Source organism: Streptomyces sp. NPDC048106 (genome assembly GCF_040706415.1).
GTDB lineage: Bacteria > Actinomycetota > Actinomycetes > Streptomycetales > Streptomycetaceae > Streptomyces.
Window position 1 is genome coordinate 57,378 of sequence record NZ_JBEZND010000025.1, and the last position, 54,974, is coordinate 112,351.

55 protein-coding genes and 4 pseudogenes (2 of these 59 cut by a window edge) are annotated in these 54,974 nt (G+C 70.5%); 24 read left to right on the forward strand and 35 right to left on the reverse strand.

Translation table 11 applies throughout. The features are described 5' to 3' along the window. Both AB0927_RS24375 and AB0927_RS24380 read right to left on the reverse strand, forming a co-directional pair. On the reverse strand, positions 1-205 hold the start of the coding sequence (locus tag AB0927_RS24375; protein ID WP_366669823.1) for a VOC family protein. 230 nt of this gene lie to the left of the window's left edge; only the first 205 of its 435 coding nucleotides appear in the window; the start codon lies at positions 203-205; its stop codon lies off the left edge, out of view. Positions 206-373: 168 nt separating this feature from the next. After that, positions 374-931: a TetR/AcrR family transcriptional regulator gene (locus AB0927_RS24380; protein WP_366669824.1), complete on the reverse strand. Its 558-nt coding sequence runs from the start codon at positions 929-931 to the stop codon at positions 374-376. Positions 932-1,107: 176 nt separating this feature from the next. Here AB0927_RS24380 and AB0927_RS24385 point away from each other — a divergent pair, with 176 nt between their 5' ends. Further along, positions 1,108-2,121 (forward strand): zinc-binding dehydrogenase, encoded by a 1,014-nt coding sequence (locus AB0927_RS24385; protein ID WP_366669825.1) that lies wholly within the window; start codon positions 1,108-1,110, stop codon positions 2,119-2,121. 707 nt (positions 2,122-2,828) lie between these two features. On the opposite strand, the gene AB0927_RS24390 is transcribed toward AB0927_RS24385, so the two are convergent. Continuing rightward, the gene (locus AB0927_RS24390; RefSeq protein WP_366669826.1) at positions 2,829-3,830 is read right to left on the reverse strand and encodes a helix-turn-helix domain-containing protein; all 1,002 of its coding nucleotides are present in this window, start codon (positions 3,828-3,830) and stop codon (positions 2,829-2,831) included. A gap of 549 nt (positions 3,831-4,379) precedes the next feature. Between AB0927_RS24390 and AB0927_RS24395 the strand changes: the two genes are divergently transcribed. After that, positions 4,380-5,351, forward strand: a complete 972-nt coding sequence (locus AB0927_RS24395) for an aminoglycoside phosphotransferase family protein (RefSeq protein ID WP_366669827.1) — start codon at positions 4,380-4,382, stop codon at positions 5,349-5,351. A gap of 308 nt (positions 5,352-5,659) precedes the next feature. Here AB0927_RS24395 and AB0927_RS24400 read toward each other — a convergent pair whose 3' ends face one another. Together AB0927_RS24400 and AB0927_RS24405 are read right to left on the reverse strand one after the other, a co-directional pair. Then, positions 5,660-6,049 (reverse strand): DUF2255 family protein, encoded by a 390-nt coding sequence (locus AB0927_RS24400; protein ID WP_366669828.1) that lies wholly within the window; start codon positions 6,047-6,049, stop codon positions 5,660-5,662. Then, on the reverse strand, positions 6,046-6,924 hold the full coding sequence (locus AB0927_RS24405) for a helix-turn-helix domain-containing protein (protein ID WP_366669829.1): 879 nt from the start codon (positions 6,922-6,924) through the stop codon (positions 6,046-6,048). The genes AB0927_RS24400 and AB0927_RS24405 overlap by 4 nt, the downstream gene beginning before the upstream one ends. A 195-nt stretch (positions 6,925-7,119) precedes the next feature. Here AB0927_RS24405 and AB0927_RS24410 point away from each other — a divergent pair, with 195 nt between their 5' ends. After that, positions 7,120-8,043 (forward strand): alpha/beta hydrolase, encoded by a 924-nt coding sequence (locus AB0927_RS24410; protein ID WP_366669830.1) that lies wholly within the window; start codon positions 7,120-7,122, stop codon positions 8,041-8,043. A gap of 247 nt (positions 8,044-8,290) precedes the next feature. Here the strand turns inward: AB0927_RS24410 and AB0927_RS24415 are convergent. After that, positions 8,291-9,090, reverse strand: a protein-coding gene (locus tag AB0927_RS24415; protein WP_366669884.1) for an IS5 family transposase whose coding sequence is annotated in 2 segments (ribosomal slippage) — positions 8,291-8,752 and positions 8,755-9,090 — 798 coding nt in all. Because the reading frame shifts where the segments join, the coding sequence is not laid out codon by codon here. A 36-nt stretch (positions 9,091-9,126) separates the two neighbouring features. Between AB0927_RS24415 and AB0927_RS24420 the strand changes: the two genes are divergently transcribed. Next, the gene (locus tag AB0927_RS24420; protein WP_366669831.1) at positions 9,127-9,642 is read left to right on the forward strand and encodes an SMI1/KNR4 family protein; all 516 of its coding nucleotides are present in this window, start codon (positions 9,127-9,129) and stop codon (positions 9,640-9,642) included. A 120-nt stretch (positions 9,643-9,762) separates the two neighbouring features. Here AB0927_RS24420 and AB0927_RS24425 read toward each other — a convergent pair whose 3' ends face one another. Then, positions 9,763-10,077, reverse strand: a complete 315-nt coding sequence (locus tag AB0927_RS24425) for an NIPSNAP family protein (protein ID WP_366669832.1) — start codon at positions 10,075-10,077, stop codon at positions 9,763-9,765. A gap of 252 nt (positions 10,078-10,329) precedes the next feature. On the opposite strand from AB0927_RS24425, the gene AB0927_RS24430 reads away from it, so the two are divergent. Further along, complete coding sequence (locus tag AB0927_RS24430) at positions 10,330-11,643, forward strand: hypothetical protein (protein WP_366669833.1); 1,314 nt, start codon at positions 10,330-10,332, stop codon at positions 11,641-11,643. 27 nt (positions 11,644-11,670) lie between these two features. Here the strand turns inward: AB0927_RS24430 and AB0927_RS24435 are convergent, their stop codons facing one another. Next, the gene (locus AB0927_RS24435; protein WP_366669834.1) at positions 11,671-11,976 is read right to left on the reverse strand and encodes a hypothetical protein; all 306 of its coding nucleotides are present in this window, start codon (positions 11,974-11,976) and stop codon (positions 11,671-11,673) included. A gap of 166 nt (positions 11,977-12,142) precedes the next feature. Between AB0927_RS24435 and AB0927_RS24440 the strand changes: the two genes are divergently transcribed. Beyond that, on the forward strand, positions 12,143-14,398 hold the full coding sequence (locus AB0927_RS24440; RefSeq protein ID WP_366669835.1) for a helix-turn-helix domain-containing protein: 2,256 nt from the start codon (positions 12,143-12,145) through the stop codon (positions 14,396-14,398). Between the two features lie 103 nt (positions 14,399-14,501). On the opposite strand, the gene AB0927_RS24445 is transcribed toward AB0927_RS24440, so the two are convergent. Next, the gene (locus AB0927_RS24445) at positions 14,502-14,858 is read right to left on the reverse strand and encodes a hypothetical protein (RefSeq protein ID WP_366669836.1); all 357 of its coding nucleotides are present in this window, start codon (positions 14,856-14,858) and stop codon (positions 14,502-14,504) included. A gap of 85 nt (positions 14,859-14,943) precedes the next feature. Between AB0927_RS24445 and AB0927_RS24450 the strand changes: the two genes are divergently transcribed. Next, the gene (locus AB0927_RS24450) at positions 14,944-15,423 is read left to right on the forward strand and encodes a diadenosine tetraphosphate hydrolase (RefSeq protein ID WP_366669837.1); all 480 of its coding nucleotides are present in this window, start codon (positions 14,944-14,946) and stop codon (positions 15,421-15,423) included. Between the two features lie 83 nt (positions 15,424-15,506). Here AB0927_RS24450 and AB0927_RS24455 read toward each other — a convergent pair whose 3' ends face one another. Then, positions 15,507-16,535, reverse strand: coding sequence for a protein kinase family protein (locus AB0927_RS24455; protein ID WP_366669885.1), 1,029 nt, complete (start codon positions 16,533-16,535; stop codon positions 15,507-15,509). A gap of 222 nt (positions 16,536-16,757) precedes the next feature. On the opposite strand from AB0927_RS24455, the gene AB0927_RS24460 reads away from it, so the two are divergent. Continuing rightward, entirely contained in the window at positions 16,758-17,021 is a 264-nt protein-coding gene (locus AB0927_RS24460) for a hypothetical protein (protein ID WP_366669838.1), read from the forward strand. Between the two features lie 294 nt (positions 17,022-17,315). Then, on the forward strand, positions 17,316-18,050 hold the full coding sequence (locus AB0927_RS24465; protein ID WP_366669839.1) for a dienelactone hydrolase family protein: 735 nt from the start codon (positions 17,316-17,318) through the stop codon (positions 18,048-18,050). 59 nt (positions 18,051-18,109) lie between these two features. Here AB0927_RS24465 and AB0927_RS24470 read toward each other — a convergent pair. Next, positions 18,110-19,138, reverse strand: a pseudogene (locus AB0927_RS24470) (oxidoreductase); the annotation flags it as partial. Positions 19,139-19,172: 34 nt separating this feature from the next. On the opposite strand from AB0927_RS24470, the gene AB0927_RS24475 reads away from it, so the two are divergent. Further along, positions 19,173-19,790: a TetR/AcrR family transcriptional regulator gene (locus AB0927_RS24475; protein WP_366669840.1), complete on the forward strand. Its 618-nt coding sequence runs from the start codon at positions 19,173-19,175 to the stop codon at positions 19,788-19,790. 228 nt (positions 19,791-20,018) lie between these two features. Here AB0927_RS24475 and AB0927_RS24480 read toward each other — a convergent pair whose 3' ends face one another. After that, complete coding sequence (locus AB0927_RS24480) at positions 20,019-20,912, reverse strand: LysR family transcriptional regulator (RefSeq protein WP_366669841.1); 894 nt, start codon at positions 20,910-20,912, stop codon at positions 20,019-20,021. A gap of 92 nt (positions 20,913-21,004) precedes the next feature. Here AB0927_RS24480 and AB0927_RS24485 point away from each other — a divergent pair, with 92 nt between their 5' ends. Further along, positions 21,005-22,093, forward strand: a complete 1,089-nt coding sequence (locus AB0927_RS24485; protein WP_366669842.1) for an alcohol dehydrogenase catalytic domain-containing protein — start codon at positions 21,005-21,007, stop codon at positions 22,091-22,093. A gap of 75 nt (positions 22,094-22,168) precedes the next feature. Here the strand turns inward: AB0927_RS24485 and AB0927_RS24490 are convergent, their stop codons facing one another. From AB0927_RS24490 to AB0927_RS24510, 5 genes are all read right to left on the reverse strand, one after another. Beyond that, positions 22,169-23,113 (reverse strand): 3-carboxyethylcatechol 2,3-dioxygenase, encoded by a 945-nt coding sequence (locus AB0927_RS24490; RefSeq protein WP_366669843.1) that lies wholly within the window; start codon positions 23,111-23,113, stop codon positions 22,169-22,171. Continuing rightward, a complete protein-coding gene (locus tag AB0927_RS24495) occupies positions 23,110-24,816 on the reverse strand; it encodes a bifunctional 3-(3-hydroxy-phenyl)propionate/3-hydroxycinnamic acid hydroxylase (RefSeq protein ID WP_366669844.1) in 1,707 nt (568 codons plus the stop codon). Before AB0927_RS24495 ends, AB0927_RS24490 begins: the two co-directional genes overlap by 4 nt. A 14-nt stretch (positions 24,817-24,830) precedes the next feature. After that, positions 24,831-25,691 (reverse strand): alpha/beta hydrolase, encoded by an 861-nt coding sequence (locus AB0927_RS24500; RefSeq protein WP_366669845.1) that lies wholly within the window; start codon positions 25,689-25,691, stop codon positions 24,831-24,833. 150 nt (positions 25,692-25,841) lie between these two features. Beyond that, on the reverse strand, positions 25,842-26,522 hold the full coding sequence (locus AB0927_RS24505) for a helix-turn-helix domain-containing protein (protein ID WP_366669846.1): 681 nt from the start codon (positions 26,520-26,522) through the stop codon (positions 25,842-25,844). A gap of 27 nt (positions 26,523-26,549) precedes the next feature. Next, a complete protein-coding gene (locus tag AB0927_RS24510) occupies positions 26,550-26,864 on the reverse strand; it encodes a maleylpyruvate isomerase N-terminal domain-containing protein (protein WP_366669886.1) in 315 nt (104 codons plus the stop codon). Positions 26,865-27,005: 141 nt separating this feature from the next. On the opposite strand from AB0927_RS24510, the gene AB0927_RS24515 reads away from it, so the two are divergent. Next, positions 27,006-27,602, forward strand: a complete 597-nt coding sequence (locus AB0927_RS24515; protein WP_366669847.1) for an isochorismatase family protein — start codon at positions 27,006-27,008, stop codon at positions 27,600-27,602. A gap of 145 nt (positions 27,603-27,747) precedes the next feature. Continuing rightward, positions 27,748-28,317, forward strand: coding sequence for a GNAT family N-acetyltransferase (locus AB0927_RS24520; RefSeq protein ID WP_366669848.1), 570 nt, complete (start codon positions 27,748-27,750; stop codon positions 28,315-28,317). Positions 28,318-28,407: 90 nt separating this feature from the next. Here AB0927_RS24520 and AB0927_RS24525 read toward each other — a convergent pair whose 3' ends face one another. From AB0927_RS24525 to AB0927_RS24550, 6 genes are all read right to left on the reverse strand, one after another. Further along, the gene (locus AB0927_RS24525; RefSeq protein ID WP_366669849.1) at positions 28,408-29,742 is read right to left on the reverse strand and encodes an FAD-dependent oxidoreductase; all 1,335 of its coding nucleotides are present in this window, start codon (positions 29,740-29,742) and stop codon (positions 28,408-28,410) included. Positions 29,743-29,893: 151 nt separating this feature from the next. After that, positions 29,894-32,869, reverse strand: coding sequence for an aminotransferase (locus tag AB0927_RS24530; protein ID WP_366669850.1), 2,976 nt, complete (start codon positions 32,867-32,869; stop codon positions 29,894-29,896). Positions 32,870-32,920: 51 nt separating this feature from the next. Next, positions 32,921-33,361 carry an Lrp/AsnC family transcriptional regulator gene (locus AB0927_RS24535; protein WP_366669851.1) on the reverse strand — a complete coding sequence of 147 codons (441 nt, stop codon included), beginning with the start codon at positions 33,359-33,361 and terminating at the stop codon, positions 32,921-32,923. A 186-nt stretch (positions 33,362-33,547) separates the two neighbouring features. Next, a complete protein-coding gene (locus AB0927_RS24540; RefSeq protein ID WP_366669852.1) occupies positions 33,548-34,045 on the reverse strand; it encodes a hypothetical protein in 498 nt (165 codons plus the stop codon). Between the two features lie 42 nt (positions 34,046-34,087). Next, positions 34,088-34,375, reverse strand: coding sequence for a hypothetical protein (locus AB0927_RS24545; RefSeq protein WP_366669853.1), 288 nt, complete (start codon positions 34,373-34,375; stop codon positions 34,088-34,090). Between the two features lie 162 nt (positions 34,376-34,537). Continuing rightward, a complete protein-coding gene (locus AB0927_RS24550) occupies positions 34,538-35,026 on the reverse strand; it encodes a DUF4265 domain-containing protein (RefSeq protein ID WP_366669854.1) in 489 nt (162 codons plus the stop codon). Positions 35,027-35,114: 88 nt separating this feature from the next. On the opposite strand from AB0927_RS24550, the pseudogene AB0927_RS24555 reads away from it, so the two are divergent. After that, positions 35,115-35,282, forward strand: a pseudogene (locus AB0927_RS24555) (transposase); the annotation flags it as partial. Positions 35,283-35,420: 138 nt separating this feature from the next. Then, positions 35,421-36,527, forward strand: a complete 1,107-nt coding sequence (locus AB0927_RS24560; protein WP_366669855.1) for a serine hydrolase domain-containing protein — start codon at positions 35,421-35,423, stop codon at positions 36,525-36,527. A gap of 163 nt (positions 36,528-36,690) precedes the next feature. On the opposite strand, the gene AB0927_RS24565 is transcribed toward AB0927_RS24560, so the two are convergent. Then, positions 36,691-37,152 (reverse strand): GNAT family N-acetyltransferase, encoded by a 462-nt coding sequence (locus tag AB0927_RS24565; RefSeq protein ID WP_366669856.1) that lies wholly within the window; start codon positions 37,150-37,152, stop codon positions 36,691-36,693. Between the two features lie 88 nt (positions 37,153-37,240). Further along, positions 37,241-37,411 (reverse strand): hypothetical protein, encoded by a 171-nt coding sequence (locus tag AB0927_RS24570; protein WP_366669888.1) that lies wholly within the window; start codon positions 37,409-37,411, stop codon positions 37,241-37,243. On the opposite strand from AB0927_RS24570, the pseudogene AB0927_RS24575 reads away from it, so the two are divergent. Then, positions 37,391-37,974 (forward strand): annotated as a pseudogene (locus AB0927_RS24575) (cryptochrome/photolyase family protein); the annotation flags it as partial. The gene AB0927_RS24570 and the pseudogene AB0927_RS24575 overlap by 21 nt on opposite strands. A gap of 160 nt (positions 37,975-38,134) precedes the next feature. On the opposite strand, the gene AB0927_RS24580 reads toward AB0927_RS24575, so the two are convergent. Next, complete coding sequence (locus AB0927_RS24580) at positions 38,135-39,478, reverse strand: hypothetical protein (protein ID WP_366669857.1); 1,344 nt, start codon at positions 39,476-39,478, stop codon at positions 38,135-38,137. A 104-nt stretch (positions 39,479-39,582) separates the two neighbouring features. Between AB0927_RS24580 and AB0927_RS24585 the strand changes: the two genes are divergently transcribed. After that, positions 39,583-39,858: a hypothetical protein gene (locus tag AB0927_RS24585; RefSeq protein ID WP_366669858.1), complete on the forward strand. Its 276-nt coding sequence runs from the start codon at positions 39,583-39,585 to the stop codon at positions 39,856-39,858. Positions 39,859-40,330: 472 nt separating this feature from the next. Here the strand turns inward: AB0927_RS24585 and AB0927_RS24590 are convergent, their stop codons facing one another. From AB0927_RS24590 to AB0927_RS24600, 3 genes are all read right to left on the reverse strand, one after another. Beyond that, a complete protein-coding gene (locus AB0927_RS24590) occupies positions 40,331-40,744 on the reverse strand; it encodes a hypothetical protein (RefSeq protein ID WP_366669859.1) in 414 nt (137 codons plus the stop codon). After that, complete coding sequence (locus AB0927_RS24595; protein ID WP_366669860.1) at positions 40,741-41,301, reverse strand: DUF4328 domain-containing protein; 561 nt, start codon at positions 41,299-41,301, stop codon at positions 40,741-40,743. The genes AB0927_RS24590 and AB0927_RS24595 overlap by 4 nt, the downstream gene beginning before the upstream one ends. A 171-nt stretch (positions 41,302-41,472) precedes the next feature. Further along, a complete protein-coding gene (locus AB0927_RS24600) occupies positions 41,473-41,826 on the reverse strand; it encodes an antibiotic biosynthesis monooxygenase (RefSeq protein WP_366669861.1) in 354 nt (117 codons plus the stop codon). Between the two features lie 301 nt (positions 41,827-42,127). Here AB0927_RS24600 and AB0927_RS24605 point away from each other — a divergent pair, with 301 nt between their 5' ends. Beyond that, complete coding sequence (locus AB0927_RS24605; RefSeq protein WP_366669862.1) at positions 42,128-42,856, forward strand: restriction endonuclease; 729 nt, start codon at positions 42,128-42,130, stop codon at positions 42,854-42,856. An 8-nt stretch (positions 42,857-42,864) separates the two neighbouring features. On the opposite strand, the gene gap is transcribed toward AB0927_RS24605, so the two are convergent. Then, positions 42,865-43,863, reverse strand: a complete 999-nt coding sequence (gene gap, locus AB0927_RS24610) for a type I glyceraldehyde-3-phosphate dehydrogenase (protein WP_366669863.1) — start codon at positions 43,861-43,863, stop codon at positions 42,865-42,867. Positions 43,864-44,007: 144 nt separating this feature from the next. After that, on the reverse strand, positions 44,008-44,964 hold the full coding sequence (locus AB0927_RS24615) for a helix-turn-helix domain-containing protein (protein WP_366669864.1): 957 nt from the start codon (positions 44,962-44,964) through the stop codon (positions 44,008-44,010). Positions 44,965-45,033: 69 nt separating this feature from the next. On the opposite strand from AB0927_RS24615, the gene AB0927_RS24620 reads away from it, so the two are divergent. The 3 genes and pseudogenes from AB0927_RS24620 (at position 45,034) to AB0927_RS24630 (ending at position 46,628) form a co-directional block, all read left to right on the forward strand. Then, positions 45,034-45,189, forward strand: coding sequence for a hypothetical protein (locus tag AB0927_RS24620; protein ID WP_366669865.1), 156 nt, complete (start codon positions 45,034-45,036; stop codon positions 45,187-45,189). 234 nt (positions 45,190-45,423) lie between these two features. Then, positions 45,424-45,828, forward strand: a pseudogene (locus AB0927_RS24625) (ABC transporter permease subunit); the annotation flags it as partial. 92 nt (positions 45,829-45,920) lie between these two features. Then, positions 45,921-46,628, forward strand: a complete 708-nt coding sequence (locus tag AB0927_RS24630) for an ABC transporter ATP-binding protein (protein ID WP_366669866.1) — start codon at positions 45,921-45,923, stop codon at positions 46,626-46,628. A gap of 45 nt (positions 46,629-46,673) precedes the next feature. On the opposite strand, the gene AB0927_RS24635 is transcribed toward AB0927_RS24630, so the two are convergent. Together AB0927_RS24635 and AB0927_RS24640 are read right to left on the reverse strand one after the other, a co-directional pair. Next, positions 46,674-48,341, reverse strand: a complete 1,668-nt coding sequence (locus tag AB0927_RS24635; protein WP_366669867.1) for an ABC-F family ATP-binding cassette domain-containing protein — start codon at positions 48,339-48,341, stop codon at positions 46,674-46,676. Positions 48,342-48,420: 79 nt separating this feature from the next. Beyond that, positions 48,421-50,055: an ABC-F family ATP-binding cassette domain-containing protein gene (locus tag AB0927_RS24640; protein WP_366669868.1), complete on the reverse strand. Its 1,635-nt coding sequence runs from the start codon at positions 50,053-50,055 to the stop codon at positions 48,421-48,423. Positions 50,056-50,399: 344 nt separating this feature from the next. On the opposite strand from AB0927_RS24640, the gene AB0927_RS24645 reads away from it, so the two are divergent. Beyond that, positions 50,400-50,930: a hypothetical protein gene (locus AB0927_RS24645; RefSeq protein WP_366669869.1), complete on the forward strand. Its 531-nt coding sequence runs from the start codon at positions 50,400-50,402 to the stop codon at positions 50,928-50,930. Between the two features lie 102 nt (positions 50,931-51,032). Then, complete coding sequence (locus AB0927_RS24650) at positions 51,033-51,404, forward strand: VOC family protein (protein WP_366669870.1); 372 nt, start codon at positions 51,033-51,035, stop codon at positions 51,402-51,404. Between the two features lie 94 nt (positions 51,405-51,498). Here AB0927_RS24650 and AB0927_RS24655 read toward each other — a convergent pair whose 3' ends face one another. Both AB0927_RS24655 and AB0927_RS24660 read right to left on the reverse strand, forming a co-directional pair. Continuing rightward, positions 51,499-52,749: an MFS transporter gene (locus AB0927_RS24655; protein ID WP_366669871.1), complete on the reverse strand. Its 1,251-nt coding sequence runs from the start codon at positions 52,747-52,749 to the stop codon at positions 51,499-51,501. Beyond that, on the reverse strand, positions 52,746-53,885 hold the full coding sequence (locus AB0927_RS24660; protein ID WP_366669872.1) for a PLP-dependent cysteine synthase family protein: 1,140 nt from the start codon (positions 53,883-53,885) through the stop codon (positions 52,746-52,748). The genes AB0927_RS24655 and AB0927_RS24660 overlap by 4 nt, the downstream gene beginning before the upstream one ends. A gap of 1,051 nt (positions 53,886-54,936) precedes the next feature. Here AB0927_RS24660 and AB0927_RS24665 point away from each other — a divergent pair. Further along, positions 54,937-54,974 carry the start of an urease subunit gamma gene (locus AB0927_RS24665; RefSeq protein ID WP_366669873.1) on the forward strand. Its footprint extends 625 nt past the window's final position, so only the first 38 of its 663 coding nucleotides appear in the window; it begins with the start codon at positions 54,937-54,939; its stop codon lies off the right edge, out of view.

Genomic DNA, 54,974 nt, shown 5'->3' on the forward strand with positions numbered 1-54,974 from the left:
GCCGCGGGCCGACGCCTGAAGGGTCACCGCATGCGAACGCCGCGCCCTGACGCTCGGGCGGCAGGGTGCGATCGAAATCGGCCCAGCTGTCATATCCCTCGGGCGGCGGCGGTACGACATACCCCAACACCTCGCACCAGAAACGAGCGACGCGCTCGGGCTGTGCGCAGTCGAAGGTGACCTGGACCTGCTTGATCGACGCCATCCGCCCATCGTAGAGGCGGGTATCTCGTCGTCTCCACGGGTTTTCCCACGGGCAGACCGCCGGAGTGCGACGGCTTTTGCGCGGTCCCGTGTGCAGCAGTCCGTTCCCTGTCCGCGCTGGTCGCCGGAACGGCCGTCCGGCAGACCGGCAAGGCGGTGGCGACGGCGATCAGACGGGTCCGGGGCCGGCCGGCGGCCGCGGGCGCGCGCCGGTGAGGGCGAGGGTGACGAGCCGCGTGGCGAGGTCCTCGTCCAGCGGGGCGCCGCTGATGAGGGCGCGGGTGAACAGGGCACCGCTGATGGCCTCGATGACGAGGCCGGGGTCGGTGTCCGGTGCGAGTTCGCCGCGCTCGACGCCCCGGCGGACCATGACGGCGCCGCGTTCGAGGCGCTCGGTCCAGTAGGGGAGACGGCGGTCCGGCAGGGTGTCGTCGCGTTCGGCGCTCAGCCGGAGCAGCGCCTCGCCCTGCGCCGTCGCGAGCAGCCGGGCCAGCGTGCCGAAGTAGGCGGCGAGATCGTCGTGGACGTGCCCGGTGTCGGGCACCGGCATCGCCGCGTCGAGTTGTTCGGTCAGCGCTTCCCGGATCAGGTTCTCGCGGGTTCCCCACCGCCGGTAGACGGAGGTCTCGTGGACACCCGCGGCGCGGGCGACGGCACCCACGGTGGTCCCGGCGAGCCCGTGCTCCGTCAGGACGTCCACCGTGGCGGCGAGGACGGCGGAGCGCATGCGGGCCCCTCGGCGGCGCAGGGGCGGTGCGTTCTGGTCGGACGAAGCCATGACCCACTCTAACGCAGGCCTACTTGCTTTACCTGTGGGGCGGGCGTACGTTTCATCGCAAGGCGACTTGCGTTAAGGGGGCTCGCGAGCCCTGGGATCGCCGCCCCGTCCAAGGAGGCCATGTCATGGAGCAGATGCTCGCCGCCCGGCTGCACATCCCCAGCCGCACTCTGCGGATCGAGGAGGTCGCGAGGCCCGTACCCGGTCCCGGCCAGGTCCTGGTCAAGGTGGAGGCCGCGGGCGTCTGCCTGTCGGACGTTCACCTGATCGACGGCACCCTCACCCCGCTGCTGCTGCGCGGCGACACGGTCACCCTGGGCCACGAGGTGTCCGGCACCATCGCGGAGACCGGGCCGGGTGTCACCCGCTGGACCCCGGGCCAGCGGGTCGTGCTGTACGCCGGCGAGATCCGCGACGGCGTCACGTACACCCGTGGCGTGGACTACGACGGCGGCTGGGCCGAGTACGCGCTCTCCGCCGAGGGCGCCCTCATCGAGCTGCCCGCGACCATCCCCTTCGACCAGGGCGCGATCATCCCGGACGCGGTCTCCACACCGTGGGGCGCCATCACGGTCACGGGTGCAGTGAAGCCGGCCGAGGCCGTCGGCGTCTGGGGCGTCGGCGGACTCGGCGTGCACGCCGTCCAGTTGCTGCGGGCCGTCGGCGCGTGCCCCGTCATCGCGGTCGACCCCAATCCCACCGCCCGAGAGCGCGCCCTCGCCCGGGGCGCGGACCTGGCGCTCGACTCCGCCGACCCGGCGCTGCGCGAGCGGATCCGCGAGGCGACCGGTGGGGCCGGTCTCGCCGCCGCCTTCGACTTCGCCGGCGTGCCGGCCGTCCGCGAGCAGGCGCTGTCGGTGCTCGCGCCCAAGGGCCGACTGGTTCTCGTGGGCCTGACCGACAAGCCGCTGACCGTCGCCGACGGCACCCGCTTCAGCTACCTCCAGCAGCAGATCCTCGGCCACTACGGCTCCGACATGCCGGTCGCGCTGCCGCAGTTGCTGTCCCTCATCCAGGGCGGCCGACTGGACTTCTCGGCCTCGATCAGCGGTGAACTCCCGCTGGCGAAGGCCGCCGAGGCGGTGGAGCGACTGGAGAACAAGACCGGCGACCCGATCCGGTTGATCCTGCGCCCCTGAGCCGGGGCGTCCGGGCCGCCGCCGTCAGACGGTCTCCCAGGGAACGGAGTCCCATGCCTTCGCCAACAGCGTCAAGACCTCTGGTGGGTTGGGGAACGACACCTCGTCCACACTGGCCAACGGCTGTGCCGGGCACCTCGTTCAGTGACACCATGACGGCGAGATCGACGTCCGGGGTCGAGACCGAGGGGTCGCCCGACCTGGCGAAGACGCCGATCCGCGCGGACACATCACCCGTCACCCGCGTCAGGGCTGCCGCAGCAGCGCGCGACACGATCGGCCCCCGGCGTTGCCGTGAAGAGTTCCCCCGACGCCTCGTCGAGCGTGCGCAGATGCAGTTCCAACCCCGGAACCCGACTTCCCCGTGTGGGTCGCCAGCGATGGCATCCCCGAATCCACCGGCAGAAGTTCCTCGGCCTGGCCGGGATGTGTTCGTCCCTGATCGGCTTCATGCTCTGGTCGACGTCCAAGGGTGGCGCCCGGTGCGGCCGGGGCTGGGATGTTCACCCGGCGGAGGGATGGTGACGGCCGGGCGCGTCGCGTCAGCTGCGGAAGCGGGAGAGTCAGGTGCCGCCGGTCTTCTCCTCGGGTACGGCCTGGTCGTGCTCCTGGTGCTCGGGCCGGGCCTGCTCGGTTTGGCGTACAGCGGTGATGGCGCGCTGCTTGCAGTCGTCGCACAGGTGCGGTTCCCTGTCAAGTTCTTCTGTTCAGGTCGAGTGTGCCCCGATGAGGCCGAGAACGGGGTTGCTCAATGGCATTCGAGACCAGGAGGCCACCGCCAGCGGCGTCCTCCGGCCGAGCCAGGGCGCTGAGGGCATGACTTGACCGCAGTGGCGGAAGCGAGCCTTGTCACCATTGACGCGGAGGAGGAACTCGGTGAGCGGCGTCCCGCCATCAACCGGCGCAAGAACAAGTCCTTGTGCATAGATCGTCTCGTCGGCCTCAATCGCCGCCTCTTCACCGCCGCTTCGCCAGGAGTCACGGGATGCCTCGGTCAGCGAGCGCCGGCTGGTGACCAGCACCCAACTGGCCCCGCCCCCGGGCAGCAGGTCACGGACCTGGCCCTCGTCACGGGCGTTGTCCAGGACCACCAGGCACCGGCGCTCACCGAGCAGCGCCCGCAGCAGTCCCGCACGCCCTGCCGTATCCTCCGCCGCCAGCCGGCGGTCGGAGACACCCAGGGCTTTCAGTAGCTGCAGGAGCGCCTCGTCGGGGTCCACCGGGCCGTCCACCCCGTGGAGGTCCACCGTGAAGCATCCGTCGGGAAACTCCCCGGCCAGGTCCGCCGCCGCCTTCAGCGCCAGCGTGGTCTTCCCGCACCCCGGGGGACCCGAGACCACCGCCACCTTCCCACCCACGCCGCTGCACACCCGCTCGGCAGCCTCGCGCAACCGTGCCAGCTCCGGGGCGCGTCCGGTGAAGTCGCCCACCGAGCGCGGCGGCACCGCCGTCCCGGTCACCGCCGCCGTACGCGCCGGACGCCCCGCCCGCGCCGCGGCCAGCAACGCCTCCCGCTCCGCCCCCGCCAGCCCCAGCCCGTCCGCGAGCGCCGCCACCGTGCGCCGCTGCGGAACCCGGCTACGCCCTTGCTCCATGTCGCCGATCGCCCGGACACTCACCCCCGACGCCTCGGCCAGCTCCTCGATCGTCCAACGGCTCTGCTGCCGCAGACCACGAAGAACAGCCCCGAACGGTTTCTCGCTGGACACAACCTCTGCCTGTCCTCCCCGGCCGGGCAATACGACGCGGCCTCGCACTGTCGCAGGACGCTTCCGGCCGACCGGCCCTCACACCCTGCGGCCCGGCGTTCCCTGCAGGGCTCCCGAGTAAGAGCGGTGCCGCTGGCCGGGGTGGAAACCGGACGGCCACCGCTGATCACCAAGGGCCGCGCCCACGTGGAAGATCGTTCGGTAACCGCAGGTCACCGCGTAAACCCTGCCCTCCGGCGGAGAATGCTCGGATCAGGTCACGACGCCCGCTCCACGCCCAGCGCATCCGCAGCGCGGTCAGCTCGTCCGCTCGTCCCGGGGTCAGCTTCGCCTTCCTGACACGCGCGTCGGCCACGAACATGCCCAGCTTGTACCCCTCGTCGCACTGGAGCCGCAGATAGAGGCCGATGATGAGGCAATTCCCCACCCCTCGCTATGGGTGCGGACAGACCTGCTCGCCCAACTTCCCCACCCACCACCTGCACGCCGACTTGCGGACAGGCCCGTAAGGGCTCGCGCGTGCCGCCGTCCGGATGATGAGGTGGCACGGTGACCCATCATGATGAGGCGGCGAATGTCCGACCGTTGACACTGGCCTGGGTGCGCCGGCATCTGGAGGCCGACGAGCGGATCGTCGGAGCCGAGGCGCTGCACGGCGGCGCCACCGCCGACATGCGGAGGCTGACGATTGGCACGCGGGACGGAGGCACCCGGCACCTGGTGCTGCGCTCCTTCGTCGGCCCGACCCGGCAGGGGCCGGCCGAGGACCTCCTGCACCGGGAGGCCGACGCCCTGACCACGCTGACCGGCACCGGCGTGCCGGCTCCCGGACTCGTCGCCGTCGACCAGACCGCGGCGCACTGCGAGTACCCCTCGCTCCTCATGACCCATCTGCCGGGCCGGACGGTCCTCGACGACGAGGGGCTGGAGACGCGCCTGCCCCTGCTGGCCCGTCAGCTCGTGGCGGTCCACGCGGTGCGGCCGGCCGTCCGGCCCCGGGAGTACGTGGCGCTGACGACCGCCGACACGGTCGTAACCCCCGCGGGCGCCGACGCCGCGGTCTGGGCCGCCGCGATCGACGTGATCCGCAAGCCCGCGCCGCGCTACGAAGGGCGGCTCCTGCACCGGGACTTCCAGCCGGGCAACGTGCTGTTCGACCTGCCGCCCGAGGACCCGGCCGGTGCCGTCGGTGCCCGGATCACCGGCGTCGTCGACTGGGCGGCGGCCTCCTGGGGCCCGGCGGACCTCGACGTGGCGCACTGTTCCACCAATCTCGCGCTGCTGCACGGCCCGGTGTGGGGCCTGCGCTTCACCGAGGCGTACCAGGAGGCCGGCGGGAGGCTGGCCGCGGCCGCCGACGAGCGGCGGTACTGGCAGGTGCGGGAGCCACTGGCGTTCTCGGAGGAAGTGCAGTCGGTGGCGCAGCCGTGGCGGGAGGCAGGACGGACCGAGCTGACGACACGAGACGTGGAGGAGCGGCTGGATGCCTATCTCACCTCCCTGATGGACGCGCTGGCCTGAGCCGTCGAGCAGATTCTGGGGAATTTCGGGCATCTCCATCACCGCTGCACGGCAGATCTGGCAGCCGTCGAGGAAGTGGCCTCATGGCCGGGTGGTCTATCCGGCCTCCGTCGACCTGCTCGGCGACTCGATGGTGCGGCCGCTGCCGTTCGAGTGGCCGCAGCCGCGCGGCTGAGCCGTGACCAGTCGGCCGCCTCGAAGGCCGGGACGTCTGAGGAAGAGATGCCGGGGCGGGACCGGTGCCACCGGGCAGGGTGCCGCCGGCCTCCGGCACCGTCCCGGGCGACGTCCACACCGCCCCCGTTCTGTCAGCGGACCAGGCAAGTGACGCCGGTCGACGAAGGTGCCGGGTCGATCCGTATCGTCGCGGCGTGTGCCGCAAGGCTCGCGGCGAGGGCGCCGGTCGCCTGTCCGTACTTGTTCCGGTAGGCGGCGTCGATCTCGGAGGCGGGCCTGATGTCACGGGTTTCCAGGAGGACGTCGTAGGTGACGGCCCCTACCCGGATCTGTCCGTGGCTGTGCCTCTGCGCCGCCTGGTACCAGACGGAGCGGACCCCTCGGTAGGCGCGGACATACAGCTCGCCACCCATCAGGACCATACCGATCTCCACGCCGGGGTGAGCGTCGTCCCCGGCGGTCAGGACGAGGGATCCGGACCCGGTGAGCAAGGCGAGATCTTCGGGTGTCCAGGTGGTCATCGCGTCAGCCCCTCCGTCCGGTCGGTGCTCGGTTGCCGGGTGGCCCATGAGGTCAGGATGCGCAGGGCATCGTGGGATGGGCTGCCGGGTTCGGCGGTCAGGATCATCAGACGCTGCCCGGAGCCGTCAGGGCTGGTCCAGGTGTCGCAGTCGAGGGTGAGGTCGCCCACCAGGTGGTGACGGTAATGCTTGGTGCCGTTACTGGCGTTGTTGACGCGGTGTTCGGCCCACCAGGTGCGGAAGTCGGGGTCCTGGAGGGACAGTTCACCGACGAGCCGGGCGAGGTCGGGATCGTCGGGGTCGGCCGCGGCCTCCATGCGCAGCGCAGCGACGGCTTCCCGGGCGTCGTGGGCCCAGGCCTGGTGCAGTTGCCGGACCACTGGGTTCGTGAACAGCAGCCGCATGTAGTTGCGCTGGTTCGCCGGCAGGGCGGCGAAGTCGGTGTAGAGGGCTGTGGCGGCGGGGTTCCAGGCCAGGATGTCCAGGCGTTTGCCAAGGACGAGCGCGGGGGTTTCGGTGAGCTGGTCGAGCAGACGTCGCATGGCCGGACGCAGGCGTTGGGCGGGTCGGCGGCGGCGCGGGTGGGCGTCAGTCCGGCCAGCGAGCTCGTAGAGGTACTTCTGCTGGTCATCGTCGAGGCGCAGGGCGCGGCCCAGGGTCATCAGCACGGGTACGGACGCCCGGACGCGGCCCTGCTCCAGTCGCGTGTAGTAGTCCACGCTGATGGCGGCGAGCTGGGCGACCTCCTCGCGACGCAGTCCAGCGACCTTGCGGGCGGAGTCCGTCTCGGGCAGGCCGCACTCCCGCGGTGTCAGCTGGGCCCGGCGGGCCTTGAGGAAGGCGCCCAGCGCCCGCGAGCCGGAATCTGAAGTCATGCTCCTAAGTGTCATTGCGCCACGACGACCACGGCACATGTGTGAGGGGGCAAGTTCTTTCCCAGGCAGAAACCTGCCTCTCCCGCTCGTGCGGAGACTGACAGAACGTGGATGTGTGCCCGGCCGGGTGCGGACCCCGAGTCCACCGCGCCGGTGCGTTACGACACGTCATCACTGTCTCAGGGAGAGTCCCTCATGGCCAGGACCACCGTCAGCTTCGACAGCGCCGGCATCCCGCTCGCCGCCCATCTCTACACCCCCGACACGCCGGCCTCGGGTCCGTGGCCGGCGCTCGTGGTCGGTCACCCCGGCACCAGCGTGAAGGAACAGACCTCCGGCATGTACGCGCAGCGGATGGCCGAGCGCGGGTTCGTCACCCTCGCCTTCGACGCCGCTTACCAGGGCGAGTCGGGCGGCCTACCCCGTGGCCTGGAAGACCCCGCCCAGCGGGTGGAGGACTTCAAGGCCGCCGTCTCCTACCTCACCACCCGTGACGACGTCGACGCCGACCGCATTGGGCTACTGGGCATCTGCGCCTCCGGCAGCTACTCGCTAGCCGCCACCGGCGGCGACCACCGCGTCAAGGCCGTGGCCACCGTGTCCACCGCCGAGCCCGCCCGCCAGTTCCGGCTCGGCGCCGACGGCACCCAGGACCCGGCCGTCTTCCAGGCCCTGCTGGACGCCGCCGCAGCGGCCCGCAGCACCGCCGCACGCGGCGAGGACCCCGGCACGATGACCATGTTCCCCGAGACTGCCGAGCAGGCCCGCGCGCTCGGCGGCCAGCACGGCGTCGAAGGCTTCGAGTACTACTGCACCTCGCGTGGCCGGCACGAGCGCTCCGCGAAGACCCTCGCCTGGGAAAGCATCGACAGGATGGCCTTCCACGACGCCTTCTTCGCCGTCCCGCTGATCGGCCCCCGCCCCATCCTCCAGATCATCGGCGAACGCGCCGTCACCGCGTGGATGGCCGTCGAGGCCCACCAGCGCGCCACCGGCCCCAAGGAAATCCACTGGATCAAGGGCGCCAGTCATGTCGACCTCTACGACAAGAAGGAGTACATCGACCCCGCCATCGACAAGCTCACCGACTTCTACGCCACCCACCTCACCACCGACTGACGAGCACCCCGCGACTGGTAAAGCCTCGCCCGCGCGCTCTGGGGCACCGACGACCAGGCCGTGACGCCGGTCGGCGAGGACACCGCGAAGGCGGAGCCCAGCGCCTGACGCTCCGCCGGTCGCGCGGTCCGCTCCGGACGACGACGTACGGCGCCCCTCGACCTTGCGCCCGGTGGCCCACAGGCCGGCGACCAGCAGACCGCGCGGAGTCTCGATCGCCACCGGTATGGGCTCCTAAGGCGTCATCTCATTTGGTGAGTCTGCGGTAGCAGATGAGGGTGCAGGCGATGCTGGTGAAGGCCAGGAAGTGCTCGGCTTTGCGCTCGTAGCGGCGGTGCAGGCGGCGGCATCCGGCGAGCCAGGACATCGTGCGTTCTACGGTCCAGCGATGACGGCCCAGGCGGGTCGAGGACTCGATGCCTTTGCGGGCGATGCGGTGCCTGATGCCGCGGCTGCGTAACCATCGCCGCAGGTGGTCGTAGTCGTATCCCTTGTCGGCATGGAGCTTCGCCGGTCTGCGCCGCCGGGGCCCGCGCCGGGAGCGGATGGGCGGTATGCCCTTCACCAGCGGGATCAGCGCCTGGCTGTCGTGGAGGTTCGCTCCGGAGATTCCGACGGACAGGGGCAGACCGGTCCGCTCGGTGATCAGATGGATCTTCGAGCCGTACTTGCCCCGGTCGACAGGATTCGGACCTGTCAGCTCCCCTTTTTCAGAGCCCGCATGTTCACCGAGTCGATAGCGCAGCGGGACCAGTCCAGATCGCCGCGGGCACCGAGCTCATCGAGGACCAGGCGGTGGAGTTTCGCCCACACCCTGGCCTTCGACCACTCCGTGAACCGCCGGTGGGCGGTGGCACCCGAGGGCCCGAACGAGGCAGAGGGCAGTTGCTGCCACGTGCAGCCCGACGTCGCCACGAACACGATCGCAGCCAGCACCTCCCGGTCGCCGTGCCGACGCCGACCGCCACCTTGCGGGCGAGTCGGCGCCTCCGGCACCACCCGCTGGAACAACTCCCACAACTCATCCGGCACCAGCCGCTCAACAATCCCCACACCCGCAGACTACCGAACAAGCCAAATGAGATGACTTCTAAGGACACTCACTCCTGTACCGCGATCAACTCCAAGACGGGCATCGACTCGACGCGCATCGAACTGGAGCGAGAGCTCGGTATCGAATTCCCTGCCGACTTCCATGAGATCGTGGACGCCTACGGCTCGATCGAGGTCAACAAGCAGTTGTACCTGATGCATCCCGCTGGTCATCTTCTGCACAGCCTGGGAGAACAAATCAGGGAGGACATGGAGCTTTGGCGCGAAGAAGACATGGCGGAGTTCCTGCCGAGTCCGGTGGGGGCGAACCCGGGTGAGTTGATCCCGGTGGCATCGGCGACGACGGGGGAGGCGGTTTTCCTCCGCATTCCCGACGAGCCGTCATCCCCTTGGCGCGTCGTGGTTCAGGAGTTCGACAGTCCGGCCTGGACTCTTTACGAGATGACGTTCAGCGACTGGTTGCTGGATTACCTCAGAGGCAGGGACGTAACGCTGTGTTCCCGCAACTTCGCGCCTGATCGACCGTTCTACGAATTCCTGCCTTGAGGAGCCACGTTGATGGAGCGGCGGCGGCGCGGCCCGGTCACCCGGTATGACAAGGCCGCCATGCTACGCCACCTCGCCGCCGTCTTCGTCTGGTCGACGAGGTGATCCGGTAGAAACGGCCTACTGGGGCATGGCGTCGAGTGGCCGCAGGAAGCGGCGCTCGTACCGCTTGATGCAGCGGGTCCGACGAGCCAGTTCGAAGGCAGCCTGGCACTCCGGGTCGGTCATGCTGTCCGTGCGGTACTGCTCGTACGCGGCGAGACTGGGAAAGGAGAAGAGGGCGTAGGCGATGTCGCTGTCGCCCTCACTCGGCAGGAAGTAGCCGTGGTGCGTCCCGCCGAACCGGTTGACCAGCCCGACCCAGCGGCGGCCGTATTCCTCGAAATCCTCAAGCTTGTCGGCGTCGATCTCGTACTTCAGATGAATGGTGATCACACCCGCATCATGCTGTACACCGGTGCGGACCGCTCGGTCGAGGTCCGGGTTCCGGCACCCGAACTCGCGGTTGGAAACCCGGCGGTTCAGGTCGATCATGTGCGGAGCAGATGGCGAGGGTTGCAACGAGCACGGTGCCTGACGTGCGTTGCGTACCTGAATATGCCGTCTGCCCAATGTCGTTGTGGATTACTACAGTTGCTCCGTCAGCCGCGCTCCGCGGCCGGGTCCGTTCTCGAAGGAGCTCCTGAGGTGCGTACACGAAGACGTGCGGCGGGTGCCGCGCTGGTCCTGGCGGCCGCGTCGTTCAATCTGCTCGGTGTCCCCGGCACAGCGGCGGCACAAGCCCAGAGCAGCATCGTCATGCCCGTGCGATCGCACTGGCAGACCCTCGCCGACAGCCGCCACGTGTACCTCAGCGCGCCCGGCGACGACGCGGTGGTGGCCACCGACCACGACGGGCAGGTCGTGAAGAAGGTGGAGGGTCTCGACGGGGCCCGGGACATGGCCGAGTCGGCCGACGAGTCCACCCTGTACGTGGCGCTCCCCGACGCTGACGCGATCTCCGTCATCGACACCACGACCCTGACCGAGACGCGGCGCATTTCAACCGGGGCCGACACCGAACCGGAGACCCTCGCCCTCGCCGGCGGCCGGCTGTACTTCGGCTACCAGGCCAGCGCCTTCGACAGCGGCATCGGGTCGGTCACCGTCGCCGACGAGACCCCGACGGTCACTCTGGACGACAACGCCGTCTGGTACGGCGCACCGCGACTCGCCTCGTCCCCGGGCGCGCCCGACCGGCTCGTCGCCGCGGACAGCATGGGCGGACTGGGCATGCGCGTGTACGACGTAAGCTCCGGCACGCTTCAGGAGACCGCCTTCACCGACGCCACCGGCGACGTCGAGGACATGGCGGTGACACCGGACGGCAGCAGTGTGATCACCGCGAACGGCAGCGACTACTACCACCCGCGGTGGCGCCTGTCGGACCTGTCGGAGGAGGCCCGGTACGAAACCGGCCCCTACCCCGACACGGTCGCCGTCGACTCCCACGGAACCGTCGCCGCGGGGACCATGGCGGGAGGTGACTGGGACGCCTACCTCTACCGCCCGGGTGAGACCACCGCGTACCGCACGGTCGCCCTGACGACGGACTACTACCGGGACCTGGTCGCCCGAGGCCTGGCCTGGGCGCCCGACGGCAACAGGCTGTTCGCCACCCGCTTCCCCTACTCGGGCGAGGTCATCCTCGACATCGTCACCGACATCGCCAAGGCGTCCAGCACGATCACTCTGTCCGCCCCGCCGACGAACCCCATCGGCACGCCGGTCACCGTGACGGGGAAACTGACCTCGCTGATCCCCTTCCCCAAGCACCGAGCGGTCACGGTGACGCGCAGCGGCGTGAAGCTGCCGGACGTGAAGGTCAAGCGGGACGGCACCTTCAGCTTCAGTGACACCACGCCCGACTGGGACACGTATCCCCAGTACACGGTCACCTACGCGGGCGACGCCCAGCATGTGCCCGGCACCGCGACCGTCATGGTCGAGTTCGTCGGCTGACCAGGCCGGGCAGTTCGCCCGAGCCCGTCACAACGGTGTGGGGCCGGTGTCCCGAAGACACCGGCCCCACACCGCGAGGGCTGTTCCACCCGCGTGGCGGCTGTCCACCTCATCGTCCGAGCCGCTGAATCCGAGGCCGCCGAAGGCGCCCGGCTCGTGGGCGCGCAGGCGCTCGACGAGGCGGTCGTAGCGGGCGGTGCTGATCTCCGAGGAGTGTCCCGGGTGGGCCGCGGACGGCCACGGCAAACGGCCCTCGTCGTCGGCGAGCGCGAGGAAGAGGAGGCCCCGGGCCTTGTGTTCGCCGCTGGCTGCGGCGGCTGTCCGCTTCGGCACGGCGCCGCGCCGGTCACGGAGGCATAGGAGCGGTCCTCGTCTGTCCAAGGATGCCCTGGCTCGTCATCATCAGGGTGCTTATAGGGCCCCGGATGCCTCGGGGAAAACTCGCTCGGGCAAGATGATCACATCGTTCGCGCCAAGGGCGCAGGGGAGGGGCAGGCGGATGACCGAAGCGGGGCTGGAGTTCGGGCCGCTGCTGCGGCAGCTGCGCTCGGAGGCGTCGCTGACACTGGAGGCGTTGGCGGAGGCGTCCGGGGTCAGTGTCCGGGGGCTCGGGGATCTGGAGCGGGGGCGGATCGCGACTCCCCAGCGCAGGACGGTGGCGGCTCTCGCGGACGGGCTGGAGTTGGACGATGCGGACCGGGAGCGGCTGCTGGCGGTCGCCCGGAGCGGCCGCAACCCGGTCCACCGTCCGGTGGGGCTGCGAGCCTTCCCCCGTGGCATCGACGATTTCGTGGGCCGGGAGCCGGAGCTGGCGCGGCTGATGTCGCTGGCCGCCCAGGAGGCCGCCGGGATACCGGTGGTGGTGGCGGTATGCGGGCCACCCGGGACGGGCAAGACCACACTGGCCCTGCATGCCACCCACGCGCTGGCCGGACACTTCCCCGACGGGCAGCTGATGCTCGACCTGCGGGGCATGGACGACGACCCGCCCGAGTACGCGGAGTTGATGCTGCGTGTGCTGAAGGCGTTGGGGGTGGCGGACCGGGACCTGTCCAAGGCCGGCCCGATGGGCCGTCCGGAGCTGTACCGGCGGGTGCTGGCCGAGCGGCGCTGTCTTCTCGTGCTGGACAACGCCCGCGACGAGGCCCAGGTTCGCCCGCTGCTGCCCGGCGCGGGTTCCGCGATGGTGCTGATCACCAGCCGGCGGATGCTCACCGGCCTGGAGAGCGTCCACCGCGTGCCCCTCGGCGAGCTGTCCCGCACCGCCGCCGCCGCCTTCCTGACCGCCCTGGTCGGCAAGGAACGCGCGGACGCCGACCCGGGCGCGCTGGCCGAGGTCGCCGACCGCTGCGGACATCTGCCGCTCGCCCTGCGCGTGGCGGGCTACTGGCTCGCCACCCGCACCGGCTGGACCGTACGGCGCCTCGCCGACCGCCTCGCCCAGGAGGAACGCCGCCTGGCCACCCTCACCGTCGGCGACCTGCACGTCTCGGCCGCCTTCGACCTGTCCTACCGCCAGCTCACCCCCGACGCCGCCCGCCTGTTCCGCCTCCTCGCCCTGGTCGACGGCCCGGACACCAGCGCCGCGGGCGCCGCCCAGCTCACCGGACAACCCCTCTTCGACACCGAGGACACCCTTGAGGAACTCGTCGAAACCGGCCTGCTGAACACCCACCAGGACCGCTACCGCCTGCACGACCTGCTGCGCCTGTACGCCCGCGACCGGCTGCGCACCGAGGAGCCCGACGCAGACGTCGAGGCGGCCCGCTCCGCGCTGCGCCGCTGGCTGCTGGAGACCGCCGTCGTGGCCGGCCGCTGGTACGAACCCGACCACGGCGCCCCGCCCGCCACCTGGCAAGGCATCGTCGACCTGTCCAGCGCCGAACACGCCCGCCACTGGCTCCAGGCGGAGGGCGCCAACTGGCTCGCCGCCCTGCGCGCGGCCGCCACCGCGGGCGACCACACAACCGTCGTCGAGGTCGCCGAAGCCCTGCACTGGTTCTCCGACCAATGGGTCTTCTGGGGACACTGGCCCGAAGTCTTCCGCACCGCCGCCCACAGCGCACAAGCCCTCGGCGACCCCCTCCTCGAAGCGACCCACCTCAACTACCACGCGTGGGCCCTGCTCATCTGCGAAAGCCGCCACCACGACAGCCTCGCCCGCGCCGCCGAGGCCCTGCGGGCCGCCCAGCGTGCCGAAGACCTCCCCCAGCAGGGCTGGGCCCACTACTACAGCGCCTGGGTCCTCACCCGGCTCGGCGACCACGCCGCGTCAACGCGTCACAACCATGAGTCGGCCAGACTCTTCGAGGCGGCAGGTGACCTCCACGGCACCCTGCAAGTCATGACCAGCTACGGCCATACTCTTCTCGATGCGGGCCGGTACAAGGAGTCCATCACGGAGAACCTTCGCACGCTCGCCTTCCTCGACCAGGTCGGCGACCGCATCGAACCCCATATCTCCGGCTTCACTCGCATGAACCTGCAGATGATCATCGGCCGGGCCTACGCCTTCCTCGAGAACTGGCCCGAGGCCGCCGACCACCTGCGCACTGCCGTGGACCTGTGCCGCGCCAACGGGAACCCGGGCATCGAGAGCCGCGGCCTGGTCAACCTCGGCAACGCCCTGCTGGCCGAGGGACACCGCGACCAGGCCCGGGACGCCTACAACCAGTGCCTCACCCTCGGCGCGGCAGCCGACCCCACCCGCCTCGCCGAGGCCCGGGAACGCCTCGCCGAACTCGCGCCCCGATAAAACCCTTCGACGTCGGTTCACCATGACGGAAGAACAGTGTCAGCGGCCAGGCCGGACTGCCCGACTGCTCGCCGTCCGCCCACACCGGCAGCGGTCACCGGCACTACCGTGGTGTCCAGCGCGACGACCTGGCCTGGGCGGTGCAATAAAGTTCAAGGCTGTGCTGCCAGCCGAGTCTGGCAAGGAGCGTGGCCAGGTCGTCGATCTGCTGAGGGTCGATCACGCCGTTGATCAGGGTCGTCCCGTCGTCGGTCTGATCGATTTCGATCCGGCACCAAGGGGTTTCGGCCTCGTAGGAGTACCAGGAGGCCGATCGTGTCTTCCAACCAAGTGAGCCCAAGCGGGATGCCACCAGAGCGGGGTCGACGCCGCCTTCGATGATGCCGCAGAGGTTGTTGGCCATGTCGGCCAGGCCGGTATCGAACGGTCGGTCGCTGGCATCGCTGGTAGCTGTACTCACCTGCGTAAGTATTGGCTATGCGGAGATATGCGGGGGGCTGGGGAGCGAAGAGAGGGCCTTGACCACCTGTGGCTAAGTTGGGGCCATGACTGGTGACTGGCGGATGGATCGGATCGGGGCTGCTCTGCGTGGTGAGAACCCGACCGTGCTGCGTCGGCTTGAGTCGGGATTCGCGGTGATCGGCGACGTTCAGTTCTTGCCGGGTTACTCGGTTCTCCTCGTGGACGAACCGGGTGTTCAGCGCCTGTCTGATCTGCCGAAGGCGAGGCGGCTGTCGTTTCTGTCCGACATGGACCGGCTCGGAGAAGCCGTTGAGCGCGTCTGCCGGCGTTTGGACCCCGCATTCCGCCGGGTCAACCTGGAGATTCTGGGGAACACCGACCCGTTCTTGCATGCCCACGTCTGGCCGCGGTTCGAATGGGAGCCGGCCGAGCTGGTGGGCAAGCCTGTGTGGCTGTATCCGGGTGACCGGTGGAGCGACGGGAGGTTCGGGCTGGGGCCGCAGCATGATGTGCTGAGGGACGGGATCGGGAGCGAACTGGATCGGTTGCGTTCGATGGGTTGACGGCGTAACTGGCGGGGTGCGGACCGAGTGAGACGAACCTGCAGTCGCCGAACGGGCCCTTCAGCGGGTGAATGGACAGACCATCAGATGTGGTGGAAGGGGGTGGCTCGGCTCTCCAGCCGGAATTTCCGATAGAAGTCGCCCATCGCTGCGGCGACCGGCGCGTAACGGACCAGGAGCGCCGCGACCGTCGGTGGCACCCTCGCCGGGGACAGCCCTTGGGCGCAGGCATTCACGAACGCTCTGCGCTCTTCCGGCTTGTATCCGTACAGAGCGACGGCCAGCCAGTTCACCAGGTGGGTGACGGCGTAGCGCTGGTCGTAGGTGCGGTGCTGGTCGAAGAAGTCGGCCTCGTCCTGTGAGAGGTCGAAGCGGGAGGAGATCGCGAGGCCGTAGTCGGCGAAGAAGAGTTGCCGGCCGTTGGTCAGGATGTTCTCGAAGTGGGCGTCGAAGTGCAGCAGCCCGTGGCCGTTCATGAACGAGATGCCCGCTTGCAACTCGTCGTCCACCATGGCGCAGGCCCGCTCGGCCGCCTCGTCACCGGCCATGATCTGAACGCCCAACCATTCGTGCAGGTTCTGCGGGATGTACTCCAGGAACAGCACAAGGCTTGCCGTGGACTGTTGGAGTGCCTCGATCCGACGGCGTACCGCTGATCCGCCTCCCCAGTAGGCTACAGCTCGATCCACATCGGCCAGTTCCTCGGGCAGCGGCTGGCCAGAGTCCGGGATCACCCGCCAGTGGTACATCAGGGGAAAACCCTCGTAGTCCCCCTCGACCACCCAGTTCGTCGTCATGGTGTGCGTGGCCAGCTCCCGCCAGGCCCCGAACCCCGGGCCGCCGACGGTACCGATGCCGTAGTGGCAGAAGGTCGGGAGTCCAAACAGGTTTGCGGTGGAGCGAACATGTTCCGGCCGTAGCTCCAGATCCGTCAGCCGTACCTGCTTGACGAAGACCCGCGTTCCCTCGACCTCCAGCAGGAGCGTTTTCCCGCCGATGCCCGACCCCAGCGGGGCGCCGGCGTCCAGGAACTCGCGCAGACTGCGGTCACTGCGCAGCGCCAGCGATGCGGAAACGGCGCGGTGAGCCGCCAGACGAGCACCGCGGGACATATCAGGGCCCTTCACTTATGCCTCCAACCATGCCCCGCCTCTTGCTTCAACGGCTTCAGCAGACACCGGGACGGCCACCAAAGGGCACCCTCCCACGTCGCTGCCGGTGAAATGTGGCGTAACTGGAAGCTCACACGGTGCCGTTCATCCGAGCTTCGCGTTCACGCAGGCCGTCACTACGCCATCCAGTTCCACTACGCCCTGCCGGACGACGCCTGGTGTGTGGAGCTCAGCGAGGCCGTGCCGGCGCAGGCACGGTGGGCCGGGATTCCCCATGCGCAGACGTACCTGCCTGGAACGGCCTTCATGGTGGCCGTGATACCCGACGAGGACCCGGACCTGGAACCGGCTGTCCGGATCCACAGTCACGACGAGCGCGTCATCCCCTACGCGATCACGAGCTGGTTCATGGAGCAGGTGGCCGAGCAGGTCGAACGCTGTCGCCTCGCGTTCGAGCAAGGAGTGCCTGAAGAAGGGGACCGCTGAGGCGGTGACCGGCGTGGTCACGGCGGCGGAACTTCCGGGACGGCCCCGTTCGGCTGTGGGTGGTGGACGTGCGTGCTGGCGACGGCCTGGGCCGGTGGGCTACGCTGCGCGACCATGATGACCGGGACGGCCTCGCGCCACACACGGATCGGTGACCCGGTGCTCCGCTGAGCGCCGTGCGGGCCGACGCGGGCCCGCTGTGCGATCGAGGAGCCGACGCCGCTGCGCGAGCTCCGCCTCCGTCGTGTTGATCAGAGATTCGGTATCAACCACGACAACACGACAGGAGGACTCATGCCCATCAAGTCGCTGCGGATTCCCACCGCGGACGGTCACGCCGACGCGTTCGCCGCCTTCCCCGACCACGGTGAACGCCACCCAGGGGTGCTGATGTACGCGGACGGCTTCGGCATCCGGCCCGTGCTCCGGGAGCTGGCCCAGGAACTGGCCGGCCACGGGTACTACGTGCTCGTCCCTCATCTCTTCTACCGGAACGGCCCGGCGCCGTTGGTCGAACTTCCCGAGTACATCGGAGCAGAGGCCCGGCCCGCGGTCTTCGCCCAGGTGATGCCCTTGCTTGAGGCGCATACCGTCGAACGTGTTCTGAGCGACGCCGACGCCTTCCTCAGGTTCCTCACCACCCGGCCCGAGGTCGGCGCCGGACCAGTCGCGGTGACCGGCTACTGCATAGGCGGCCTCTACGCGATGCGCACCGCCGCCGCCCACCCCGGCCAGGTGGCCGCCGTCGCCGCGTTCCACGGCCCGGTAGGCGTCGACGGGCCCGACCTCTTCTCCAAGCTTGCCGCCGAGGTCCATCTCGGCCATGCCGAAGGCGATTTGACGCCCGAGGCGCTCGGCCGGCTCAACCAGACACTGGATGCCGCAGGTGTCGTCTACACCTCCGAGATCTACCCCGGCACCGTCCACGGTTTCACCATGTCCGACACCGACGCGTTCAGTGCCTGCGGGCTGAAGCGCCACTGGGATCGCCTGCTCCCCCTCCTGGACCGCACCCTGGCCGGCAGCTGAGGGGGAAGTCCCTCATGGTCGTCGGCGGTCGCGGTCGACGCGCTCGACGGGTAGGTGATTCCCGTGAGCCGCTCGGACTCCTGCCACAAGCGGCGCTGCGCCTCGATGTCGTGGGAACGGTCACTCGACTCGACGCGTGCCGGGTAGCCGGTGAACTGGGCCCGTCCGGGAGGGCCGTAGTACTCGCCCCCGCGTACCCGTGGATCGGTGGCGGCACGCAGTGAAGGCAAGGCGCCCATCTGTGGGGACTGCATCAGCCACGAAGTGAGCAGGCGCAGGCGAGGGTTCATGGCCACCCGGACGAACGCGGGCATGTCGCGGCCGAACTCGGTGCGTGCGTTGCCCGGGTGGGCGGCGACCGCGATGGTCCGGGCCCCGGCCCGGGCCAGCCGGCGCTGCAACTCGTAGGTGAACATCAGGTTCGCGAGCTTCGCCTGGAAATAGGCGTGCTGGAACCGGTAGCCGCGTTCGGCGTGCAGGTCGTCGAAGTCGATGACTCCGCGCCGGTGTCCGATGCTGCTGACGGTCACGATCCGGGAGTCCGGTGTCTGGAGCAGCCGGTCGAGCACGAGGCCGGTGAACGCGAACGGGCCTAGGTGGTTGGTGGCCAGCGTCGATTCGAAGCCGTCCTCGGTCACGGCGTGGCGGGGTCGGATGCCACCGGCGTTGTTGACGAGTACGTCGATACGCGGGTGCTCCGCGCACAACTGCTCGGCGGCCCGGCGGACGCCGGCCAGCGATGCGAGATCCAGCGGCAGGATGCTGACCTTCCCGGCAGGCGCGGCCGCGACGACGCGGGCTTGGGCGTCCGCGGCACGCTGGGGGTTTCGGCAGGCCAGGACGACGTCGGCGCCACGCTGGGCGAGAACCAGGGCGGTCTCGAAGCCGATACCGGTGTTCGCCCCGGTGATCACGATGGTCCGTCCCCGCTGGTCGGGGACGTCGGCGGCGGTCCATCTCGACGGTGTGGGCGCGGTCGCCGTTGCCGCGTCAGGTGTGGTCGAAGCGCTGGTCATCGGCCTGCCTCCGCTCGGGGAGATATAATCGGGACAGCCATCCCGTTTTCTCGGACTATACGGGACGGCCATCCCGTTTGTCGAGAGCCGAGGGAGGCCCCGCCCCGTGACCGCGAAGCAGCCGCGAGCCGACGCCCAGCGCAACCGGGCCCGAGTCCTGGAGGTGGCGGCGCGGGTCTTCGCCGAGGAGGGACTCTCGGTCCCGGTGCACGAGATCGCGCGGCGCGCCGGGGTCGGCACCGGCACGGTCAGCCGGCACTTCCCCCGCAAACAGGACCTGTTCGCCGCGATCCTGCTCAGCCGTCTGGAACAGCTCATCGCCCAGGCGGGCTCGCTCGCCGGACAGCAGGATCCGGGCACCGCGTTCTTCACCCTCCTCACCACCTTGGTACGCGAGGGGGCGGCCCACCGAGGGCTCGCCGAGGCGCTCGCCGGCGCGGGCTACGACCTGGAGGCGGCCGCCGAGGAGGCCGGTTACGACGCCACAGCCGGGCTGCGCGACCTGCTCGACCGCGCTCAGGCGGCCGGAGCGGTGCGGAGCGACGTCGACTACGCCGATGTCAAAGCCCTCATGACCGGCTGTCTGGTCCGGGCCGAGGGTCGCACGGGTTCCGACCTCGCCGCGCTGGAGCGCGTCACCGCGATCGTGTGCGACGGGCTGCGCGTCGGGCCCGTCTCCCACACCGGCGGAAGCCGGTCCGTGGAGGAGACGAGAGGTCTCTGACGCGGGCGCCGTAGACGCGGCGAGGGCTCGGCGCCGCAGCGCGCCGGGTCGTAACCCAAGCGCCCGGGCCGCCACAAGCGCCTGCGTGCCGCACTGCCGCCGGCCGATCGGGTGATCCGGCCGCCGGCGCGGGACGGCGACTTCGGTCTGGCCCACGGTGGCTGGACCCGGTGGCTGGACATGGTTCAGCCGCTCACTGACCGCCCTTGGTCACGCCGGCGCGGCCGGTCAGGCGGTCGAGGTGATCGCTCGGAGGACTTCGGAGAGTCCCGGACCAGGTCGGCCGGGGAGCCGTGCCGTGAGGATCCGGCGGACCTCGGGGGGCGCTCCGTCCACACGCAGCAGGCTCACGCCGTGCGGCAGCACCGCGGACATGCGTGCCGGGATGGTCGTCACGCCGAAACCGCCGGCGACCAGCCGCAGTTTGGTCAGCCAGTCTCTTGTGGTGTGCACGATCCGTGGCCGCCCGGGCAGGCCGGGCCAGACACCGAGCAGAGGTTCGCCACTCGATGACGGGGTGGCGATCCAGGGAGCATCGACGAGTTCGTCGATGTGCACCGCGGTGCGTCCGGAGAACAAGCCGGTCGTCGGGGCGCCCAGCCGCAGCTCGGTGTCCTCGATCGTCTCGATGTGCAGCCGGGGCGACTCGCCGTCCGACGGCCGGTGCGGCGGACGGGACGTCAGTACGGCGATGTCGATCGACCCCGCCCGCAGGGCCCTGAGCAGGCTGGGCGTGGTGCCTTCGCGTGTCGTGACCGTGATGTGCGGGCCGGTCGCCGCGAGCCGGGTGAGCACACCGGGCAGGATCGTCGCACCCGCGCTGGGGAACATTCCCAGCCGCACCAGTTCCGTTCGCGGTGCGGAGCCGGTGAGCTCCTGCTCGGCCGCCGCGAGGGAGTCCAGGATGGTGCGGGCGTGCCGCAGCAGGGTCAAGCCGGCGGGAGTGAGCTGCACCCCGTCGAAGCGGCGCTCGAACAGGACGGCGCCCGCGCCGCGTTCGAGGGCCGCCGCCTGCCGTGAGATCGCCGACTGGGTGTAACCGAGCTGGGAGGCGGCCGCGGTGAAGCTCCCCGACTCTGCGACCTGCCGCAGAACCCGTAGAGCTGTACTGGAGAAGTCCATGCGCACTACGCATACCACAGATGCGAGATTGTCGCTTGGCGCATGCCCTCTGCCGCTTCTAGCCTCGACGCGGACGATCAAGGAGGCCACAGATGCGAGCAGCGGTCCTGTCAGAGTTCGGTGCCCCGCTCACCGTGCAGGAGGTGCCCGAACCCCGGGCGGGCGGCGGCGAGGTGGTGGTGGAGGTTCTCGCGACCGGCATCCTCCCCTACGCCGAGGAGGTCTTCAGCGGCCGGCGGAACTACCCGCTCGAACCCCCCGTGGTCCCGGGCCCCGGCGGCGTGGGACGGGTCGTCGGCGTCGGCCCGGACGCCACCCGGCTGCGCGCCGGCGACCTGGTGTGGTGCGACTGCACGGTCCGCTCCCGCGACGACGCCCTGACCCCCGACATCATGCTCCAGGGCTGGAGCTCCCGCGGCGAGGGCGGCGCCAGGCTCGCCCGGCACCTGCCCGACGGGTCATTCGCCGAACTCATGCGCGTGCCCACGGAGAATGTCTACCCCCTGCCCGCGGGCGCGGCGGACAGCCCGGCGCGCTGGTCCTCGCTCGGCGTGTACGTCATCCCCTACGGAGGGCTCCTGGCGGGAGGGCTTGAGGCCGGTGAGACGCTGCTCGTCAGCGGGGCCACCGGCAACCTCGGCAGCGCCGCGGTCGCCGTGGCACTCGCCATGGGGGCGGGCCGGGTGGTGACGCCGGGACGCAACCGCGCCGTGCTCGACCTCCTCGCGGACCGGTTCGGATCGCGCGTGAGCCCGGTCGAACTGACCGGCGACGAGGACGCCGACCGCGTCGCCATGTCCGCTGCCGCCGAAGGCCCGATCGACATGGTGATCGACCTGCTCCCGCCCTCCGCGCCCAGCTCGGCGACGAGGGCCGCGGCCATGACCGTCCGCGAGTACGGACGCGTCGTCCTCATGGGCGGCGTCGGCATGCTCGGGGGCGCGGACCTCGCCCTTCCCTACCCGTGGATCATGCGCAACTCGGTCACCGTGCGCGGGCAGTGGCTGGGCCCGCGCACGGTGAACGTCGGCATGATCCGTCTCATCGCGTCCGGTGCGCTCGACCTTGATGTCGAAAAGGTCAGGACGTTCCCGCTCGACGCCGTCAACGACGCCATTGGTTACGCCGCCGCGCACGGTGGGCCGTTCGAGCGCACCGTTCTCATCCCGGCCGCCGGTTGACGGCCGCGCGCCCCGCCCCTGAGGGCTCCGCCGTCGCCGGCGTCCCGGGACAGCACAGGGGGCAGGGCGCGCCGGTCACGATGACGTGCGGGCCGTCATCACCCCGAACCCCGCGATGTACTCCTTGATCGGACGGTAGAAGGAGTACGTCACGTCGTAGGGGCCGGCGGCACCGAGAGCCGCGAAGGCGGCGACCCAGGTGCGCACCTCGTGCGCGGAGTTGCCGGCGTCCGCCGCCATCCGTGCGGGGTCCATGGCGTCGACGGGGGAGAGGTCGCCGGAGGCGAGGACGGCCATCAGCGCCCGGTCCCACTCGGGGTTGAGGTCCTGGATGGTGGCGGTGCCCGCCGCGAAGGCCTTCGCCGTGTCGATGACCCGCTGCTGGCGCAGATCGCGGGCCGCGGCCGTGGGGTGCCTGCCGTTGAGGAGCATCGCGCGGGCGGCGTCGTCGGCGGTGGCCCACTGGGGCACCGGCGGATCGTGGGAGAGGCCGCCGGAACCGATGACGAGGACCCGTTCGTCGCGCAGACCCGCCAGGAACGCGCCGATCGTCTCACCGAGTCGGCGGATGCGGCGCATGGGCACGAACGGCTTGGCGACACCGTTGACGAAGACCGGGATGGTGGGCACGGTGTCGATGCCTCCGAAGAGGATCTCCAGCGGCTGAACCGCCCCGTGGTCCACCTCCATCCGGCGCGAGATGGCGATGTCCAGCTCGTGCTCGGCCAGCCACTGCGCCAGTTCCTCCGCCTGCTCGCCCGGCACGTCGAGGGGGCCTTCGACGGTGCCGTAGTCCCCGACTCCGGCCGCCGCGTAACCGACGCAGAACGGTGGCATCAGATCATGGAAGAACCCGTTGTAGTGGTCGGGTGCGAACGATACGACGAGGCTCGGGTCGAAGTCCCGTACGAACCTCCGCGCCTGGTCGAACGCGGCCTCGACCGCCTCGGCCACCTCCGCGGGCGGCTCGGCGAACTCGAGGAGCGGGCTGTGCGACATGGTGACGAGGGCGAGACTCATCGCTGGGCTCCTTCGCGGGCGAGAGATGCCGCCGTGGCGACCGCGGCGAGGGCGCGGGAGGCCTGTGCCGTGAGGGACGCGGCCGCCACGAAACGGTCGGGGCGCAGGACGACCAGGCCACAGGCCCGTACGTCGAACCAGTCCTTGAGGGCTCCGGTGAGGTCTCCGACCACGGTGACCGGCACCGGGGAGCCGGCGTAGCGCTTCTCCGCCCAGGCACGCTGCGGCTCGGGCATGAAGGAGACGAGCTTGACGTGGTGGCGGCGGACCAGGTCGAGGTCGGCCGGGGAGAGGAACGCCGTCGGGTCGGTGCCCCAGGTCGCCAGCGTCCACCAGTCGCCGGTGACCTCGTCGAGCAGCGTGTCCGGGGCGTCCGCGGTGGAGACCCGCGGCTGGATGAACTGCTGCCCGACCGGGGAGGTGCCGCCCGCGGAGTCGGTGAAGGGGGCCAGCCGGCCACGCTTGAAGCCGGCTTCCGCCCTGCCGGGCGTCAGAGTCGCCTGATCGACCACGACACCCGTGGCGTAACGCGGCATGGGCTTGAACCGCAGTTCGGTGAAGTACGACTTCCACTTCGGCACGAAATTGAGCGCTGCGGCGGAGACATCGCGCAGCCGGCCTCCGATACGGCCCATCTTCATCACCGTGCCGGCCGCCATGTTCACGTCGATCATGTCGGAGGCGTGCTTCCGGCGCTCGGCCGTGTAGGTGTCGAGAAGGGACTCGTCGGCGTCGCCGCGCAGGACGGCGCTGAGCTTCCAGGCCAGGTTGGTCGCGTCACGGATGCCGGAGTTCCAGCCCTGGCCGAGCCAGACCGGCATCAGATGGGCGGCGTCTCCCGCGATGAAGACGCGTCCCTTGCGGAACTCGCTGGCCACCCGGCCGTGATGGGTGAAGGTCCGCTGGTTGATGATGCTCAGCGCGGCCGGGTCGGGGACGTGCCGTGCGAGCAGGGAACGCATGAACGCGGGGTCGTCGACGAGTTCGGTGGGCTCGTCGTCGTGGAGCATGAACTCCCAGCGGCGAACGCCCTGGGGGAGACCGATGGACACGTACGGCCTGCGCGGGTCCGCGCCGAGGTAGACGGAGGGGGTGCCGACCGGGTCGTTCTCGACGTCGATGACCACCCAGCGGGTGGCGGGGGACCGGCCCTCGAATTCCACACCCATCCACTTGCGGGTGAAGGAACTGCCGCCCTCGCACCCGACGACGTACCGGGCGGTGAAGGAGACGGTCTCGCTGACCCTGCCGTCCGGGTCCGACCGCTCGGCGCTGACCACGACGTGGTCACCGTGGTCCTTGATGTCCACGACCCGGTGCCCGTAGTGGAGCACGGTGTTCGGGAAGCGGGAGAGACCGGCGGCGAGTTCCCTGTCCACCAGCGGCTGGATGAAGCCGTGCTTGCGCGGGTGGCCGAACTCCTGCGTCCTCGGGTCGTTGGTGGCCAGGACCTGCCCGCGGCCGTTCACGAGACGCACCACGTGGTGGGGGACGGTGAAGGGGCGCACCTTCTCCCACAGCCCCGCCGTGACGAGAGTGCGGATCGACTCGTCGTCGAGCCCCACGCCCCGCGGGTAGTCGATGAGTTCCTGGCGGGCCTCCAGCACGGTGGCACCCTGGCCGCGTGTCCCGAGCAGGTTGGCGAGCGTGAGGCCGACCGGGCCCGCTCCGATGACGACGACGTCGCTGTCGTAAGTGTTCATGGGGGTGCCCGGGGTCAGTTGTGCGTGAGGAAGTCGATGACGAGGCGGTTGAACTCGGCGGCGTGTTCGATCATCGCCCAGTGGCCGCAGCGGTTGAGCAGCACCAGCCGCGAGTCGGGGATGTTGGCCAGCAGCCAGAGGCTGATCTCGTAGTGCAGGACCCGGTCGTCCTTGCCGTGGATCAGCAGGGTCGGCGTCTGGATGCCGGGAATCGCGTCGCGGTCGACCTTGACCGGGATCGGGGCTCCGTGGGCCAGGCCCTCGACGTAGTTGCGCAGATGGTCCGGGCGCGCGAGTGCGGCCTCGGAACGGGCCCGGGTCAGCTCCGGCGTCGCGAACCGCTCCTTGTCGTAGGTCATGACCTCCACGAGCGCCCTCATGTTCTCGGGGCTCGCGTCCTTGTACGCCCTGACGAGGACCTTCAGCCCCTCGCTCGGGCCGTCGCCCGCGCCGAAGAGGGAAGCCGGACCGCGCCCGAGCGACGCGCCCATCGTCACGAGATGGGTGATGCGCTCGGGATGCAGGGTGGCGAAGCGGATGGCGGTGTGCGCCCCCATCGAGTTGCCGACCAGGGCCGCCCGCGGGAGTCCGAGCGCGTCGAGGAACTCCACGAGCGTCGTGTCGTGGTCCATGTCCTTGGTCGCCTGGGCGTCGGAGTCGCCCCAGCCGGGCATGTCCGGCGCCAGGACGTGGAAGCCGCCGTCGGCGATCGCGTCGATGTTGCCCGAGAAGTTGGACCAGCCCGTGGCGCCCGGGCCCGAGCCGTGCAGCAGCACGACCGGTGTGGCGCCGGGCCGGCCGGCTTCGTAGTAGCGCATCCGGAGGCCGGACGGGAGGGCGATGTCGCGGGATGCGGCTTCTTTGCTGAGAGACATGACCTGCACACTTCCTCGTGCACTATATGCACGCTAGTGCTTGATAATTGCACAGCGACCTTCATGGAACGCTCAGGTCGGGGGAATGTCAACAGTCAGCCGAGGTCAGCGGCAGTCAGCCGGGGTCGGCGCCGGTCGGTCGGGGCAGGGTCAGCCGAGGTCGGCGCGCAGCCGCGCGGCCGCCGCCATGAGCGCCGGACCGGCGCCCTCGGCGGTCTCCGGGCGGTAGGTGATGAGGTTCAGGCAGGCGGGCGGAAGGCCCTCGACCGCGATAGGGGCCGCCACTCCATAGGCTCCGGGTTCGACCTCGCCGAAGGTCGACGCGAAGCCCCGCTCACGCGCCTCGGTGACGTTCGGGGCCTCGCCGGGCGAGGGCGACTGGGCGGCCAGCAGCGCGACACCGGCGGAGCCGCGGCCGAGGGGGTGGCGACTGCCGGTCCTGAAGCTGAGTACGTACGACGCGCCGGGCGGCTCGACCACGGAGAGCGCGACAGCCTGACTGCCGTCGATCACCAACAGCGAGACGGTCGCGCCGAGTTCGGCCGCCAGATCACGCATGATCGGAGCCGCGGCCGCCCGCAGCGTGGCCTGGATCCCCGTGGCGAGGGCGGCGAGCCCGGCACCGGTCCGATAACGGCCGTCGCTGCCGCGCGTCACGAGGTGGAACTCCGCGAGCGTGGCCAGCAGACGCGAGGCGATCGACCGGTGGACATCCAGTTGGCCCGCGACATCCTGAATGCTCAGGCCGTCGGCGGCCATACTGACGAGTTGCAGAACGCGCAGCCCGCGAGCGAGCGTCTGGGTTCCGGCAGCGCGAGGAGAATCCGTCATACCGCGAAGCCTAGGTGTATTGATCCGTCAGGCTGCCCCATCGGGTGCCGGCCGAGGGGACGGAAACGGGTCAGTCGCGCGCGTCCGCCGGGTATGACAAGCCCGAGTCGTTTGCGGGGCTGGATGGCCGTAGAGGGCGAGAACCGGCTCATGGGCCGATCTCGTGGAGCCGGCGTCAGGCCCCGCGGCGATGGTGGCGGCCCGGGCATGACGCCCCTCGCCCAGGTGCCGCGCCAGGGCGAACAGCGTCCACTCGGGGCAGGTCGGCACCTGCGCGTCGAGGCTGGGAGTGGCGGCGACCGTAGGGCGGAAGGCGGTCGACCGTTCGTCGAGCAGGCGCAGCAAGTCGGGGAGCGGCTGCGCGAGCCAGAGCGAGCTACGCCGATGACGTGTCGGCGGTACTTCCACCGTGTCCCCGGCGTCGAGCGCGAGTTAGTCGGAGGGGGAAGACCTTGTAGGCGAGAGTGGGATGGAGGCAGCGACATGGAGCGTGCGCTGATCGTGGTGGACGTGCAGAACGATTTCTGCGAGGGCGGCAGTGTGGCCGTGGCAGGCGGAGCCGAGATCGCTGTGAAGGTGTGCGACCTGGTCTCACGGGCAGCCGATGCCGGGTACGCGCGTGTGGTGGCGACGCGGGACCACCACATCGATCCCGGTGACCATTTCTCCGACACCCCCGATTTCAAGACCTCATGGCCGGTGCACTGTGTGGCCGGCACTGATGGATCCGGCTTCCACCCGAACTTCGTCCCCGCGGTGGAGGCCGGAGCGGTCGACGCCGTCTTCTACAAGGGCGCCTACGCGGCCGCCTACAGCGGCTTCGAGGGCGCTGACGAGGCCGGGACGGGACTGGCGGCGTGGCTCCGGGAACACGGTGTCACCGCGGTGGACGTGGTCGGTATCGCCACCGACCACTGTGTGAAGGCCACCGCCCTGGACGCCGTCGCGGCCGGTTTCGCCACCAAGGTGCTGCTGGACCTGACCGCGGGTGTGAGCCACAGCACCATCAGGCAGGCATGCGAAGAACTCCGGCAGGCTGGCGTGGAACTGTCGGGTGCCCCGGTGGTCGCCGGATCGTAGCGCCCGGACCGTCGGCCGGCGCGCACGGCGAGTTGTCGACACTGTGCCGCACCCCTCTCGGTTTTCCTGCGACGTCATGGCCACGCGCCGGAGTCGCAGGAAAAAACCGTTGGGCTGCCCGACTTGCTCCAGGCATGATCGACTCGTGGAAACCTACCTGCAAACCGAGCGCCTGACCCTGCGCCGCTTTACTGCCGATGACGCGGACCTGCTGATCGAGCTGGACAGCGACCCGGCGGTGATGCGCTATCTGAGCGGCGGCAGTCCCACCCCGCCGGAAATCGTCCGCGAGCGCTACCTGCCGAACATCCTCGCCGGCTACGAGAAGTGGGGTGGCGACCTCGGACTGTTCGCCGCGCACGAGAAGGACGGCGGTGCGTTCATAGGCTGGTTCATCCTGCGTCCCGAGCCGGACGGCCCGCTGGACGAAGTCGAGCTCGGCTACCGGCTGCGGCAGGCGGCCTGGGGCAAGGGTTATGCCACCGAGGGCTCGCGAGCCTTGCTGGCCAAGGCGTTCACAGAGCTCGGTGTGCGCATGGTCTGGGCTGAGACGATGTCCGTGAACCGCGGTTCGCGCAACATCATGGAGAAGCTCGAAATGTCGCTGGCGGACACCATCCCCACTCCCTCCGACATGTTGATGGTCGAGGGCTCCGAGCATGGCGGCGTAAGGTACGAGATCACCAAGGAGCAGTGGGAGCCGCAGCAGCGCTGACGATGGAGCCGAGAACGGGGAGGGCGGGCCTCGCGGTGGCCTTTGCTCTTCGTACGACGAAGAGGCTCCTGCACCACCGGCGCGGCTGGGTCACCTCGAAGGGGTCACGCCCTGTGTCAGCTCGGCCAGGGAGATCCGTGAACCAAGGATCTGCTCGGCCACTCGGTGCCCTGACTGGAGCGCGCCGTGGACAGTGGCCGGCTCGCGTCCGCAGGTTGCCTCTCCCGCGAAGTGGAGAACACCGTCGACGGGTTCCGCCATCGCATCGTGATCGTCGTGCGACGAGCCGACGGCGACGTAAGAGTACGAGCCGCGGGCGAGAGGGTCGCTGCCCCAGCGTGTGATCCAGTGCGCCACGGGCTCGGGGACGGAGTTGCCGTAGATCTTGCGGAGGGCGCCGACGACCGACGACACCACCTCTTCGTCGGTCTTCTGCTCGATCTCCTGTCCCCAGGCACCGCCCGCGAAGGTCAGCAGCATCGGCTTGCCGCTCACCGCGGAGACGTCGTACCAGGAATGCCACGGGACGCCGGCCCGGCCGTGCTGGCGGATCGCGTAGACATCGTCCTGCCAGAACCGTTCCGGAAACTGAAGGAAGACCTTGTTGAACACGCCCATTCCGAGTCGGGCGATCGGTCCCGCGACGGCGTCGGGCAGAGCGGGCGTGAACGTGATCGCCCCTGCTTTGAGCACGCCCAACGGCACCGTGACGATCGCGCGGGCTGCCTCGAAGGACTCGTCCTCCGTGTCGACTCGCACCCCTCTGGCCGACCTGCCGACGGCGGTCACGGTCCGTCCCAGACGCACGTCCAGGCCTTGCGCGAGGGCCCTGGGAAGCACGTCGTAGCCACCCGGAAAGATCACTTCCTCGCCTTCGATGGTGTCCTCGTCGAGGGCGTGAGCGGCAACCCGGTCGGCCTCTGCGCCGCACTGTTCCTCCGTGCGGTGCCGGTAGAACGCGCGGACGCGTTCGACGCGTTCGGCGTCCCATCCGGTTGCGGCGAGGGTGCGCTCGGCTGCGGTGGCGTAACTCTCGTCAGGGCCGGATGCGGCGACGGTCCGCTGGAAGAGGCCGTCTGCCGTGTCGACGTCGGTGGCCCACTGCCGTGTCGCGTCGTCGTCGAGCAGGCGCCGCGATTCGTCGTAGTCGGCGATCGGCCGCCCGCCGGCCTGGAAGCTCCCCACGGTGAACTCGCGTGTCTCCATCCCGAGCGCGGTGACAACTCCCATGAGCGGGTTGCCGGTGACGCCGTGGATCCATGAGGCGCCACGGTCGACCGGGAAACCTGCGGTACGGTCCGTCCAGATCCGCCCACCGACGCGGTCCCGCGCTTCGAGCACGAGCACACGTTGTCCTGCGGTGTGGAGCAGTCGGGCTGCGGTGATGCCGGCGATTCCCGCGCCGACGACGATCGTGTCCACCATCTTCTCCAGGGACTTCAAGGCCGGGTCTGTATGTCAGCTTTTGCCAGTATGTGTGCCGTGGTCGGCGAAGCCGTTCATTGAGGCGCGAGCACGGGCGGTCGGCGGGCCGCCGTCACAGGTCCGGGCGGCCCCGACTGTGGGTGGCCGGGTGTCACCCGGTGTGGCCGTGGCCGAGCTGGGTGAGGGCCAGGTCGAGCATGTCGGCGAAGAAGTCCGCGGCGGTGGAGTCGATGCACAGCGGCGGCTTGATCTTCAGGATGTTGAGATGGTCGCCGGTGGGCTGGACGATGACACCGAGGTCGAGCATGCGGTCGCAGAGTTCGGCGGTCTCTTCGGTGGCGGGCTCCAGGGTGGTGCGGTCCCGCACGAGTTCGAGGCCGAGGTAGAGGCCCGAGCCGTGGACGGCGCCGATGATGCCGTAACGGTCGGCCAGTGCCTCGAGCCGGCGTTTCAGATGGCCGCCGACGCGGACCGCGTTGCCCTGGAGGTCCTCGTCGCGCAGGGTGTCCAGGACGGTGAGGCCGACGACGCTGGAGACCGGGCTGCCACCGGTGGAGGAGAAGAAATAACCCTGCTCGCGATAGCGGTCGGCGACCTCCTTGGCGGTGATGACGGCCCCGAGGGGGTGGCCGTTGCCCATGGCCTTGGCGACGCAGACGATGTCGGGCACGACCCCTTGCTGCTCGAAGCCCCAGAACCAGTGCCCCAGGCGGCCGTAGCCGACCTGCACCTCGTCGGCGACGGCAAGGCCGCCGTGGCGGCGCACCGCCGCGTACACCTCGGCGAGGTAGCCGTCGGGGAGGGCGACGCCTCCGGCGTTGCCGTAGTAGGTCTCGCCGATGAACGCCCCTGCCGGGCGGCCGGAAGCGGCCAGTTCGTCGATGACCGCGACGGCCTCGGGTGCGTAGCGTACGGATTCCGTCCCGCGGTGCCGGCCCCGGTAGGAGTTGGGCGAGTCCACGGTGTGGACCCAACTCGGTCGGGTGGCCAGGGCGTTCGGGTTGTCCTGGAGTGAGGTGGAGACGGCGTCGGAGGCGTATGTCCAGCCGTGGTACGCCTCGCGCAGCGCGACGACGTCGTGTCGGCCGGAGGCGCCGATGGCCAGCCGGAGGCTCAAGTCCACCGCTTCGGAACCGGAGTTGACGAGGAACACCGTGTCCAGGGGCTCGGGAAGCAGTTGGGTGAGGCGTTCGGTGAACTCCACCACGGAGGAGTAGTGGAATCGCGAGTTGGTGTTGAGTCGCCGCAACTGCCGGGAAACCGCCTGCTCGACCCGGGGGTGGGCGTGCCCCAGCGGGGTGACGTTGTTGACGATGTCCAGGTACGAGCGGCCCTCGGTCGACAGCAGATGGTGGCGCCAACCCCGCTCGATACGGGGAGGGTTGGTGTAGTAGTGCCCCTGCACGGTGGCGAACACGGCGGCGCGCCGGTCGAGCAGGTCCCCGTCACGCGGACGGTCGGAGCCGGCCGGAAGGCCGAGGAGGGGTGCGGGGTCGGCGGTGAGCGCGAGCCAGCCGGCGGCGTACTCGGGCCGGACCAGGCGCGGGACGGCGGGGCCGTCGGCTTCGCGCAGGGCGACGTGGACCATGGCGCCGGAGGCGAGGTGGGCGATGTCCTCGCCCGCCCGCACCGCCGCATCCGCGCCCACCACGGGCCGGCACTCCGGGGCGAAGGACAGCGACAGCACCTGCACGCCGTACGTGAGTTCCACACGGCCCGGTGCCGCGATGAGGACCCTGCCCTCAGCAGGCGCCTGGACCACGGCTTCCCGGCCGAGCCAGAGGTCGATTCCGGTGGGCACCGTGGCGGTCGACGCCACCGACAGCACCTGCGCCCGAGTGAGCCGCGCACGGGCGTACCGGGTGGCGACCGCGGCCGCGCCGTCCGCGAGCGCGGAGGTCGCCAGCCGATCCTCGGTACCGGCGTCCAGCCAGGATCCGTGGTCCATGCAATCGGCGTCGGTAGACAGGTCAAGGAGAGTGATGTCGTCGGCGGCGAGGCCGCGCAGGAGGGGGCGTACGGGGGCGTCGGCCTGCCCCGTTGCGGCAGGCGCGTCGACCATGCCGGTCGCATCCCTGAGGAGGCCGGTCATCACCGGCAGGGGCAGCCGGGTGGCCTGTTCGAATATGCGCCACTCGCGGTCGAGTGCGGCCTTGGCGTAGGCGTTGTCCTCGTCGACGGCGGCCTGCTGCCGCCCGCTGACCACCAGGACGGCGGCGCGCAGGATCACCAGCGGCCACAACGCCTCCGCCTCTACTCGGGAAAGCGGCCGAACGGCGTGGAAGGCGCGGACGGCCGGCAGCAGGTGGTGCGGCTCGATCCCGTCATGGTGGAGCAGCGAGGACAGTGTCACGGCGAGTTCGCCGACCGCCCAACTCATGGTCACGTCACCGAAGTCGATGATCCCGTCCGGCGTGGGCGGACGGGTGCCGGTACGGCGGATCAGATTGTCGTCGGTGAGGTCCAGATGCACTGCCTGCGACGGCAGTACGGCGGCGACCTTCTGGACCTGTGCCCAGGCCTCGGCGGTCGCGTTCTGGACCGCGGCACGCCGGTCGGGCTCGGTGATGTGCCCGGCAAGCTTGGTGACGACGCGGTCGGCGTGCCGCGGGTCCCACTGGAGCACGCGGTCGAGGCCCGGGTGCCGGAAGCCGTGCAGGGCGGTGCTGACCTCTCCGGCTATCGTGCCCATGGCCGCCACGGTGGTCGGTGACAGATGCCGAGGGCCGGAGAGCGTGCCGCCGGGCAGGTAGCGCAGCAGGCGCGCGACGGCCGGACCGTTCTCGGTGTTCACCGTCGTGCGCCGCGGGGAGCCGTCGGGGCGGCGCAGGACGGTGGCGACGCGCAGTTCCGGGCGGGCGGAGGCGATCAGATCGGCTGCCGTGTCCTGGGCGTCGATCTCCGTGACGCCGAAGGCGGGGTTGGCGATCTTCAGAACCGCCGCGGGCGTCCCGTCGTCCGCATGGAGCAGGAAGTTGGCGTCCTGCTGGCTGCCCAGCGCTTCCGCGTGAGCCGTGATGCCGAGGTGTTCGGCGGCGATGCGCTCCGCATCGGCTGGTGCCACGCGGGGTGCGGGAAGGGCGTCCTCGGTGAAGAAGTCGATCGTGCGGTACTCGTCGGGCAGCATGCGGGGTTCCTCGGCTGGTGCGGGCAGACAGGGGTGGGACGCTCGGATGCCTCAGTCGACATGCCACAGGAAGCGGTGCGTGTGGATCCCGAAGTAGGGGAAGTTCTCGACCGACGTGACCCCCTCGACGGGCCGCACGACGTCGTTGATGAAGTCCAGTAGATCCCGGGGCTGACCGCACACCACCTCCACGAAGAGGTCGAAGCCGCCGGCCGTCAGGACCGTGTACACGACTTCGTCGTGCCGGGACAGCTCGTCGGCGACCGCCCGGGAATCGCCGTCGACGCGCAGGCCGAGGAGTGCCATCGTCTGCTGGCCCATGGTCATCGGGTCGGTCACTCCGACGACCTGGACCGCCTTGGTGTCGATCAGCCGCTGCAACCGGAGCCTCGCGGCCGAGGGTGACAACCCGACCTTCGGCCCCAGATCGGCGTACGGGATCCGGCCGTCGACCTGCAGCTCCCGCAGGATGGCCCGGTCGATCTCGTCCATGAGGCACCTCTCCCGCCTGCGCGAACGGCAGGCATTGCACTTGTTTCAAGCACCTTGCCGGATCGTTGCGCGCGATTCAAGCGTTAAGGCGATCGAATCGCGCGAGAGGTGTGGGTGCGGTCCTCATGACTGCTTTGGAGTCCTGACGGTCCCAGCCATGACAGCAACCAAGGTGTTGCCCGCACTTCACGGGCTCGATGGTGTCGAGGAGACCGCCCAGTCGCCTCGATGCTCGCGCCATGCGGTCCTGAGGGCTTCGAGCTCAGTGCGAGGGAAGTGCTCACCCCACTTGCCGCGGTATGCGCTTACGCCGTACGCCCTCACGACCTCGTCGAAGCAGCGGATCACTGCTCGGGCCACGACGTCGATGTTCTGCTGGGTGGACCAGATCTCGGTCCCCCTGTTGTCGTGGACACTTCCGTTGGCCAGCTCGAGTAGGCGGATCCACACGGCGGTGCCTTCGCGGTAGAAGATCCAGCGGAAGGCGGTGGGCTCGGCCTCGAACTGCGCTCGGCATTCGGTCTCGCCGACGATCAGCCGGGTTACTGCCGTCAAGAGATCTTCGGGGGCAGTGGTGATAGAGGAAACCGTGACTTCGGCTTCCGCCTGGTGGTCGCTGACGATGCAGTCGGCCCAACCATGTCCGGACAGGACCCAGACCAGTCGCAGGTGGGCCATGGTCATTCCCTCCTTTCAGCCGCGGGTTCCCTGACGCTGGGCTGACGCTCAGTGTGGGAAAGCTAGGCAGTTGAGGCGGGGCTCCGCCCGGCCATGGGGGACGGGGACGAGGTGGGGCCGCTTCCCCAGCCGGACAGCAGGGGTCCGCTGGTCGATGTCGTCGGTCTTCAGCATCCGCATCCCGGAGCTGGAGGCGCCATGCAGCAGAGCGAGCATGCCCGTCGCCCAGTAACGCCTGGTGACGGCCGCGATGCTGGCCTTGGTCTGGGCCGTTCTCCCGCCGCAGATGTCTGGAGCGGCCTGGCGGCGGGGCTCGCGGTGTCGGCGGTGACGCACGCGTTCTTCGATCGCCGGTGGCCGGTGCGCTGACTGGTGTCGGAGCACATCGGATCGAAGGGCTTCGCGGAGCTGAAGGCAGCGGGGATGAACGGCATGTATTTGGCCGATCTTCTCTGCCCCAAGGTCAGGCACTCGTCAGTTGGGGGCAGAGCGGAGCTGTCACGAAGGCCTGGCGAACGGCATTGCGTCAGCCCACTCCCAGAAGGCGTGGCCGGCGTTGACTGCTGCCTCCATGACGGTGAACAGGCTGGAGGGTTCCGCGCCGGGCGGGACATCGACCGCGATGAAGCGTGCGCCGTTCCACTCACTCAGAAGGTCTGCCGCGATGATCTCGCTCTTGATCTCGGCAGCGGCTTTCTGGAGTTCGGCGGCCGGCAGATCAGGAGTGAACAGCAGCCGCAGCGTGCGGTGCGAAGAACGCCCGACCACCTCGCTGACGTAGTCGTCACCGTTGAGCACCACAACGTCGCCCAGGGCGATCCCATAGGCGGAGAAGGGAATGCACGCGACCTCGTAGCTCCCGTCGTTGACTGCCTTGAGCCAGAGCTGCTCCACCTGTCCGTCGAGGTCGAAGGGGGCCAGGTCGACGCGCGCGATGTAGTTGGTCGAGGCGCGTCCGACCGGTTGCTCATGGACGACGAACTGCATGACGGCTCCCCCGATGACCAGCTCCGATGGTCTGCCATGATGCCGGATACCGTCACTGCTGTGGTCGGCGGGGTGAGGTCGAGCCCCTCTGTACGTGCTCCACACCGGGACCCAGTGGGAGTATCTGCCGCAGGAGCCGGGCTTCTGATCGGGCATGGCGTGTTGGCGGCGGCTGCGGGACTGGAACGAGGCCGGCGTGTGCCAGCGCCTGCACGACGTCCTGCCGGCAGAGCTGAACGCGGCCTCGCGGCTGGACTGGTCCGGTCGCCAGCGCGGCCGTGTCAGGGGGAGTCCAGGGTTGTCATCAGGGTGATCACTGATGGGCAAAGCCAGCCGCATTCAGGAGAGTTGACGTAGGCACCCGAGCCCCATCAGCACCACCGGAGGAACCTCGATGCACATGCGACTCGCCGTCAGCACTCTTTGCCTGACCTCTGCTCTCATCGCCGGTGCGGCTCTGCCCGCAGCCGCCGCTCCTGCCGTTTCCAGCGCGCCGACGTCCGCGAATCCCACCGTCCAGGACATCCTCGACCACTGGCCCGACGGCGTCGTGGCGGGCGCGCTGGTCAGACGGGACGGCGTGGGCGCCACCGCCGGCCCCGTCACCGCCGACGCGCACATCCGGATCGGCAGCGTCACCAAAGCCTTCACCAACACGGTGGTGCTCCAGCTCATCGCCGAGCATCGGATCGACCTCGACGCACCGGCACGGCGGTACGTCCCCAAGGTGCTGCCCGCGGCGTACGACGGGGTCACCGTGCACCAGCTCCTCGACCACACGAGCGGCCTGCCCAAACCGGCCCCGACCCCCAGCCCGGCCGACGGACCCGGATGGCAGCTCAAATCCGTAACGCCCGAAGACTTCCTGCGCGAGTCGTTCGCCGCGGCCACCGGCACGCCCCCCGAACCCGGTTCCGAGCAGCAGTACAACGGGCTCAACTCCTTCGTCCTCGGCCTGATCGTGGAGAAGGTCACCGGCCACTCCTTCACCACCGAACTGGAGCGCAGGATCATCCGGCCGCTGCACCTGCGCCACACCAGCCTGCCCGCCGCCGACGACCCGACGATCCCCTCGCCCCATGCGGAGGTGTACGTCGACGGGCAGGACGTGACCGAGCAGAGTCCGTACCCGTGGGCGGAGGGAGGCATGATCTCCACCGCCGCTGACCTGGACCGCTTCACGACCGCACTGTTCCGGGGCCGCCTGCTCCCACCCGCCCAGCAGCAGCTCGTGTTCGAGGTGCCGCGCGCGGACAACGGTGCCGACAACTCGAACTGCTCCGGTTCCACGCCCTGCTACAGCACCGGTGGCCTCATGCGCTACCAGCTCCCGGACGGCGAGTACGCGTGGGGCAAAACCGGTTCGCGCCCCGGCTGGGACAACGGCTTCTTCGCCACCCGCGACCTCCGACACCGCCTGGTGTACTCCCTGAACCCGACAGGGACCGGCGACGACCTCCCGTACATAAAGGCCCTCGTCACCGCCGCGCTCACCGACTGACAGCCGGACCGTGCACCCGGTCGGTCCATGACGAGCGGCGCGATGACGAGCGGCGCGATCAAGGACCGAGCAACCCGGCGAACCTTTCCATCCGCGTCACCAGCAGGCGCCCTCGCCCGCCATCGCCCCGGAAAGCGATCGCCGGTGTCGGACGGCTGGTTGCTCAGGGCTGCTCCGTGTCGAACGGCAGACCCCGACGGAAGACGACCATGGCTTGGCCGGGACCGTTGTAGTCATCGATGATCTCCGCCTCGAAACCGAGGCTGCGATGGAACGCGACCGAGCCGGTGTTTCCGAGGGAGGTGATCGCCTTCAGCCTTAGCGCGCCATGGCGATGCGCGGCATCGGCGAACGCCGCGTACAGGCGGCGCCCGAGACCGGTGCCGCGGGTGTCGTCCCGAGTGGCGATCAGGTGCACGTACCCGGTTCCGGTCGGGGTGACGAATCCGATGACGTACCCGTGGATTCCGTCCTCGGCTCGGGCGACCAGACAGGTCTCCCCGAACTCTTGCACCAGCGCCAGAAGGTGCAGGGACCGAAGGTCGCGTTCTCCCCAGTAGCGGTGGTGATCGGCGAGTACCTGGTGGATGTCGGTCATTTCGGCCGACGTGATCTGTGGGCGCATGACACGGATCATGGCAGGCGCCTCGCCCGTGTGAGGAGTGGGTGTCCTGCCCTCCACCGGTTGCCGCCCGGCGGCACCCGGGAGCCGGTCAGGGCGGTGGTGCCGTGCGCAGGGCGAGGATGGCCACGTCGTCGGTGGTGTCGGCGGCGAGCCCGATGAGGAGTTCGTCGCAGAAGACGTCGAGCGGCTCGCGGGCGAGGGCGGCGGCGTGCTGGCGCAGCCTGGATATGGCGTCGTCGTCTGGCAGTTGTACTGGCACTTCGGCGAGGACTACCGGCACGGGAACGCGCTCGGGCACACCGGCGAACTGCCGGACTGCTTCGCCGAGTTGGACGCGGACGCGGTCACCGCGGGCTGCCTGGCCTGCTCGCCCAGGTGCGCGACACCGGGTGGACGCATCACATCCCCCGGCTGATGGTGCTGGGCAGCCACGCCCTGCAGCACGGCTGGGACCCAGTCGCGGTGACCGACTGGTTCCACCGCTGCTTCGTCGACGGCTACGACTGGGTGATGGTGCCGAACGTGGTGGGCAAGTCCCAGTACGCGGACGGCGGCAGGATGACCACCAAGCCGTACACGTCGGGCGGCGCTTACATCCACCGCATGAGCGACCTGTGCGACGGTTGCGCCTACCGTCCCACCGAGCGCACCGGTCCGCGGGCCTGCCCCTACGCCGCCGGTTACTGGGCCTTCCTGCACCGGCACCGGCGGCGGCTGTCCGGCAACGCCCGCATGCGGCGCGCGATGCAGGGCCTGGACCGGCTCGCCGACCTCGACGAGGTGATGCGACAGGAACGGCGCCGGGCGGGCGAAGTGCCGTGAGGCGGCGGACGGTCGAGGTCCCCGGCAGCGCGGCGGCCTTCACGCCCGGCGGAGGCGGTGGCGGCGGGCGGGCGGCCGTGTGCGCCCCGGTTCCCGGGTCATCGCGCGCACGGCCGCCCGGGTACGGCCCGGGTCCGCTCGTCCGTCCGTCCCTGGTTTGCTAGTTCACGGCGAGGACGGCCGTGTTGTTCGCCGTGTCCGGGTCGTGGCCGAACTCACCGAACGGAGGATGGATGCTGACCTCCCCCGTCGCCCCGGGCACCACCGTGTCGATGCGCAGCTGGAAGGCGAAGGAGCGCTCCGTGTTCTCCAGCACCCAGTAGGGAAGCTCGCAGTCGTAGCGCGGGGCGCCCGTGCGGTTCGGGTAGTAGCCGCCGGCGAGGGTGCGCGGGACGCAGTCCGCCGGTGCGCCCGTGACCGTGGTGCCGGTCGGGACGATCAGCCGGACCGCGGCGACCGGGTCCCCGGAGCCCAGGTTGCCGAGCCAGCCGGGCCCCTCGTTCTTGAAGGTGAGCGGCGCGGTGACCGTCTCGCCCGCGGTCCCCGTGACCGACGCACCGGTCACCGAGAAGTCGGCGGTGTTGTCGGCGCCTATCCGCAGTGCCACGTAGTCGTCGTAGTTCCCGAGGTTGGTGGCTCCGACGGGCTCCGCGGAGATGTCCAGCCGCTCCTGGAGCGCGTGCTGCGTCAGCGCGACCTGGAGCGGCTCGGGCAGTTCGAAGGAGGCGCCCGGGGCAAGATCCTGGTCGAAGGTGCAGGTCGCGTACGACATCGGGGCGTAGTCGTCCCCGCTCGACGCCGTGTAGACGCAGGCGTCGTACCGGTTGACGTACTGCAACCCGTACGAGGCCATCATCTTGACCGTGAAGCCGTGCGCGGTCTCGTTGCCATGGTTGGTGAGCGTGAAGGGGAGCGTCTGCCGGCTGCCCGGCTGGGCGTGCTCGATGTCGCCGCCGGTCGTGAGCCCGAGGTCGGGCCCCGACGCGATGGTGACCGTGGTGTCGAAGCTGTCCTGGGACGTGGTGAGCGTGCCGTCGGGGCCGCCGGTGGCCGTCGCCTCGAAGGTGATGCGGCCGCGCGCCCCGGCGGTCGCCCCGTCGGCCGCGCGGACCTGGAGGTGGACCTCGCCGCCGGTGTTCCCGGTCACCGGCACGTCGGGCACGTCGCACACCGCGGTCGCGCCGCTCGGCGTGCAGTTGTCCGGCCAGGTGATCTCGGCTACGCCGGCGAGGCCGGAGGCGTCCACGGTGAGCCGGCCGTCGGTGACCGTGAAGTGGCTGTTGTCGTGATTGAGCCTGACGTCGAGCGTGCGGGTCGGGGGTGTCCCGCCGTCGATGCCGAGCGGCAGGGTCGGCTCGTACGGGGCGGTGATCCAGAGTTGGTCCGTCTCCGGCTCGGTCCCGGCGAACGCGGGAGCCGTGGCGAGCGTCAGGGTGACGAGCCCGGCGGCGAGCGTCGTACAGGCTCCGAGCCGCAGTGCGCGGCGGACGGAGTCAGCTCTCATGACATCTCCAGGTGAGGGATGGTCAGGTCACCGGCTCGGCTCGGGTCGCCGATCAGCGTCCCGTGCCGAGCCGTATCTCCTTGACGATGAAGGAAGGTTGGGGGTTGTACGACATCGCGTCCGATGCGCGCGCCGATCGCGGGCCCCGCCGCTCCAGCCGCAGCTACCGCCTGACCCCGAGCGACCAGAAGATCATGGAAGACCTGGACATCCAGGCCGAACAGGTCGTCATCACCTGGCAGCAGCTCGACGAGCACTCGCCGACCGTCACCGTCACCGCACCGACCGGCCCCGACGGCTGGCACCTGCCGATCCCGCACCGCCCCGACTGGCTGGCCAGCCTCAACAGGAACGAGGCCCCCGACTGGTGGCCGAGGTGACCGGCGCACCCCACCGCACCGGCCGCGGATCCCCCCGAGCCTCCGTCGCCGGAGCCTGACGTGTCTCGACTGCCATCGACTGTCTCTCTTCCGATTCGCGTGATGATCCGCATGACTTCCCTCAGACCAGTGGTCGGCCAGTCATGATTACTGTGCGTGCACAGTGGTAGCGCATCGTGATAATCGGGTGTGGCAGGCGTGCCCGTCGGGATGTCGTGTGACCACCTTGAGTCGTACGCAGTCGACCCGATCGGTCCGGACTCGGTCCGTTCGTCGACGCGGGGACGCGGGTTGTCGGTCGGCTCGGTGGCAGTCGCCACGCCAACTACCGACGATGGGAGGGCGGTTGAGGTCGTCGATTACCTGCGCTGAAGGGTGACGTACGCGTGAATCGGGGTAGCGGGTTCGGTGTCCGCGCCATGGACGCAGGACCGCCCGGCGGACGGCCCTGGTCATCAGGACGGCTCAGCCGTCACTTCAGCTCGATCACCAGGCCGAAGTCGTTGCCCCGGTGCCAGCCGGTGACGATCTTCGGGCTGCCGTGCTTGTCGTCGGCCCAGCTGTAGAAGTGCTGCCAGGTGACGTCGTCGCCGTACCAGTGGTTGTAGTCGGTCTCCGCGTACGCCTGCACGGCCTTGCCGTCGCGCCTGGTGTCCCACAGGTAGAAGGACCCCGACGCGTACGACTTGCCGTCGACCTTCTTCGTGCACTCCATGTACTTGGCGGCACCGCCCTTGATGTGGATCTCCTTCCAGCCGCTGCACTTGTTGGCGGTGGCGTGGACCTGTCCGACGGCCGGGGCCGCGATCGCGGCCGAGGGCGCGACGAGGCCGGCGGTCAGAGCCAGTCCGGTGGCGGCGAGGGCGAGACGCTTGAATCGTTTCATCTCGATGGTCCGCGTCCTGCGGAGATCGAGTTCAGCGCCACGGCCTGACGTGACGTGACGCGCTGGATCACGACGATCGCCAGTACGGCCGCCGCCAGTTCAAGGACGACCGTGGCGAGAGTGAGAACGAAGGGGGTGCTCCCGCCCGGCCGGGTGGTCAGTGTCGCGACCAGTGCGTGCCCGACCCATGCGGCCCACCAGGCATTCACCACCGAGCGGTCGCGGTCCTCGGCGTCGCCGGGGGCGCTCGCTCGGTGCACCTGGAGGACCAGTCCGCGGGGAACCCAGAGGTTCACCACCGGGACCAGCCAGGCGATCACGGCCCAGACCGGGGGAACGGGAGCCTTGTCGGGCATGAGGAGCCCGGCGATGCGGCGGCATCGGGAGAACCAGACCAGGAAGAGCACCATGGCCGCCGTCATCACGATCACGAACGCCCGGGACGACCAACTCTGCCCGCCCAGCAGGCGGAGGGCGTCGGCCAGGGTCGCCGCCCCGACGGCTGCCTGCGCGGAACGAGCAAGCGCCCAGGGGGCTCTGTCGGCGGGATCACTCATGATTGCGGGCACCTGACGCTCGGGAGCTGGAGGGTGGAGGCGATGTGACGGCGCCCGAGGGACGGCGACGCGAATGTGATCATATCGCGTTGTTTTGCGTGTTCATGCCATGGATCCGGCCACCGCGATGTCCGTCACGGGACTCCGGGCGGAGCCGGATCCAGGCACCCCCTACGGTCGCGTGAACCCGTGGCTCCGCTCCACTTTCGCCACGTGCAGCGTGTAGCTCTGGTACCACTCGGCCTGCCCGCGCTTCTGCGCCGCGCGGTGTTCGGCGTTGCGCCGCCACTCGGTAAGGGCGTCGGCGTCGCGGAAGTACCCGACGGTGATGGACAGCCCGCCCGGAGTCTGCGCGTGGTCCATGCCCAGGAACCCCGGAACGTCCTTCACCAGGTCTTCCATACGTGCGTTGGTCTCGCTGTAACCGCTCTGGTCCTGGGTTCGCACCGCGGTGAAGACAGCCGCGTAGTAAGGGGGTTCAAACGCGCGGACGGGCGCGACGGGGGATTCCGAGTGATCGCTCATGACGCCCACGGTAAGGCGGGATGCGTTCGATGATCCAGCGCCTTTCCTGAACAGGACGTGCCATGAGAAGCGGGCCTCGCGCGCTGGGCTGCCGCGCGGAATTCGGCCAGATCCGATGGCTTCGTGCCATTCACCGACAATCCGCCTCCGGCGTCACTGGGGCGCCGCTACACAAGAAGGCCGGGGCGGCGTCCTGCCGTGCCCGTGGAGTGGCCGGTCGGTGGGGGAGGGCTGGACGGGTGCTGACCATCAGCGTGGCGGTTCTGCCGCAGTGCGCGAGCGGCGTCACGGAGGCGGTCCGATGAGTGCGCGCCGGTCCACGGGCAGGGCGACGAGCAGGCGCCCGCCGGCGCGGCGGCGGGCGCGCGGGCCGGGTCGGCGGCGGCAACGCCGGGACGACCACCGGCTGATCGGCCTCCTGGCGGCCGCGGTTCTGGCGCTGGCCTTGGTGGTGACCGTCGTCAACTGGCTGCTGGCGCACTGGTGGGTGCCGGCTGCCGCCGCCGTGCTCGCGGCGTTGGCCGGCGGCGGCTGGTTCCACCGGAAGCGGCAGCGGGCGCGGTGGGAACAGGTCCGCGCGCAGGGCCTGCGCTACGGGCTGGCTCAGCTCGACGCCCTGCACCATGCCCGGTTCGAGGACGCGGTGCGGGACCTGATGCACCGCGACGGCTGCCGGGACGCGGTCCGGGTCGGAGGCGGCGGGGACCTGGGCGCCGACGTGAAGGCCACCGACCCCTACGGGCGGCGGTGGGTGATCCAGTGCAAACACCGCCGCCAGGGTCTCGCCGGGTCCGCGGTCGGCACACCGGACCTCCAGGTCCTCAACGGCACCGCTCGACAGGTCCACGGAGCCGACGTCGCGGTCATCGTGACGAACGGCCGGGTCACCACCCCGGCCGTGGCCTTCGCCAGGCAGCAACGCCTCCACGTGGTCGACCGGCACACCCTCGCGGTGTGGGCGGCCGGCTCACGGCCCCTGTGGGAGCTGCTTCGCGCCGTCCCGCCACCTCGCCGGCCGACCGCCTCCTGAACGTCCGGTCAGCGGGTGGCGAGCAACTCGAGAGTGTCGATCACGCGGTTCGAGAAGCCCCACTCGTTGTCGTACCACGCGACCACCTTGACGTGGCGGCCGTCGACGCGGGTGAGGGCCGAGTCGAAGATCGACGAGGCCGGATTGCCCGTGATGTCGGACGACACCAGCGGGTCCTCCGAGTACTCGAGGATGCCGGCGAGCGGCCCCTGCGCGGCGGCGCGGTACGCCGCCAGCACGTCGTCACGGGTCACGTCGCGGGCGACGGTCGTGTTGAGTTCGACGATCGAGCCCACCGGCACCGGTACGCGGATCGAGTCACCCGACAGCCTGCCGTCGAGGTTCGGCAGCACCAGACCGATCGCCTTGGCGGCGCCGGTCGTGGTCGGCACGATGTTGATCCCGGCGGCCCGGGCGCGACGGGCGTCGCGGTGCGGACCGTCCTGCAGGTTCTGCTCCTGCGTGTAGGCGTGCACCGTCGTCATGAACCCGTGCTCGATACCGGCGAGTTCGTCGAGGACCGCGGCCAGCGGCGCGAGCGCGTTGGTGGTGCAGGAGGCGTTCGAGACGATCGTGTGGACGGCCGGGTCGTAGGCGTCGGTGTTGACCCCGAACGCGAGCGTGACGTCGGCGCCGTCCGACGGCGCGCTGACGAGTACCTTCCTCGCGCCCGCGTCGAGGTGGGCGCGGGCGGCCTTGGCCGAGGTGAAACGGCCGGTGGCCTCCAGGACGATGTCGACTCCGAGTTCGGCCCACGGCAGCCGCTCCGGTTCGCGCTCGGCCAGCACGGTGATCCGACGGCCGTCCACGACGAGGACGTCCCCGTCGACGGTGAGCGGGCGTCCGAGCCGGCCGGCCGTGCTGTCGTAGGCGAGCAGCCGGGCGAGCGTGGCGGGCTCCGTCAGGTCGTTGACGGCGACGATCTCCAGAGCGCTGTCGCGCTCCAGCAGCGCGCGCAGCACATTGCGTCCGATGCGGCCGAATCCGTTGATGGCGATGCGAGTCATGAGTGGTGTCCCTTCCCTTCGCCACCAGGTTCGCCCGCGGCACGCGCCGCTGACAGTGGCGGGATCGCCACGGTTCAAAAGGATCCCGCCACGCTGGATCCCGCCACACGGGGTGCGAAAGGATCACACGGTGCCCCGGGCGGGTCACTCGCCCCGGGTGAAGGTGCGCCGGTACTCGCTCGGTGTGGTGCCGAGGATGCGCTGGAAGTGCAGGCGCAGGTTCGCGCCGGTGCCGAGCCCGACGTCGGCGGCGATCTGTTCGACGCTGCGCTGCGAGCGTTCGAGCAGTTCGCGGGCCAGGTCGATGCGGGCGCGCATCACCCACTGCATCGGCGTGTAGCCGGTGTCCTCCACGAAGCGCCGGGAGAACGTGCGCGGCGAGACCTCGGCCTGCCGCGCCAGCGTGTCGAGGGTGAGAGGCTCGCCGAGCCGGTGCAGCGCCCACTCGCGGGTGGCGGCGAAGCGCTCACCGAGTGGCTCGGGGACGCTGCGCGGCACGTACTGGGCCTGGCCGCCGCTGCGGTAGGGGGCGGCGACCAGACGCCGGGCCGCGTGGTTGGACGCGGCCACTCCGAGGTCGCCGCGCAGGATGTGCAGACACAGGTCGATGCCGGAGGCGGCGCCGGCCGAGGTGAGCACGCTGCCCTCGTCGACGAACAGCACGTTCTCGTCGACCCGGACGAGTGGATGCCGGGCCGCGAGGGCCCGCGTGTAGTGCCAGTGCGTCGTGGCGCGCCTGCCGTCGAGCAGCCCCGTGGCGGCGAGCGCGAAGGCGCCCGTCGAGATGGCGGCAAGCCGCGCGCCCCGGTCGTGGGCGGCGATCAGCGCGTCGACGACGGCCCGCGGCGGGTCGTCGCGGTCCGGGAACCGGTAGCCGGGCACGAAGACGATGTCGGCCCACGCGAGCGCGTCGAGGCCATGGGCGACGTAGTACGCGAGACCGTCGCCGCCGGCCACGAGACCGGGTGTCGCCCCGCACATCCGCACCTCGTACGGCATGCTCGCGCGGGTCGTGAAGACCTGCGCGGGAATTCCGACATCGAGCGGCTTCGCCCCCTCGAGCACGAGGACGGCGACGCGATGCAGACGGGAGGCGGGCACAGGAAGAGGTTACGTGGGGCCCGGTCCACGGAGCTGCTGTCCGGATTCGGCGAGGGCCTCGGGATCTTCATGGCGCAGGCACAACTGGCCACGGACGGCGCGCGGGACGTGCTCGCGGGCGTGGTGTGGGCGGGTTCGCTCGGCCTGGTCGTCAACGGCGTACTGGTGTGGGCGGAACGGCGGTTTTTCCCCTGGACCCCCGACCGGCGGGAGGGGCGGGAGTGACGGCTCCGCCGAGGGCCGGGGCGGCGCGGCCCGCGCTCGGTGCCCTGCTGCGCCGGCCGGTCCTGGCCGCTGCCGCCGTCGCCTGGGAGCTGGCGGCCCGCGCGCGGCAGCGTCTTCTTTCCGCCGCCGTCCCGGATCGTGCGCCACGCCTACGACCTGTGGTTCTCCGGACCCGTGAGCCATCTCTTCCTCACCGACGCCGCGTTCGACACCATCGGGCCGAGCCTCGGCCGGATGGTGGCCGGCTTCACGCTCGCCGCAGTCGCCGGGATCACGCTCGGAGTGGTGATCGGCCGCTCCCGACGGGCCTACGCGCTGTGCGATCCGGTGCTCCAGTTCGCGCTTGCCGTCCCGCCGCCCGCCCTGGTCCCGGTCTTCGTCGTGGTCCTCGACTTCGGCACGCCGATGCAGGTCTCGTCGATCGTGTTCAGCGCCGTGTGGCCCGTCCTCGTCAACACGGCGGAGGGCGCCCGTACCACCGATTCACTGCGCCTGGAGGTCTCGGCCGTACTGCGGCCCACCCCCGCCGAGCGGCTCTGGTACGTGATTCTGCCCTCCGCGCTGCCCCGCGTCTTCGCCGGGCTGCGGCTGAGCCTGTCGCTCGGGCTGATCCTCATGGTGTTCTCGGAGCTGCTGCCCGGCACCGAGAACGGCATCGGTTTCCTGCTCGCCGACGCCGAGTCGCGTTCGGACCTGCTGGCTATGTCCTCGGGCTACAGGAGTCCTCTGCCGTGGCCATGGCCGCGGGCCACGCCCTGGGCACCGGACGCGCCGCGTTCGTCAGCCTGCACTCCGCGGGCGGTGTCGGTCACTCGCTGGGCGCCGGTCTGCTGCCCGTACGCGAGGGCGAGGTCACGATCGACGGCACACCGGTCACCGGGGTGCCGGATCGGCTCGCGGTCGTCTTCCAGGACTACGGCCGCTCACTGCTGCCGTGGCTCACGGTCCGCGACAACGTGGCCCTGCCGCTGCGCCGCCAAGGACTGCGCCGGGCCGGGCGGCGGGCCGAGGCCGAACGCATCCTGGAACGCGTCGGTCTGGAAGCCTCGGCCCGCCGATACCCCTGGCAGCTCTCCGGCGGCATGCGGCAGCGGGTCGCCATCGCCCGTGCCCTGGTCGTCCGCCCCCGCCTGCTGCTCAGGGACGAGCCCTTCGGCTCCCTGGACGCCCAGACCCGCGAGGACCTGGAAGACCTGCTCCTGGAGGTGCACCGGACGGACGGCCCCACGATCGTGTTCGTCACCCACGACATCGACGAGAGCGTCTGTGTCGGCGACCGCGTGGTCGTCCTCTCCGCGGGCCCAGGCTCCCGCGTCGTCCGCGACCTGCCGGTGCAACTCCCCTTGAAACGCGACCAGATCGCGACACGGAGCCTGCCGGAGTTCGTGACGCTGCGGGCCGAGGTGGGGCGAGCGGTACGGACACCGGACCGATCCTGAACCAGAGGCGGCCTGCCTGTTTCTCCAGGAGGCGCAGCGCCCTGTTCAGGTGCCGGAACGGGCCGTCGGCGCCGTGACGCCCCGCTGTCCGGGTGCCGGTTCCAGCCGGAGTTCCCGGCCTTGCCACCGTCGCCGCAGCCAGCGGTCGTGGCTGGCAAGGACGACCGCGCCCGGTCCGGTGCCCAAGGCATCCTCCAGCTCGTCGCACAGCCGCGGGGACAGGTGGTTCGTGGGCTCGTCGAGCAGCAGCAACTGGGGCGGGCAGGCCACCAGGAGGGCCAGCGCGAGCCGTCGGCGCTGCCCGACGGACAGCCGGCCGACGGGTTTGTCCAGGTCCGCTTCGTGCATCAGCCCGAGCGAGCCCAGCGGCACCCGCTCGGCCCGCGCCGGTCCCAGGGACTGCGCGTAGGTGTCACGGACCGTGCGCTCGGGCCGTTCGAACACGGTGTCCTGGGTGAGCAGCCCCACCGTAAGCCGTTGTCGCCTGTGCACCTCGCCCTCGGCCGGCAGGTGACCGGCGAGCACCGCGAGCAGCGTCGACTTGCCCGCCCCGTTGCCACCGGTGACCAGCAGCCGGTCGGTGGCCCGCACCTCCAGGGCGTCCAGCGTGAGCCGGCCGGGCACCCGTACGTCGCGGAGACGGACCAGCGGCCGCGGACCCTCCTCCGCACGGGCGGCCAGCTCCCCGGCCGCGAACCGCAGCGGGCGCGGCGGCTCGGTGACCCGGGTGCGCTCCAGTTCCTCCAGCCGCTGGGTGGCGTCGCGCACCCGGCGGGAGATCTGGTTCTGCACCCGGCCCGCCCGGTGGCCGTAGCCCATCTTCTCGTTGTCGCGCCGGCCCCGGTCCGGCGCGACCAGGTGCGCGGTCACGCCCGCCGCGTGCCGCAGCTCCTCCAGTCGCTGCTGCTCCTCGGCGTACCGCCGCTCCCAGCGGACCCGCTCGGCGCGCTTCTCGCCCAGGTAGGCGCTGTAGTTGCCGCCATAGCGGACCGGGCCGTCCACCGCCGGGTCGAGGTCGATCAGATCGGTGCAGACGGCGTCGAGGAACGCCCGGTCGTGGCTGGCGAGCACCACGCATCCGGGCAGGCCCCGGATCTGCTCCTCCAGGAAGGCGGCGGCGCCGTCGTCGAGGTGGTTGGTCGGCTCGTCGAGCAGCAGCGCCGAAGGCCGCCTGACCAGCAGCGCCCCCAGGGCCAGCCGACCGCGCTGCCCGCCGGACAGTGAACCGAGCGTGCGGTCGTGGCCGAGCGCGCCGAGGCCCAGCCCGTCCAGCACGAGGGCCGCGCGCCGGTCGGCGTCCCAGGACTCCCGGTCCTGGGCCCCCTCCAGACGCCGGCCGTAGGCGTCGAGGAGTTCCCGGTGGCCGGGGTCGTCCTCGGGGACGCGGGCCAGTTCGGCGCCGAGTCGTTCGAGTTCCGCGAGGTCCTCGCGGGCCTCGCGCAGCGCCTCGTCGAGCACCGCGCCGAGGGTCGAGTCGGCGTCGAAGGGCATCTCCTGGTGCAGGAAACCGAGGTCGGCGGGGCGGGAGACGCTTCCGGCGTCGGGTTCGTCCACGCCGGCGAGCACCCGCAGCAGGGTGGACTTGCCGGTGCCGTTCTCCCCGATCAGGCCGATACGCCGGCCGGGGGAGGCGGTCAGGTGGACGCCGTCGAGGACGCGACGGCCGCCGAGGACGCGGACGAGGTCGTGGGCGAGCAGAGCGGTCTGGGGCATGGAGGTCCGTCCGATGTGATCGGTGGTCGGCCCGCCGGGCACAGGGCCTCGTGCGCGGGCCACGTCACACGTCGGCGGTTCACACCGCGGGCGCCGCCGTCTCCGTCAGCGTTCCGTCGGCCAGCCGCAGCCAGCGGTTCACCCCGATCTCGGCGAGGAACCGCTCGTCGTGGCTGACCACCATGAAGGCGCCCTGGTAGGAGTCGAGCGCGCTCTCCAACTGGCCCACGCTGACCAGGTCGAGGTTGTTGGTCGGCTCGTCGAGCAGGAGCAGGTGGGGAGCCGGTTCCGCGCACAGCACGCAGGCGAGGGTGGCCCGCAGCCGTTCGCCGCCCGAGAGGACCCCGACCGGCAGGTGCGCACGGGCGCCCCGGAAGAGGAAGCGGGCGAGCAGGTTCATCCGCTCCGCCTCGGGCCGATCGGGGGCGAAGGCGGCGAAGTTCTCGGCCACGGTGCGGTCGAGGTCCAGCAGGTCCAGGCGCTGCGAGAGGTAGGCGATCCGGCCGTCGCCGCGTTTGATCGCCCCGCCGTCCGGGGTGAGGTCACCGGTGATCAGCCGCAGCAGGGTGGTCTTGCCAGCGCCGTTGGGCCCGGTCAGCGCGATGCGCTCGGGGCCGCGGACGCTCACGTCGACGCCTCCGTCGGCGAACACGGCCCGGCCGGCGTGGTGCGCCTGCAGTCCCTCGCCGAGGAAGAGGGTGCGCCCGGCGGGCACCTGGGTGTCGGGCAGTTCCAGGGTGAGGCGCTGCTCGTCGCGCAGCGCGCGTCCGGCCTCGTCGAGGCGGGCCCTGGCCTCGCTGACCCGGGACGCGTGCATCTGGCCGGCCCGGCCCGCGGACTCCTGCGCGCCGCGCTTCATGTTGCCGGCGAAGATGCGAGGCAGCCCGGCGTTCTTGAGGTTGCGGGCGGCGTTGCTCGCCCGGCGCTCGGCGCGTTCACGGGCCTGCTGCATCTCCCGCTTCTCGCGCTTGAGTTCCTGCTCGGCGTTGCGGACGTTCTTCTCGGCGACTTCCTGCTCGGCGCGCACGGCCTCCTCGTAGTCGCTGAAGTCGCCGCCGTACAGGCGTAGTTCGTCGCTGCCGAGTTCGGCGATGCGTTCCATGCGGTCGAGCAGCGCGCGGTCGTGGCTGACCAGCAGCAGGCAGCCGGTGAAGTCTTCGAGTACCTCGTAGAGCTTGTGCCGGGCCGCCAGGTCGAGGTTGTTGGTCGGCTCGTCGAGCAGCAGTACGTCAGGGCGCCTGAGCAACTGGGCGGCGAGGCCGAGGGAGACGACCTGGCCGCCGCTGAGCGTGTTCAGGCCGCGGTCCAGGGTGAGGTCGGCCAGGCCCAGGCGGTCGAGCTGGGCGCGGGTGCGCTCCTCGATGTCCCAGTCGTCGCCGATGGTGGTGAAGTGCTCCTCGCTCACGTCCCCGGACTCGACGGCGTCCAGGGCGCGGATGACCTCGGCGACGCCGAGGACCTCGGCGACGGTGAGATCGCCGGTCAGGGGCAGGCTCTGCGGGAGGTAGCCCAGCGTCCCGCTGACGGACAACGAGCCGGTGGTGGGCCTGAGTTCACCGGCGATCAGCTTGAGCAGCGTGCTCTTGCCGGAGCCGTTGGGCGCGACCAGGCCCGTACGTCCGGTGGCCAGGGTGAAGGACAGGTCGTGGAAGACCGGGGTGTCGTCCGGCCAGGCGAAGGAGAGATGCGAGCAGACGACGGCGGCGTCGGACATGAAGGAGACCTCGAAGGTACTGAGGGCAGGGTGTTGGGACCTCTGCCCTGGGCAGACGTGGGAAAAGTGGGTACGACTAAACGGACCACGTCGGCGGCGCTCCTGAGCACCGGCCGGTGGCCGTCAGATCCGGGTCTCACCCCGAGATGTCGTCTTCACCCACCACGTCTGCGACTCCTCGCTCACACAGTCCAGGTCGCTCACAGTCTAGCAAAGGACGCACCGGCCACTGGCGCCGCCGGGCTGCCCGCGCCGAGCCGGTGGCGACACTGTCGTCGGCTGCCGCCCGCCCCTTAACATCCCTGTCCAGGGGCCACCCGCGCACCCTGGGCAAGGGGCTGAGCATGGGGTCGACCACGTCACGTCCGGTGTTCCGGCGCTTCGCCGGCGCCGTCGCGGTCGGTGCCGCCCTGACCGCGACGTCAGGATGCACCGTTCCCGTGGACGCCGTCGCCGGTATCTCCGTGACCGCCGACGGTCACCTGCTCGGCGTCATGGTGGTCTGCGGACATCAGATCGACGGCGCGACCCTCTACGTGGAAAGCGACGACGTCGACAAACAGAAGGAGGTCGGTTCGTGGACCGCCGACCGCCCCCTCACCCGGGGTCTCACGACCTGGACGCTCGATTCCCCCGCTGCCGGCTGGACCGCTACCAGGCCCCTCGCCCCGCTCACCACCAAGACCACCTACACGCTCTACGGGTGGACCAAGGACAACTCGGGGTCGGCGAGCGGCATCTCCTTCACCCTGGCCGACCGGGACCGGCTCACCCCCGGAAAGGTCCGCTACGACAGCGTCTCGGACAGCGGCGACGACGCCGAGATCACCGTCCCCATGGCGGAGTTCAGAGCCAGGGCCTGCCAGGACGGGTAACGCCACGGCGCCTCCGCCCGGGCACTTCGGTCACGAGCCGCCCGCAGCCGTGGCCGCCTTTAGGGTTCATGGCGGAAGTCCACCGATCGGCCTGGAGACGCCATGTCCCTGCGGATGAAGCTGACCGCGATAACGCTCGACTGCCCCGACCCGATGGCGTTGGCGGCGTTCTACCAGCAGGCCACCGGCCTTGAACCGCACCCGAAGTCGGACGCCGACTTCGCGGGTCTCAACGGTGACCACGGACTCTTCATCGGCTTTCAGCGGGTCGACGACTACCGGGCGCCGCGCTGGCCGGGCCAGACCGTGCCCCAGCAGATGCACCTGTGCTTCGACGTCGAGGATCTGGACGAGGCGGAGGCCCGGCTGCTGGAGCTGGGCGCGGGCAAGCCGGACCACCAGCCCCATGACGCCGCCAGGGCGCGGGTCCTCACTGATCCGGTCGGTCATCCCTTCTGCATCTGCCGGGGCTGACGGGCGGGTTCGGGAGGGCTTCGATCCGGCAGGCCACGGCCGTGACGACCCGGGCGGCCCCGGCCGTCGGGCCGGAGCCGCCGGGCGCCGTGGCTCACGCCGCGGCAGGCCGCCGGTGGGGAGCGGTGAGCCGTCCGGTCCGGGCGAGGGCCGCGACCGCTGCCGCGCAGCCCGTGCCGGTCGCGGTCAGGGCCGCCCAGGTCAGCCAGGTGGCGTCATGGCGCCCGGCGTAGTCCCAGAGCGCGCCGGTGCCGAGGTTGCCCAGGGTGATGCCGAGTCCGGAGACGGTGTTGTAGAAGCCGTAGTGCGTGGCGACCAGGCGGTTGCCGGACAGGGCGACCACGGTGTCCATCTCGAAGGGGTAGACGACCGCTGATCCGGCCGCCAGCAGGACCACCGCGGCGACCAGGGAGACGAGTACGGCCGTCGTGGAGCCGCGCGGGCTCAGTGCCAGCGGCACGAACGCGAGCCCCATCGCGGCCAGGCCCCGCACCACTGCCTCGCTCGGCTGCCAGCGGGACTTGGCCCAGCCGGTGAGCCGTAGTTGGCCCACCACGGCGACGGCGGCGGAGATGACGAACAGCCCACTGGTGACCGCGGTCCCCTCGGTGCCGAGGGCGTCGGACGCGGCGAGCGGCAGGGCGAGATAGACCTGGAAGGTGAGGACGTACGAGCCGATCATGGCCGCGGAGAAGAGGAGGAACGGCCGGTTGGCCACGATGCCGCGCCACTGCGACAGCACACTGTCCTCTCTGCCGTCGTTCGCGCGTCGGTGGCCTGTGGGCAGCGCGCGCCACTGGAGCAGCGTGAGGGCGGCGAAGACGGCGGCGGCGACGGTGCACACCAGGCGGAAGTCGGCGGCCAGCAGGGCGAGTCCGACGACTGGTCCGAGCAACACGCCTGCCTGGTAGTAGACGTTGAAGGTGGCGAAGGCGTCCACGCGCCGCTCGCCCGCCTCGGCGGCCAGGCAGGCGCGGACGGCGGGGTTGAACAGGGCGCCCGCGAAGCCCGTCGCGGCGGAGGCCACGATGAGTGCGGGGAGGCTGTCCACCCAGCCGAGCAGGGCGAAGCCCAGCGTGCGCAGCAGGCACCCGGCCATGATGGGGATCTTGTAGCCGAGACGGTCGGCGAGCGTGCCGCCGATGAGGAACATGCCCTGCTGGGAGAAGTTGCGGACGCCGAGGACGAGTCCGACGGCCCAGGCGGCCAGTCCGAGCCCGTCGGACAGGTGTGCCGCCAGGTAGGGCATGAGCATGTAGAAGGCGAGGTTGATGGCGAACTGGTTGGCCATCATCAGCCGTGCGCCGGACGGGAACGAACGGGTCTGCTGCCACAACTGCTTCATCGGGCGACTCCCACGAGACCGTGGAGCTCGGGGCGGTCGAGGGGGTCGACGACGCGGGTGCAGCGGGTCCAGCGGGTGATGACGCGCTCCCGGCTGTCGGAGATCTCGTCGGGTTCGTCGGCCGGCAGATGACCGATGAGGTCGTGGCGACGGCAGTAGGCGTCGTCGAAGACCGTGCCCACATAGCGTTGCGGCCCGTCGGGGAAGACCGTGACGATCCGGTTCCGCGGGGGCAGCGCGCGGGCCAGCCAACGGGCGACGAGGGCGACGGCGCCGACGCTCCAGCCGCCGGTGGCGTAGTGGTGGCGGGCGAGGTGACGGGCGGCCCACACGGCTTCGGGGGCGGCGACCCAGTGGACCTCGTCGAAGAGGTCGTAGGCGACGTTGCGCGGGTAGATGCTGGAGCCCAGGCCGCGCATGAGCCGGGAGGCGGCGGGCTGGCCGAAGATCGTGGATCCGGTGGTGTCGACCCCGACGATCCGCAGGTGGGGGAGGCGGCGGCGCAGGACGGACCCGATGCCGGCCGAGTGGCCGCCGGTCCCGACGGAGACGACCAGGGTGTCGATACGGCCGAGCTGGGCGAGGAGTTCGTGGGCGAGCGGGGCGTAGGCGGCGACGTTGTCGGGGTTGCTGTACTGGTTGGGGCACCAGGCGTCCGGGTGGGCGGCGAGGAGTTCCTCGACGCGCTGCCGGCGGGCTTCCTGCCAGCCCCCTTCCGGGTGGGGCGTCGTGACGAGGTCGACCTGGGCGCCGTAGGCGGTGAGCAGGCCCGTCATGAGCGGTTCCATGCCGGGGTCGGTGACGACGGTGACCGGATGGCCGTACGTCGCGCCGGCCAGGGCCAGGCCGAGGCCCAGGGTGCCGGAGGTCGACTCGATGATGCGCGCGCCGGGCACGAGTCGGCCCCGGTCGCGCGCGGCGCGGACCATGTGCAGGGCGGCGCGGTCCTTGATGCCGCCGGGGTTGTGGCCTTCGAGCTTGGCCCAGAAGCCTCGGCCGGAGGCGGTGAAGGGCTCGCCGATCCACAGGGCGGGGGTGTCGCCGACGAGTCCGGCAGGGGTGCGCAGGGGCTGCTTGGCGGCAACCGGCGACTGGACCGGAGACAGCGGGGGTCCGGCGTGTTCGGGGTGGTTCATGGCGTGCTTCTCCTGCGGTCGGCGCCATGACGGGCAGCCGGCCGTTGGGTGAGAAAGGGGGGCGGGGTGATCGGCCGCCGTGCGGCCCACCGGGGGTGGGGCACGGCGCGGGACCGATCAGGTCCGCCACACGCCGAGAAGGGCCCGCGTATGTCCGGCGGACGACGCCGCGGACCGCAGCCGAGACCCGTGATGCCCCGAGGGAGGGACGGCGGGTCGGAAGTCGGCCGGTTCGGCCGGCAGTACGGCGGGGAGGGGTGGCTCAGCCATCCCCTCGTTTTGCGGGGGCTGGATGGTCGGCTGGTCCAGGCCCCAGCAGTGAGGCTCGTTGTGGGGGACGGGTGCGCTCTGCCCGGCGGTGGTCCCCCGATGCGGGTCGGGGGAGACCTGCTCATGGGCGAGAGGCGTCGCCCGCGACAGGGTGTCCGCTTGCGGAGAGGCAGACGCCGTGGGGCCGTGACAGCAGACGAAGACATGCAGGAGCGTGGCCAGCAGCACGACGAGGACCGCTCCGACCCGCGGCACGGAGCGGCCGCTTCGCGTGACGGAGGCAGCTCGCATGGACACCGAGAGTAGTCGCTCGTGTGCATAAAGTTCTTGTGAGAATGTCGGGTCGCGGCGCGGCAAGTGCCGGGCGGGACGCCGCGTTTCCGGCACTTCCGGGCCCCGCGATGTCGGCCCGGCCCGGTCCGGACAGGCAAATTTCCTGGACGACGATCACCGCATCGGGTGAGAGCCGGGCGCAACCGGGGCCACGGGCGCCGCCCTCTGCGCGCTCGTCTGCGGTCTCCTGCCCGTGGCCCCGGCCCCGGTCCCGTCCCCGGCGCTCGTGCGAGGTGGGGCAGGGGCGGTCGGCGTGCCGGTGACTGCGCCCCCGTGACGGCCCCGCTTCCGGTTCATTCCTTCAGGGCCCGTGGGACCGATTCCCCGCATCGAGGTCCCCACCTTCCCGATGATCGATTCCTGGCCGGCGCACGCATGACGGGCATCGCACCGCGTTGCCCGAGGAGGCGGCGTGCGCAGGAGAACGACGATCAGGAGAGGGGGCCGTATGCATCTGACCCCGCATGAACAGGAACGCCTGCTGGT

Excerpts from the sequence above, each read along its gene's own strand:
- AB0927_RS24380 (WP_366669824.1), bottom strand. The coding sequence starts at position 931 with ATGCGCTCCGCCGTCCTCGCCGCCACGGTGGACGTCCTGACGGAGCAC.
- AB0927_RS24385 (WP_366669825.1), top strand. The coding sequence starts at position 1,108 with ATGGAGCAGATGCTCGCCGCCCGGCTGCACATCCCCAGCCGCACTCTG.
- AB0927_RS24400 (WP_366669828.1), bottom strand. The coding sequence starts at position 6,049 with ATGACCACCTGGACACCCGAAGATCTCGCCTTGCTCACCGGGTCCGGA.
- AB0927_RS24405 (WP_366669829.1), bottom strand. The coding sequence starts at position 6,924 with ATGACTTCAGATTCCGGCTCGCGGGCGCTGGGCGCCTTCCTCAAGGCC.
- AB0927_RS24410 (WP_366669830.1), top strand. The coding sequence starts at position 7,120 with ATGGCCAGGACCACCGTCAGCTTCGACAGCGCCGGCATCCCGCTCGCC.
- AB0927_RS24420 (WP_366669831.1), top strand. The coding sequence starts at position 9,127 with ATGACTTCTAAGGACACTCACTCCTGTACCGCGATCAACTCCAAGACG.
- AB0927_RS24440 (WP_366669835.1), top strand. The coding sequence starts at position 12,143 with ATGACCGAAGCGGGGCTGGAGTTCGGGCCGCTGCTGCGGCAGCTGCGC.
- AB0927_RS24450 (WP_366669837.1), top strand. The coding sequence starts at position 14,944 with ATGACTGGTGACTGGCGGATGGATCGGATCGGGGCTGCTCTGCGTGGT.
- AB0927_RS24455 (WP_366669885.1), bottom strand. The coding sequence starts at position 16,535 with ATGTCCCGCGGTGCTCGTCTGGCGGCTCACCGCGCCGTTTCCGCATCG.
- AB0927_RS24465 (WP_366669839.1), top strand. The coding sequence starts at position 17,316 with ATGCCCATCAAGTCGCTGCGGATTCCCACCGCGGACGGTCACGCCGAC.
- AB0927_RS24480 (WP_366669841.1), bottom strand. The coding sequence starts at position 20,912 with ATGGACTTCTCCAGTACAGCTCTACGGGTTCTGCGGCAGGTCGCAGAG.
- AB0927_RS24485 (WP_366669842.1), top strand. The coding sequence starts at position 21,005 with ATGCGAGCAGCGGTCCTGTCAGAGTTCGGTGCCCCGCTCACCGTGCAG.
- AB0927_RS24490 (WP_366669843.1), bottom strand. The coding sequence starts at position 23,113 with ATGAGTCTCGCCCTCGTCACCATGTCGCACAGCCCGCTCCTCGAGTTC.
- AB0927_RS24495 (WP_366669844.1), bottom strand. The coding sequence starts at position 24,816 with ATGAACACTTACGACAGCGACGTCGTCGTCATCGGAGCGGGCCCGGTC.
- AB0927_RS24500 (WP_366669845.1), bottom strand. The coding sequence starts at position 25,691 with ATGTCTCTCAGCAAAGAAGCCGCATCCCGCGACATCGCCCTCCCGTCC.
- AB0927_RS24505 (WP_366669846.1), bottom strand. The coding sequence starts at position 26,522 with ATGACGGATTCTCCTCGCGCTGCCGGAACCCAGACGCTCGCTCGCGGG.
- AB0927_RS24515 (WP_366669847.1), top strand. The coding sequence starts at position 27,006 with ATGGAGCGTGCGCTGATCGTGGTGGACGTGCAGAACGATTTCTGCGAG.
- AB0927_RS24525 (WP_366669849.1), bottom strand. The coding sequence starts at position 29,742 with ATGGTGGACACGATCGTCGTCGGCGCGGGAATCGCCGGCATCACCGCA.
- AB0927_RS24530 (WP_366669850.1), bottom strand. The coding sequence starts at position 32,869 with ATGCTGCCCGACGAGTACCGCACGATCGACTTCTTCACCGAGGACGCC.
- AB0927_RS24535 (WP_366669851.1), bottom strand. The coding sequence starts at position 33,361 with ATGGACGAGATCGACCGGGCCATCCTGCGGGAGCTGCAGGTCGACGGC.
- AB0927_RS24540 (WP_366669852.1), bottom strand. The coding sequence starts at position 34,045 with ATGACCATGGCCCACCTGCGACTGGTCTGGGTCCTGTCCGGACATGGT.
- AB0927_RS24550 (WP_366669854.1), bottom strand. The coding sequence starts at position 35,026 with ATGCAGTTCGTCGTCCATGAGCAACCGGTCGGACGCGCCTCGACCAAC.
- AB0927_RS24560 (WP_366669855.1), top strand. The coding sequence starts at position 35,421 with ATGCACATGCGACTCGCCGTCAGCACTCTTTGCCTGACCTCTGCTCTC.
- AB0927_RS24565 (WP_366669856.1), bottom strand. The coding sequence starts at position 37,152 with ATGCGCCCACAGATCACGTCGGCCGAAATGACCGACATCCACCAGGTA.
- AB0927_RS24580 (WP_366669857.1), bottom strand. The coding sequence starts at position 39,478 with ATGAGAGCTGACTCCGTCCGCCGCGCACTGCGGCTCGGAGCCTGTACG.
- AB0927_RS24590 (WP_366669859.1), bottom strand. The coding sequence starts at position 40,744 with ATGAAACGATTCAAGCGTCTCGCCCTCGCCGCCACCGGACTGGCTCTG.
- AB0927_RS24595 (WP_366669860.1), bottom strand. The coding sequence starts at position 41,301 with ATGAGTGATCCCGCCGACAGAGCCCCCTGGGCGCTTGCTCGTTCCGCG.
- AB0927_RS24600 (WP_366669861.1), bottom strand. The coding sequence starts at position 41,826 with ATGAGCGATCACTCGGAATCCCCCGTCGCGCCCGTCCGCGCGTTTGAA.
- AB0927_RS24605 (WP_366669862.1), top strand. The coding sequence starts at position 42,128 with ATGAGTGCGCGCCGGTCCACGGGCAGGGCGACGAGCAGGCGCCCGCCG.
- gap (WP_366669863.1), bottom strand. The coding sequence starts at position 43,863 with ATGACTCGCATCGCCATCAACGGATTCGGCCGCATCGGACGCAATGTG.
- AB0927_RS24620 (WP_366669865.1), top strand. The coding sequence starts at position 45,034 with ATGGCGCAGGCACAACTGGCCACGGACGGCGCGCGGGACGTGCTCGCG.
- AB0927_RS24635 (WP_366669867.1), bottom strand. The coding sequence starts at position 48,341 with ATGCCCCAGACCGCTCTGCTCGCCCACGACCTCGTCCGCGTCCTCGGC.
- AB0927_RS24640 (WP_366669868.1), bottom strand. The coding sequence starts at position 50,055 with ATGTCCGACGCCGCCGTCGTCTGCTCGCATCTCTCCTTCGCCTGGCCG.
- AB0927_RS24645 (WP_366669869.1), top strand. The coding sequence starts at position 50,400 with ATGGGGTCGACCACGTCACGTCCGGTGTTCCGGCGCTTCGCCGGCGCC.
- AB0927_RS24650 (WP_366669870.1), top strand. The coding sequence starts at position 51,033 with ATGTCCCTGCGGATGAAGCTGACCGCGATAACGCTCGACTGCCCCGAC.
- AB0927_RS24655 (WP_366669871.1), bottom strand. The coding sequence starts at position 52,749 with ATGAAGCAGTTGTGGCAGCAGACCCGTTCGTTCCCGTCCGGCGCACGG.
- AB0927_RS24660 (WP_366669872.1), bottom strand. The coding sequence starts at position 53,885 with ATGAACCACCCCGAACACGCCGGACCCCCGCTGTCTCCGGTCCAGTCG.